Consider the following 54,826-nt stretch of genomic DNA (forward strand, 5'->3'; position numbering starts at 1 on the left):
CATCCAGTCCACCGTCCAGGCTCGTGCCGACCTCCTCGCCACGGCGCTTATCCGGGACCCGCACCTGACGCCGGAGGGCCTCCGCGCTCGCCAGCGCCGGGACGTGGACGCGATCCGGGCCCGTCTCACCGCGGCCATGCCCGCGGAGCCCACCACGCCCGACCGTCAGCCGGTCCTCGACGCTCTCGCGCCGAAGGGTGCCGACGACATAGCGCTCCAGGCTCACCAGTGGTCGAAGGTGCGGGCGCTCCTCGACGCCGGGCGCGACCTCCCCAGCATCATCGCGGACGCCGACCGCGCGCGGCTTGCGGCGATCCTCGACGCTCTGGAGACGATGCCGGAGGTCCTGGAGGACTCCCAGCCCGAGTCCGTGGTGGAGTTCGTGCGGGGCGCGGTGTGGGATCGGCTCGTGCAGGTGGACCCAGCCGCCGAGCGCATCGCCGCCATCGAGCGCACGAACCAGCCCGCCATCGCGTGGCGCACGATCCTGGAGGGCCTCGCCGCGACGGGTGAGATTCCCTTCGACGGCCTAGTGCTCCTCCGTGAGGCTGACGCCGCCGCGTTCGACCTCCTCATGGACGGCGACGCGGTGGCCGCCCCCGCACCGGAGTCGGGCACCATCCCCCGCCTCGTGGAGGCGCTGGAGAGCGTCCCCGCGTGACTGATGCCCACCACAACCGCCGAGGGGCGGGATTGCCTGACCTCCATCCCGCCCCTCGAACTCTGCGTAAGGCGCTCTTCGCCCGTCTGAGCGCCTCAAATCCTCTCCAGGCCCTCTCACCCCACCCCGGGCCCTTCCATCGCTCTGTGCGAGGCTCATGGTGCCCTGGAGGGTCTGAGAGTGCTACTTATCTCCGAACGGTGCGCGCGGCGATCCGAGAGCCGCGAACAGCCCCACGAGGTCCGGTTCTCCACAGGCCAACGGAAGCCCCATCTTGCAAGAGCAGGGAGGGCGAATCTGGCCTCGTCGCACCCTTTCGCCGTGCCAGATTCGTGCCACTAGGGGCTGTTACGTGCCATAACTCGCTAGTACGGGCTGGCATGGAGGAGGGCCCGGCTCCCCAGTATCTCGCGGGATTCCGGACCCTCGCTTATGGCCTGCTCTCTGCTTCCCAAGCAGACAGCGCGGGTTCGATTCCCGTCAGCCCCTCCACCAGAACCCTGCGTCACCGGCCTCAGTCGCCTGCGAGCAGTCCGGCGGCCGCGAGCGCGGCATCCACGTGCAGCGCCGTCGTCGGGAACACCGGCACGGGCGAGTCCTCCTCGGAGACGAGAAGCTCGATCTCGGTGCAGCCGAGCACGACCCCCTCCGCTCCCCGCGCGACGAGCCGCTCGATGACCTCACGGTAGAACGCGCGCGACTCGGGCCGGATGATGCCGTGCACGAGCTCGTCGTAGATCACCGCGTGCACTCCCGCACGGTCCTCGGCGGCGGGGACGAGCACGTCGATTCCGTGGGCCTCGAGCCGCTCGCGGTAGAAGGGCCGCTCCATCGTGAATGCCGTGCCCAGCAGCGCGACCCTCCTCGCGTCGGTGCGAAGCACGGCCTCCGCTGTGGTGTCGGCGATGTGGAGGAAGGGCACGCCGATCGCCGCTTGGATGCGGGCGGCGACGAGGTGCATCGTGTTCGTGCACAGCACGATGAGGTCGGCGCCCGCCAGCTCCAGTCGGCGGGCATGGTCTGCGAGGAGAACCCCCGCGGCATCCCAGTCGTCCCGCGCCTGCAGCGATTCGATCTCGGCGAAATCCAGAGAATCGAGCAGGATCCGCGCGGAATGATGCCCGCCCAGCCGCTCGCGCACGCGCTCGTTCGCCATCCGATACCACTCGAGCGACGAGTCCCAGCTCATGCCCCCGAGAACTCCGATGGTCTTCATCGGTATCACTCTAGAGCTCCGCCGGCGCAGCTCACCCACCTGCCGCATCCGCATCCGGCCGCGGGCACGCACGGTAGACGTACCCGTCCTCTTCGGGCGTCAGCAGATCGTGATCGCGCAGGATCGTGGTCGGCCGCGACGACTCCGCACACGCCTCGGCGAACTCCCCCGAGCCGAGCTCGTCGTCGTACTCGATGTCGAGAACCACCTCGTAGACGTCGGAGTAGGCGTCACACTCGTCGAACCGATGGCACGACTCGGTGATCGCGAAGTCGTAGCCCATCTCGGCCAGGCGACGCGACTGCTCCGCCGTGTTCTTCTGCGCGATCGCCAGGCCCTCCTCGTGCGCAAGCCGGGCGTACTCGGCGGCCAGCGCCATGTTGTCGTCGAGCGTCAGCCTGCCCTCCGAACGGGTGTAGGAGTCGAGATTGTCGATCTCGACGGCCGCGTACCCGGCGTCGCCGCATCCCGCGATCCACGGTCCGACGATTCCGATCAGCGCGTCCCGTTTCGCCGCCGAGGACGTGTCGAAGAGAAGCTCGTCGGGCCAACCCGGGTCGGCGAGCGGTTCTCCGTCCACATGCACGATGAGCTCCGGATGCTCCTCCGCCATCTGCGCCGAGGCGTCTGGCTGCGTCTGAAACCCGTTCACGTAGCAGATGTCGTATCCAGCACCGGCGGGCTCCACCAGACGATCCCGCACGACCACGGTGGCGCCCTCCGGCGGGTCGTACGCGCCCCCGAGCTGATAGTCGAATCCCGCCGCCGCGTCGGGCACGGTCACCGCGGCCGCATCCGGCGGGCGCGAGCAGGCGGGCGCTGGGCCTGCGCACCCGGCGACCGCGCAGGCCACGGCGACGGATGCCGCGATCAGCAGCATCCGCACGGGCGCGTTCGGGGCGGCTACAGCCAGCCCTTACGCTTGAACGCCAGGTACAGGCCGATGCCGAGCACCGCCATGAGCCCGATCGCCATCGGATATCCGAGCGCCCAGTGCAGCTCAGGCATGTGGTCGAAGTTCATGCCGTAGACGCCCCCGATGAGCGTCGGTGCGAAGAGGATCGCGGCCCAGCTGGAGATCCGCTTCATCTGGTCGCCCTGGCGGATGCTCTCCTCGGTCATGCGCCGCATCTCCTCGTTCTGCCGACGGGCCACGATGGTCGACTCGACGGTGAGCGCGTTGTCGAGGATCGTGCGGAACGTCGCCGCCCGGTCGGCGACGCGGATCGCGTGGTCGTGCACGTCGCGCAGGTGGCGTTGCAGCTCCTCGTCCACCGCGTACTTCTCGCCGCCGCGCTGCAGCGCCTCGATCATGCCGGTCAGCGGCTGCGCCGCGCGTTGGAAGTCGATCACCTCGCGGCCCAGCTCGTAGATGCGCTGCGTGGCGTCGACGTCCTCGACGAACAGCTGGCTCTCGATCTCGTCGATGTCGTTCTCGAGCCCGGCCAGCACTGGCGCGTACTCGTCGACCACCTCATCGAGGATCGCGTACAGCACTGCCTCCGGTCCCCGGGCGAGCAGCTCCGGCTGCGACTCCAGGCGCCGCCGCACCCGCCCGAGGTCGGGCGACTCCGCGTGGCGCACGGTGACGACGAAGTCCGCACCGACGAAGACGTGCACCTCGCCGAACTCGACCTCCTCTTCGGCATCCAGGTACCTCGCCGGCCGCAGCACGACGAACAGATGATCGCCGTAGCGTTCGATCTTCGGTCTCTGATGCCCCGAGCGCGCATCCTCGACGGCCAGCTCGTGCAATCCAAACTCCTCGGCGACGGCGTTGAGCTCGTCGTTCTCCGGTCGGTACAGCCCGATCCAGCCCATACCGCCGCGATGGCGCATCAACTCGAACGTCTCGTCGAGACTCGACGGGTTCTCCGTGCGGACGCCGTCGACGTAGATGCCGTTGTCGATGATCGCCATCGCGCTCCCTCCGCCGGTGCAGACTCTACCCCGGCGTGCAGCATCATCCCGCACGCTGATGGGCGCAGAGCCGATGTCGGGCGGAGGAATCCGCGAGGATCCCTCCGCCCGAACGAGAGCGCTCTGCGGGTCAGCGAGGCGTGGCGCGCTCACTCGCGAGCGCGGTGCTCAGGCCCGGCGCCTGCGCGCGAGGACCACGGCGGTCACGATCGCCGCGACCACGATCAGCCCGCCGATGCCCCAGAGCACCGGGGCGAGCGCCGACCCGTCGTCGGATGCGGATGCCGGCGACTGCTCCGCCGTGGGCTGCTCGCTCGGCTCATCCGACGCCTCCTCCGTCGGCTCGGCGGTCGCCTCGGCGTCCTCCGCCGCGAGCGAGAACGCGTACTGGCCGTCGGTCGGGTGCCCGTCGCTCGACACGACCTTCCAGGTGACGGTGTAGTCGCCGTTCGGCATGCCCTCTTCGAGCGGCACGGTCACCGTGTCGGCCTGAACCACGGGCTCACCCGCGACCCAGTCCTCGCCGCTCGAGTCGACGACGGTCATCGCGGTGCCGCTGTTGTCCTCCAGCGACAGCAGGTCGTTCGAGAACGTAAGCACCACCTGCTCGGGCGCGACGGTGAGCTGCTCATCGGCAGCGGGCGAGCTCTGCACGAGCTCATCGTGAGCGGACGCCGGTGCGGCGAAGGCGAGCACGGCGGCGGCGGCCACGGCGGCCCCCGCAAGGACGGTACGGATGCGGAACATGAAGAAACCTCTCATCGGATGCCGCGAAGCGGCGGATCTGAAGAAGCGGCGCGCCCGGATGGCACGACCGCGTGCCGCGCATGGCGCGGTGGGGATCAGATGAGACGGAGAGGTGGTCCGCGTCTGCGCAGACCCGACAGCACCGGGTCCTGGCGCACGGGTGCGAGGACGACGATCCAGCGTGAGGACTCCCTGCCCACGGCGAGCACGGGCGTGGGAAGGCGCGCGACGCGGCCCAGCCAGGCACGCAGCTCCGACGCCGCGGTCAGCAGCGCCTGGATGAGAAGCTCGCCCCGGTGCAGGGCGGCGATCGTCACGACCGCGGCGAACGCGTGCGCGCCCCACATCCCTGCGTCGCCGGGCAGCGGAACCGGCGCGCCGTCGAACGAGAGCACCATGGCGGCGTGGTCGTGTGGCGCGAAGCCGCCCTTCGGGCTGATACTGCCGAGCACGAACAGCGCGTGGAAGAGCAGCTGCGATACGACCACGGAAGCGCTCAGGCGCACGATGGAGAGACGCCGTCCCGCGAGCAGCGTGCAGATCATTAGCGACAGCATCCACGGCACGAGCAGGCCGAGCGGCCCCGGCATGACCCCTGACACCCACACATGCGACGCGAGCGCGACGAACGTCGCGATCGAGGCGGCGGCGAATCCGCGAAGAAGCGGGATTCTGCGTGAGGGGCGCACGCCCTCCATCATTTCACGCCGCGCGCATCCGTCGCTCTCGGCGCTTCCGCCCCTGTCAGGGAACGGGCTCCTGCGTTTCGCGCTGCGCCGACGGCCGATCGCGACCCGCCCACACCGCACCGGCGCTCGCGAGGACCACGAGTGCGATGCCACCGACCTCGAGAAGTGAGAGATGCTGGCCGAGCACGATGAAGCCGGCGATGCTCGCCGTGGCGGGGCCGAGGCTCATCAGGATGCCGAAGATCGCGGGCGACAGCCGGCGAAGCGCCATCAGCTCGAGCGCATAGGGCACGGTGGAGCTGAGTACGGCGACGGCGGCTCCCAGCGCGACCAGCTCGACGCGCAGCAGCGCCTCCCCCGCATCGGCGATACCGAGCGGTAGGGACAGGATCGCGCCGATGACCATCGCCAGCGCCAGGCCGTCGAGCTTCTGGAAGTCCCGTCCGACCCGGGCCGACGCGAGGATGTAGCCGGCCCAGCTCACCGCGGCGCCCAGCGCGAAGAGAACCCCCGCCACCGTCAGCCGATCCCAGCCTCCGCCGGCGAGAGCCAGGATGCCGAGCAGCGCCAGTGCCGCCCACAGCCAGGCGATGCGTGATCGGGCGGTGATGACGGCCAGGGCGAGCGGACCGAGCACCTCGATCGTCACAGCGACACCGAGCGGCAGCTCGCTGAGCGCCAGGTAGAACAGGCAGTTCATGGTCACGAGCACCCCGCCGAGCATGGCGGCGGAGCGCCACGCCCGCGGGGTGAGGCCTCGCAGCGAAGGGCGGGCGATGAGCAGCAGGATCACCGACGAGAACACCAGCCGCATCATGACCATGCCCAACGGTCCCACCGCCGGGAACAGCAGCACCGCGAGAGACGCGCCGAGCTCCTGGCAGACGAGGCCCGCCGCGACGAGGGCGAGCGCCGGTGCACCTGAGCCGGACGCGACCCGCGCTCGGAAAGCCGGCGCGCGGTTCACTCTGCGGGCGGGGCGGTGCAGATCGCGCCCTTGGCGATCTGCTGGCCGTACTGCTCGGCCGTGAACGGCAGGCCGAACTCCGGCGCGGTCTGTCCCTCGGCAGCCGGCGCCTTGGAGGCGATCGCCGCGAGCTGCCAGGCCAGGTACGCCGCGGTGCCGCTGCCGGTCGAGGAGTTGTTCATGGTCACCGCGACGGTGAACCCGGTGGTCGGGTCGGAGTACGCGGCCGTGATGTACCCCGGCGTCCAGCCGTGCTGCCCGATCATCGAGCCGACCAGGTAGGCGCCGCCGGTGGCCTGGTACCACGACGCGGCCTTCGGTGCGGCCGGCAGCGGCGCAGAGAACCGGTCGGGCTCCGCATCCTCGTCACGCAGCGCCTGGCGCGCCTCGGCCTGCACGTAGCGCCCGAGGTCTTCAATGGTCGACACGGCGCCCGAGTCGGTGAAGCCCGTGCTCGACGACATCTCGGTGATGTCGACCGGAGCGGCGCAGTCGTAGCCGCCCTCCACGGCCGGCAGGTAACGGCCCTTGAGCGACGGCTCGGGCGTGGGGGGCGCCGCCTTCGGGCGCGGAAGCGACGTCGACGAGAGCTCGAGCGGCTCGGTGACGTACTTCTCGATCAGCTCGGAGGCGCTCATGCCTGATGCGCGCTCCAGCGCGAGGCCGAGCATCAGGTAGCCGGCGTCGGAATCGCGGTAGGCGGTGTGCGCCGGGCCGCGCTGCTGGCCGAGCCCGAAGCTGGCCAGCTGCAGAGGAGACCAGTCGCGGGCGGGAGTGTTGAGCCAATAGCCCTTGACCGAGGCCTCCGACGAGCCGACGCCGCTGGTGCCGTTGCACAGATCGAGCAACGTGATGTCGGGCAGGTCGGCGACGCCGGACACGTACTTGGGCACGGGCGCGTCGAGCTTCACCTTGCCGTCGTCGGCGAGGCCGTAGAGGACGTCGCAGGTCATCAAGCGCGTCACATCGGCGATGCGGAACGACATGTCAGTGGTCACCTTGGTCTCGTCGCCCGCACCCTGCGTGCCGAGGCCAGTGACCCACTTGCCGCTCCACGGCACCCAGACGCCCACGATGGCCCCCGATGCCCCGGTCGCGGTCATCGCGTTCTCGACCGCCGTCTGCAGCTGCGCGGTGACGTCGTCGGGCAGGGCGGCGTCGACCTGCTCCGGCGGCGTGTAGCTGAACTCGTCGGCCTGTCCGGAGCATCCAGTGAGGGCGAGGGCGAGCGCTGCGACGGCGCCCACGGCTGCGCGCACGCGGCGCGACGAACGAAGCTGCATTGATCGACTCTCCCGGGGATGGATGCTCCGAGTCTAGAACGCGGATGCTGGGAGCCGGCCACCCGCCCCGCTCAGCCGGTGACCGTCTCTGCCTGCCGCGCCTCCCACGCCTCGCGCATGAAACGTCGCACGTCCTCGTCGACTCGGATGTCGGAGGGCCGCAGCGGACGGGAGAGGTAGAGCCCGTCGAGGGAGGTGAGCCGGCTGAGCGCCACGTACGTCTGACCGGGGGCGAACGCGCCTGAGCCGAGATCGATGATCGCCCTGTCGTAGGTCTTGCCCTGCGACTTGTGGATCGTGACCGCCCACGCCAGCCGCAGCGGGAACTGCGTGAACTCGGCGACCACCTCGCGCGAGAGCGTCTTCGTGCCCGGGTTGTAGGCGTAGCGGAATCGCTCCCAGACGGCGGGCTCGACGTCGAACTCCTCCCCGTCGACGTCGACGCGCACCGTGCCGCCGAGGATGCGCGTCACGGTGCCGATCGAGCCGTTCACCCACCGCGGCGGCTCGCCGCCCATGGACACGTCGTTGCGCAGGAACATCACCTGGGCGCCGACCTTGAGCTTCAGCTCCTGGTCAGCGGGGTAGTTCGCCTCTCCACGCCCGAAATCTCCCGACACCTCGGCGTGCGCGGTCTGCTCTCGCCCTGCGAGCGCGGCGAGATGGCGGCGGTTGATGCTGTTGACGATGTCGTTGCGCGTGGCGAGGGTGATGATCGGCACCTCGCCTGGCTCCGGGTCGGGCGGCGTTCGCGCCCCCTGGGCGTTGAGCACACCCGCGATGTCGGACGTCACCCGGCCATAGCGCACCGCGTTCAGCATGGACTTGAACCCGTCATCCGACTGCCTGTGGATCTGCACCAGTTCACGCACGTGCAGCTTGGCGCCATGCGCGCCGAGGTCGAGCATCCCGCCCTCGGATGCCGTTCCGCCCGTCCACACCTTCGCGTCGAAGAACCAGAAGGAGCGGTAGTGGTCCTGGATGTAACGCAGCTCGTCTCCCCGCGGCGGTACGGGGGCGAGCTGATAGGGGTCGCCGAACATGACGACCTGAACGCCGCCGAACGGCTCGGCCCGTCGTCCGCGCGCCTGGCGCAGCGAGCGGTCGATCGCGTCCATCAGGTCGGCGTTGACCATCGAGATCTCGTCGATGACGAGCGTCTCGATGGCGTTCAGGATGCGCCGGGTGGCATCGGACTGGTCGATCTCGCTCTCGGCGATGAGCCCGATCGGCAGCCGGAACAGCGAGTGGATCGTCTGCCCCTCCACGTTCAGCGCGGCGACACCGGTGGGAGCGCAGATCGCGATCTGCTTCTTGGTGTTCCACGCGAAATGCTGCAGCAGGGTGGACTTGCCCGTGCCGGCACGGCCCGTGATGAAGACGTGCTCGTCGGTGTCCTCGATCAGACGGAACAGCTCCCGCTGTTCATCGGAGAGGGGCTGCGCGGACACGCACCCATGTTAAGGCCGTTCGGCTCCGTCCCAGCGCGGATCCCTAGACTTGCGCCATGATGCACGGTGGGCGGGGGTCTCGGCGGCGCGCCCGCCTGAGCACCGACCTCACGATCCTCGGCATCGTCGGGGTGCTGCTGATCGCCGCCGTCGGCGCCGGAGGCGTGTCGCTGTATCAGCAGTTCTACAGCCCCTCCGCATTCGTGCAGCGCTATCTCGACCTGCTCTCGTCCGGGCGCGCGGCCGACGCGCTTCAGGTGCCGGGAGTGTCGGTCGATCTCGCACTGCTCGAAGACTCCGGCATCGACAGGACCGCCTCCGAGGCGCTGCTTCGCCCCGCGGCACTCGCCCCCCTGACCGATGCGCACGTCACCTCCGAGAAGAGCGCCGACGGCGCCTACCGCGTGACCGCGCAGTACCGCGCCGCGAACGTGCGCGGTGCGACCACGTTCGACGTCGTGCAGGACGGCTGGGTCGGCGTCACGCCCAACTGGCGCTTCGCCCGCAGCCCGCTCGCCGAGATCGAGCTGACCGTGCGCGGTGCGGACCAGTTCGCCGTGAACGGCTTCGCGATCGACCGTCGCCAGGTGTCGGCGGCGGGAATGGACGCCGCGCCGCTGGACCCGCTGCACCTGATGGTGCTCACCCCCGGGGTGTACTCGGTGACGGTCGACACACCGATCGCGGCATCCGAGGGAGTGAGCGTGCTCGCCGACACACCCCTCGCCCGCACACCCGTGGAGGTGCAGGCGCAGCCGACCGAGCGCTTCATCGACGTGGTGCAGGAACGGGTGGAGCAGTTCCTGACCACGTGCGCCACGCAGGAGGTGCTGCAGCCGACGTCCTGCCCGTTCGGTCTCGAGGTGCAGAACCGCCTCGCCGACGGCTCGGCCCCGAAGTGGTCCATCGCAAAGCAGCCGGAGGTGACCGTTGTGCCCGACGGCTCCGGCTGGGCGATTCCCCCGACGGATGCCGTGGCTCACATCGAAGTCGACATCATGTCTCTGTTCGACGGGTCGGTGCAGACGGTCTCGGAGGACGTTCCGTTCCAGGTGAACGGCACGATCGCCATCCTGCCCGACGGATCGGCATCCATCCGAGTGGGATCACCCTCCTCGTAAGACGACCGAGGAATCCAGCAGGCGCCGGCTCAGCGCACTCCGGCCCTTGCCAGCCCGCTGACGATGCGCGCGGCCAGCCACGACCCGGCGGCGGAGGCGACGATCCGGGCCGCCCATGTGGCGAGCAGCAGACCGGGCATCAGATGCTCGGCCGACATCACCGGCAGCGAGATCCCGAAGAGCGCCGTGCCGACAACGGCGCCTGTCAGCACATGCTGCACGGCCGACGGCGATGTGCTGCGGCTCAGCAGCCGCAACATCAGGTCGAAGCTCGCGCCGGCCACCACAAGCGGTACCGCGATCAGCCAGCCCACGGCGTTGAACGGGCCGACGAGCACCGCCGTGATCACGGCGGTCAGGCTCGCCGCCCACCGTAGCCCTACCATCCGCCTCGCCGCGAACACGAACAGCGTCTGCAGCCCGGCGACAGCGGCGTAGACGGGCGGCGACCAGGCGGCGATGTGAGGCGTCACCGGTGACAGCGCGATGATCGGCAGCGCCTGCACCGCCGCGAAGGCCGCGATCTGAAGATGCCGTCGAGTCAGCCCGACAGTGGCAGGGGCCGCCGCGGCCGCGCGTTCCTGCTGCGTCATGCGCGGGGGGACCGGGTCTCGCGCTCGGCGACGCGCCTGTCGCGCTCGGCGATCTCGGCGAGGCGAGCGTTGTACTCCTCCAGCTCGGCATCGCCCGTGCGGTCGGCGTGCCTGTCGCGACGGCGCTGCAGACGGGCATCCGAGCGCGACCATTGGATCGCCACCGTGATCGCCAGCACCAGCGTCGGGATCTCGCCCACCGACCACGCGATTCCGCCGCCGATGTACTGATCCTCGATCGGTGTCGGACCCCACGTCCGGCCCATCGACCCGTACCACTCGGCGACGATCAGGCCCTCCTGCATCATGATCGCCATACCGAAGAACGCGTGCATGGCCATCACTGCGATGAGCGTGATCAGCCGGCCCGCGTGCGGGAGTCGATACGGCACCGGATCGACTCCGATCAGGCTCATCACGAAGAGATAGCCCGAGATGAGGAAATGGATGACCATCCACTCGTGGCCGAGATGGTCGTACATCGCCCACCGCACCAGGTCGGTGAAGTAGAACGCCCACAGCGACACCACGAAGATCGCGGCCGCCACGAACGGATGCGTGACCACGCGGGAGAAGGGCGAGTGCACCGCCCACATGATCCATTCGCGTCCGCCGCGCGTGCCGTCCTCGCGTTTGTGGACGGCACGCAGCGCCAGCGTGATCGGCGCTCCGCTCACGAGCAGAAGCGGGATCGCCATGCTGAGCATCATGTGCCCGAGCATGTGCACGCTGAACAGGTACTCCTGGTACCTGTTGATCGGGCCGCAGGTGACCCACAGCAGCAGCGCCATGCCGAGCATCCAGAACACGGTGCGCTGGATCGGCCAGCGGTCGCCGCGTCGATGCAGCCGCACCACGCCGACGGCGTAGAACACCACGCCGAAGCCCACGGCGACCAGCCAGAGCACGTCGATGTCGATCGAGGTGAACCAGCGATCCAGCGTGAGCTCGGGTGGCAGCACCTCCCGGGTGAGCCGCTGCGCCGGGGTCTGCACGGCAGGGGCCTCCTCGCCGACCGGCGGCGGGGTGCGGGCGAGCGCGGCGGCCGCACCGGAAGCCAGGCCCATCAGCAGCAGCTCTCCGAGGATGAGGCTCCAGAACGACCGTCTCTGCTTCTCACCGCTGAGCTGCGGGATGAGCCGCCGGCGGTACCATGCGCCGAACAGTCCGAGGCCGGCGAGCAGCACGGCCTTAGCGATCACGATGACGCCATAGGGGCTGAGCAGCTCCGCCCAGCCGCCGAGCGCGACGACCGTGCGCGCGACACCGGAGACGGCCACGACGACGAACGCGGCGAGCGCGAGAGACGAGTACCTGCCGACGAGCAGCGGCACGTCCAACCGCCGGGCGGCATCCTTCGTCTGGCGGTCACGGCCCGCACTCGACGTGCGCAGCAGCACGAGCAGCATCACGCCGCCCAGCCACACGGCTGCGCCGATCGTGTGCAGCAGGATCGCGTTGACGGCGACGGTGTGACCGGCCAGATCGCCGGAGTGCCCCTGCGTCGCCATGGGCACGAAGGCGGCGGCCGCGAGAACCGCCGTGAGCATGGTTCCGGTCCAGCTGCGCCACCCGAACACGAGCAGCGTGACCGCAGCGCCCATGAGGGTGGTGATGAGCCACGCCTGCCCCAGCGGCAACTCGAGCAGGAACCTGCCGAACTGCTCGCCGAACGACCGGTCGGCCGACAGCTTCGGGTTGAAGGCGGCCATGAAGGTGAAGAACGCCGTGGCACCCGAGGCGACGGTGAACACCGCGGCGCCCACGGATGCGGTGTCGAGCGCGATGTCGAACGACTTCTCACCGCTGCGCAGGCCGAAGAGTGCCAGCACGAGAGAGCCGAGCATGGCTGCGGCTGCGAGGTTCGCGACGAGCTTGACGGCCGGAAGCCCCCACATCACGATCGGGCCGGGGTCGAGCAACCTCGGCGGCACGGCGCCGCCGCCGACGATCAGCGACGCGATCAACGCCGCGGACGCGCCGGCGAGCAGGATCGCGAGGCCTGCGAGGCGGTAGGGGTTCACCTCTCCAGCCTAGGCCGGAAGCCTGTGCGACGATCGCGCCCCGGAACGACGAAGGCCGCCCCCGGAGGGACGGCCTTCGTGCGGCTGGGCGGTCTTACTTGACAGCGGCCTTCAGCTTGGAGCCGGCGGTCACCTTGACGCGCTTGCCGGCCGGGATCTTGATCTCGGCGCCGGTCTGCGGGTTGCGGCCGGTGCGGGCGGCGGTGTCGACCTGCTCGAACGAGATCCAGCCCGGGATCGAGACCTTGCTGCCCTTGGCGACGGCGTCGGAGACGGTGCCGAAGAGCGAGTCGAGAACGCGCGAGACCGTGGCCTGGCTCTCGCCGGTGGCGGAAGCGATGCTCGCGACGAGCTCGGTCTTGGTGATGGACTTGTCAGCCATGTCATCCTCCAGCGACGATGGTCCGTCGCATCATGTTGGTTTCGGAGGCGAACCTCCGTCGGTCGATCGACCGCCTCGACAGTATCAACCGAGACCATGAAATCCGCGTCATTTCGCGGGTTTCGGGCACATTTCTCGGCGTGTCACGCCACATGTGTCACATCAGTCACAGAAATCGGGCCGCAAACCCTCACGGTTCGCAGGAGATCGCACGGAATCAAGGAGCGGATGCGTGTGCTCGGGCCTGCAGATCGTGCGATCTCCTGCAGGTCGTGCGGTCAGCGAGCGGCGCGATGCAGCCCCTGCGCCACCGCCTCCATGATGATGGCCTGCACCTGTTCCCATCGGTCCATGATCTGCTCGTAGCTGAAGCGCAGCACGTGGTATCCGCGCAACGTCAGCTCGGCGTCATGCCGGATGTCGCTGGTGCGCTGCGCCCCCGTGTGCGTGGCGCCGTCGATCTGCACCACGAGACGCTCACCGATCAGCAGGTCGACGCGATGACCGAGCACCCACGCCTGCGGCAGCATCGGCACCCCCATCCATCGGAGCCGGAAGATGATGATCGTCTCGAGACCCGAGTCTGCGAAGGGGCGCGCCTGCTCAAGCACGGCGACCGCCGCCGGCGGAAGAGGCAGCCGCGCGAGCGCCTGACGGTCGACGAGCCCTTTGTTGAGCGCCGACTCCCAGATCACCAGCGCCTGCTCGGCAGGCTGGCACTGCGCGATGATCGACAGCGCGTTGACCAGGTGGTCTTCGATGTCATCGCTACTGCGGTCGATCACCGGCTTGGACCAGTGGACCACGACGTGCGCGGGAACCTCGATCCGCGACCCGTTGGGCGCAGCGGCCACATGGAACGCCGTACGCTCGGGAACCCACAGCCCTCGGCGTTCAGCCACGGTGACGCAGCTCAGCACCACCCCACGACGCACGGCGCCGAGCAGAAGCTGATCGGCATCCGGCACCGCCACCCAGCCACTGCGCACGGTGACGATCTGACCGGATTCCTTCGCGCGTCGCACAGCGTACGTGCTCACACCCGCGCGCACGAGAGTGCGGGTGCGGGCGATCCCGCCACGCTTTCGGAGTTCGGTCACGGCATCCATCAGGCCACTCTGCGCCGGCCGCGCGGCGGCGCGGGATCCGTCACCCGGTCCTTGGGGACAACTCAGCGCCACAGGCCGATGTGCAGAGCAGCGCGTCGCGCGATCCGCAGGAGATCGCACGGAGTGAAGGAGCGGATGCCGGGTATCCGGCCTGCAGATCATGCGAACTCCGGCAGAGTATGCGACCCGAAGACGCAGAAGGGGCGGGGATCCGAAGATCCCCGCCCCTTGAAAGCGACTGCTTACCAGCTTGACTTGGTCACGCCGGGCAGCTCGCCGCGGTGCGCCATGTCACGGAAGCGGACACGCGAGATGCCGAACTTCGTGAGCACACCACGGGGGCGGCCGTCGATGACGTCGCGCGAGCGCACGCGCACGGGCGATGCGTTGCGCGGCAGCTTCTGCAGGCCGATGCGAGCGGCTTCGCGCTGCTCGTCGGTCGACTCAGGGCTCACAAGAGCCTTCTTCAGCTCGGCGCGACGCTCGGCGTAGCGCTCGACGATGACCTTGCGCTGCTCATTGCGAGCGATCTTGCTCTTCTTAGCCATGGATCAACGCTCCTCGCGGAATTCGACGTGCTTGCGGACGACCGGGTCGTACTTCTTCAGCACGAGACGGTCGGGGGTGTTGCGGCGGTTCTTCTTGGTCACATAGGTGTAACCGGTGCCCGCCGTCGAACGCAGCTTGATGATAGGACGGACGTCCTGAGCCTTCTTGGCCATTAGAGCTTCACACCCTTCGCAAGGAGGTCCTTGACCACGTTCTCGATGCCGCGCACGTCGATCACCTTGATGCCCTTGGCGGACACGTTCAGGGTGACCTTACGACCGAGCGACGGCACGTAGTAGGTCTTCTTCTGCACGTTCGGGTCGAAGCGGCGCTTCGTCCGGCGGTGCGAGTGCGAGATGTTGTGACCGAAGCCGGGAACAGCGCCGGTCACCTGGCACACTGCTGCCATGTTGTGACTCCTTCAATACCGTGAGGCCGGACGGCCCCACCCAAGATCCCTTGTCGGCCCCTTCCGCTCACATCGACGGACCCAGCAGGCCCGAGGAGAATGAGAGGGAGGGACGAACTGCGCACAGGAGAGCGCGCAGACAAAGAGTCAGTCTAGCACGCGCAGGATCACTTCTCCGACCCGGCGACCATGCCCTTGATGAAGTAGCGCTGCAGCACCAGGTAGACGACGAGCACGGGCAGCACCGAGATGAGCGATGCCGCCGCGGCCGCGCCGAGGTCGCTGGACGATGTGGCGAAGAACGTGCTGATCGACGGCGCGATCGTGCGCATCTCGGGACTGCGCATGAGGTACACGCTCAGCGCGTACTCGTTCCACACGTTCACGCTGGTGAGGATCACGACCGTGGCGGTCACCGGCCTCAGCATCGGCACGACCACCCGGAACAGCACCTGCACGGCGTTGGCCCCGTCGACCGATGCGGCCTCCTCGATCGAGACGGGCAGACCGCGCATGAACGCGGTGTACAGGAAGATCGCGAGCGGCAGCTGGGTGGCCGTCATCACCAGGATGGTGCCCCAGTAGGTGTTGACGCCGTGCAGCTGGACCATCTGGGCGTACAGCGGAACGAGGATCGACAGCGGCGGGATCATGATGAGCCCGACGATCACCGCGAACACGAGCCTGTTCAGCCGAGTCGGGCGCCGCGCGAGCGGGTACGCCGCGAGCGCGCCCAGCACGCACACCAGCACGGTCGAGCACAGCGTCACCAGAGCGCTGTTGCCGATCGCCTGCAGGATGCGCCCCTGCTCGATCGCCGTGGCGAAGTTCTGCCAGTAGATCTCGCCGAACGGAGGCAGCCACTGCGACGACAGGTCGCTGCGCGCCTTCAGTGACGAGGTGAGGGTGATGTAGAACGGCAGCAGCTGCAGCAGCACGGCCAGCAGCACCCCGGCCCCGATCGCCAGTCGCGCCGGCCACGGTGAACGAGCGGATGCCGGGGGCATCCGATCCTGCGTCCCGCCGGCCGCCCGCGCCGCGTCCCGCACGACGCTCACGACTGCTCCAGCCTTCGCCGGTTGAGCGCCGTGTTCAGCACCAGGGTGAACACAGCGATGATCAGGAAGAGCACCACGCCCATCGCCGAGGCGTACCCCGCGCGCTGACTGTCGAAGTACATCTTGGCGATCAGCGTCGACACCGAGTTGGTCGAGTAGCCGGGGCCGCCTCCGGTCAGCACCTGGATCACATCGAAGAGCTTCAACCCGCCGATCAGGTTCAGCACGATGCTGGTGGCGAAGGCCGGCTGCAGCATCGGGACCGTGATGTGCAGGAAGGACTGCCGCGCGTTCGCCCCGTCGAGGCGCGCCGCCTCGAAGTACGTCGTCGGAATCGACTGCAGGCCGGCGAGGTAGATGACCATCGATATCCCGACGAACTGCAGCGAGTTAACCGCGACGATGATCGCGACGGCCGCACCGGAGTCGCTCAGCCACGCCGTGCGCTCCCCGCCCAGTGCGATCACGAGGTCGTTGAGCCCGCCGGAGTTGTAGGAGAAGAAGAGGTAGTACATCGTGCCCATCACGATGGGCGAGACGAGCACGGGCAGGTAGATGATGGCGCGGGCGATCCCCCTCCCCCGCACCGCTCTGTCGAGGGCGAGCGCGAGCGCGAGTCCGATCACCTGCTGCACGAGGGTCGAGCCGAACCCGTAGACGAACGTGTTCCCCAGCGCGGTGCGGAAGTTGGGGTCTTCGAAGAGGCGCAGATAGTTCTCGGCGCCGACGAACGCCCGCTCGGCGCTGTACCCGTTCCAGTCGGTCAGGGAGAACAGGATGCCGTTGGCCAGCGGCCACAGCGTGAACACCCCGAGGACGATGAGAGCGGGCACGTACAGCAGATCGAGCCGGCGACCCGCGAAGCGGGGGACAAGCCCCCCTGTCCCCCGCTTCGGCTCAGTGACCGCGGTGTCGTTCTCGACGACAGTGGCGGTGGTCATCCTCGCAGCGAGTCGTAGCTCGACTTCATCTGGGATACGGCATCCGCCGGCGTCATCTGGCCGGTGATCACGCCGTCGGTGGTGGCGACCATGGTGTCCCAGATGCCGTTCGGCAGGTACACGCGGTCGAAGTAGGGCTGCAGGGGCAGATCGCCGGGTGCCACGAACTCGTCGTAACTCGCCTGCAGGACGCCGAGGTCACTCTCCGCGCTCGTCAGGCCCGGGATGCCGCCGACGGCGCTCGCCAGCTTGGACAGGTTCTCGGGCTGGGCGAGGAAGTCGAGGTAGTCGAGCGCCTGCTCCTTGTCGGGCGAGTCCTTGGCGACGCCGTAGGCGCGCCCCTCACCGCCCACCAGGAACGGCTCGCCGTCCTCCGAGGGAACGGGCATGTAGCCGAGGTCGGCGTCGGGGTCGAATCCGAGAGCGGTGGCGACCAGGTAGTTCTGCACGAACACGAAGGCGGTCGTGCCCTCCGCCAGCGCACGACCCAGATCGTCGGCGGTGGCCGACGAGTAGTCGGGGTTGAAATAGCCCGCCTTCTGCCAGTCGGAGACGTGATCGAGGAGGCGGGTGTAGCCGGCCTCGTCGAACGTGCCGTCGAGGAAGCCCTCGAAAGACTCTTCGCTGAAGTCGCCGGAGCCGATGAAGTCGGTGATGTTGCCCGCGAACCAGCTGTCCTTGCCCGAGGAGGAGAGGGGGATGACCCCGGCGTCCTTCAGTGTCTTGAGCGCCTCTTCGAACGCGACCCAGTCGGTGAGGGAGGCCGCGTCGATGCCGGCCTCGTCGAGCACCGTGCGGTTGTAGACGATGCCGGCGACGTCCGTGTCGATCGGCAGAGCGAAGAACTGTCCGTCGTCGTTCTGCATCGCCGGTGCGAGCGCCTCGTTGAAGTCCTTCGCCCACGGCCGTTCGTCCAGCGGCTCGAGGAACTCGCTGTAGCGCAGCAGGGACCAGCCGTGCGTGGCCCAGATGTCGGGGAGATCGCCCGAGGACAGGCGCACCTTGATGTCGGCCTCATAGGTGTCGGTCGAGGGAACGAGGTCGATCTTCACGCCCGGGTTCTCGTCCTGATAGGCGTCGGTGATCTCCTGCAGCACCTCCAGTGACGGGTCGGATGCACCGAAGTTGGTCTGCATCTCGAGCTCGACATCTCCTCCGCCCCCGCTCGCGTCTCCCGAGCAGCCGGTGAGCGCCAGCGCGCTCACGGCGATCGCCGCGGCCCCGATCATCGTGCGCTTCATGTTCCGTACCTCGCTGTTCTTCGACGCCATCGTCCGGAAAAGTTGATGCGAAAACCTGCCGTTCGTGGTAGGTTACCCGCGTAGATCACTGGGGATCAAGGGGGTCTCGGAACCCGACTGAGGGGCAGGGTTCCGGGGCCCTCCTCCATGTTGACACCCGTAGAGAGGCAATGGAAGACTGCCGAGATGGCGTTCAGCTTGGGAATGGTCGGGGCCGGGCAGTTCGCAGGCCAGTTCGCCACGCTCTTCCACCATCACCCTGCCGTATCGGCTGTTCACGTCACCGATGTCATCGGCTCGCGCGCCGACCAACTGGTGCACTCCGCCGGTCTCGCCGGGACGTTCCGCAGCTTCGATGAGATGCTCGCATCCGAGGCCGTCGACGCAGTCGCGATCTTCACCCAGCGGTGGACACACGGACCGCTCGTCGTGCAGGCGCTGCGCGCCGGCAAGCACGTCTACTCGGCAGTGCCCATGGCGATCAGCGTCGAGGAGATCGGCGCCATCATCGAAGCCGTGCGCGAGACGGGCCTCACTTACATGATGGGTGAGACGAGCTACTACAACCCCGCGACGGTGTTCGCCAGGCAGAAGCTCGCCGAGGGTGCCTTCGGCCGGCTGTTCTACGGCGAGGGCGACTACGTGCACGACATGGACCTGGGCTTCTACGAGGCGTACCAGTACTCCGGCGGCGAGGGCTGGAAGTCGACGGCGAGCTACCCGCCCCTGCTCTACCCGACGCATTCGATCGGCGGGGTGCTCGGCGCATGGCCGACCCACGCGACCGCGGTGTCGGCCATCGGGATCACCGACGGTCGCGGCGACGGCGTCTTCGATCGCTCGGTCAGTCAGTTCGACAATGACTTCTCCAACGCCACCGCGTTGTTCGAGCTCGCCGCCGGAGGCTCGATGCGCATCAACGAGTTCCGTCGGGTCGGCTATCCCTCACATCTGCGCGAGTCGCGTTTCCGGTGGTTCGGCACCGACGGGTCGTTCGAGCAGCTCGCCCGCACGACGGTGTGGCAGAACCGCGAGGGCGTCGAGGACATCTCGCACCTGATCGACACCCACGCCTCAGTGTCGCCCGACGACCCTTCGCTCGAACGCGTCGCGCCGGCGCTGCGCGACGCGTTCGTCTCGGGGTATGCCGCGATCCACGAGAAGGAGCGCGCCCGCATCCCGGCCGAGCTCGCGCCCTTGCACAACGGCCACGAAGGCAGTCACCATTTCCTCGTGGACGATTTCGCTCGCGCTGTCGAGGACGGCACACTGCCACCGGTGAACGCCTGGAAGGCGGCCCGTTTCACGCTGCCGGGCGTGATCGCGCACGATTCCGCCCGTCGAGGCGGCGAACGCCTCCCGATCCCCGACATGGGGGATCCGGATGCCGGATGAGCGCCGTCCGCGCTCGGTGACCCGTGCCGACGTCGCGCGATACGCAGGGGTCAGCACCGCCGTCGTCAGCTATGTGCTCAACGACGGGCCGAAAGCCGTCGCGCCGCTGACCCGCGAGCGGGTGCTGGATGCGGTGCGCGTGCTCGGCTACCGGCCGAACGCCGCCGCTCGTGCGCTCTCGAAGGGCGCAGCCGACATGCTGGGCCTGCTGGTGAACGACAATCGCAACCCGTTCTTCGCCGAGCTGTGTCATGCCCTCGACCAGGCCAGTGCCGAAACCGGCCGATCGCTGCTCATCGTCAACTCCGACCGCACCCAGGTGACCACATCGGAGCAGATCCGCGACCTCGTCTCCAGGCAGATCGGCGGTCTGATCATCGCCGATGTGCTCACCGCGCGTGAGCAGGCACTGGTCGAGTCGCTCGGCATCCCCGCCGTCCTGATCGGTCCGTTCGGCGAGACCGATGGCCTGCAGAGCATCGGCGTCGACTTCTGCGCAGGAACCCGTGAGAGCACGACACACCTGATCGAGCACGGATACCGCGACGTCGCCTTCGTGGGAAGCGCCGCCCGCTACGACGACCGCGAACGGGGCTGGCGCGAGGCGCTGGTCGACGCGCGCCTGGCTCCCGGCATGCTCCTGCACGTCCCCTTCAGCTATCAGGGCGGGTACGACGCCGGCACCCGCCTCGCCGACGCCGAGCGGCGGCCACGGGCTGTCGTCGCAGCCTCCGATCAGATCGCGATCGGGATGCTCGCCGCTTTCGGCGAGCGCGGCATCCGTGTGCCTGATGACATCGCCATCGTCTCGTTCGACGGCACCGTGACGGCCGACTTCGTCTGGCCGCGTCTCACCACGGCGGTGCAGCCTCTCGAGCAGATGGCGGCAGCGGCGGTGCGGGCGCTTCTCGAGCCGAGCCCGCCGGGTGAGCATCACGCGTTCCCTGCGCGTCTGCGGATCCGCGAGTCGTGCGGGTGCCGGCCCGGTGGCGGCGAGTGAGCAGCTCGCCGGTCAGTCGCCGGTGAGGTCGAGCGCGGCTGCGGCCGCGCCCCTCCCCCAGCGGAACGGCGAGACCGTCGGGTCACCCGGGATCCAGAACCGCCACGGGAAGGCGTGCGTGCCCGCGACACCTGCGACGCCCACCCGCGGGCCGGTGGCGACCTCCTCCAGGGGATCCGCAAGGCGCAGTGTCGCCACCGCGCCGTTCAGCGGCTGCCCGGTGATCGCGTCGATGCCGTCGTGAAGCGGATGCCGCAGCCCCGCCACCTGGCCGAGCCGGCCGGGTCCGCGCGCGAGATCGCGACCGGAGCGGCCGGAGCGGGCGATCGCGGCATCCGCTCCGTCGATCACCTCGCCGGCGCGCAGCAGCACACCGCCTGCGGTGCCGGAGGGACCGCACACGACGTTCACGCATGAGTGGATGCCGTGGCTGAGGTAGACGTAGAGGTGACCGGGCTCTCCCCACATGGTGGCGTTGCGCGCCGTCGGCCCCATCCGCGCGTGCGATCCGGGATCGGGCAGGTCTCCGGTGCCGCGGCCGTGGTAGGCCTCCACCTCGGTGATCCGCAGCGCCACTGAATCGCCGTCGACCGTTGTGCGCAGTTCGGCGCCGAGCAGGCGAGGGGCCACCTCGAGTGGCAGGGCGGCGAGTTCCGAGCGGTCGGCTGGGCGGGTGGCGCGCATCGCCCCATCATGCCTCAGGATCAGGGCCGGGGCGCCTGTCGACACCAGGAGATGTCGAAGCCGCTCAGCGTGGGCAGCTCGCCGTCGCCTGCGAGGTCGATCAGTCGGGTGTGCAGGGTGGTGGGCAACGGCAGCAGCAGATCGTCGTAGTCGTTGTTCGGCAGATCGGGCGCGACCGTCACCGCTGCGTACTGCCCGCTCGGCGACGCGCAGACCTGCATGATGGCGTCGGTTCCGCTCACTTCGCTGATCACCTGCGCCTCGCCGTCGTCTGCGACCTTGACGACGGCCTGGCCGGTCGGCATCCCCGACTCGTCGCGCTGCACGATGTGGCGCAGAGTCCCGCCGGGTACGGGCTCGATGCTCGTGGCGTCGCCGTAATCGGGTTCGGATGCCGGCAAGGTGCCCTCCTCACCCGTGGTGAGATCGATCGTCACGATCCGCGCGTCGGTGCGCTCGACGATCGCGGTGTACGTGCCGCGGCTCACTCCGAGGATGCTGGCGGCGTTGCCCATCGGCTGCACTCCGGCATCCGTGAGCGGATCCTCCACGCTGAGCGCGCCGTCGAAGTCGATGAACAGCAGCGAAGACGAATCCGGCACGAACCGCCAGTCCGCGACGCTCGCCTCGGCATCCTCGACCTGCACGATGCGCGCCTCTCCGGCTCCGCTGAGCGGCTGGGTGACCAGCACGCTGGCTCGCCCGGAGTCCTCGCTGAGTTCACGGTCGGAGTAGCTGTAGCCGACAAGGCCGCCTCGGTCGGAGACCTGCACCGACGAGACGTAGCCTTCGCCCGGCAATGTCAGGTCGCGCTGCTGCGAGCCGTCGCGGCGCATGACGAGCAGGCGCGAGCCCTCCTCCTCCTCGACGGTGACGACCAGCAGCTCGCCCGCGATCCGGTAGTCCGAGATGCGCGGATGCTCGAAGACCGGGCTCGCCTTCTCTCCGGTCAGATCGGTGGTGAAGATCTTGTCGTCGCCGTCGGCGCTGCGCTGCAGCAGCATGATGCTCGAGGAGGGGGTGGTGAACGAGGTCTTGAGGTCGGCCGCAGGCCCGCCGCCCGACGACGTGACGCCGGCGACCGACACGGTGTACTCGGTGGCGTCGTGCAAGGGCACCGTGAAGCGGATGCCGACGTTGCGGCCAGCTGCATCCACCGTGAACGGCACGGCGGGTTCGACCGTGATCTGAGCCGGATCGACGGCGCTGAGCCGCTGGTTCGCGGTGAGTATGACCCGGCTGCCGGAGGTCTCGATCGCCTGGGCGGCATCGACCTGGACCTGGCTCAGCCGCGGCCCCTGGGTCAGGCTGACCGCCCCGAGCACGCCGACGACGAGCACCAGCACGCCGAGCACGGCGAACAGAGCCCGGGAGGAGCGGTTCCGGGTGCGTGCGGTCGGTTCCTCGGCCTTCACGGCAGGTGGAGTGCGCGCGGAGGCCGGTTCTGCTTCGGCCGGCGTCTCGGGAATGAACGCCGGAGCCGCGCCGACGACCACGGGCGTCGTCGGGGGCGGGATCGCGGGTGTGGTCGGCGTCGCCGCGTCGTCGTCGGCGCGAGCGACCTCGGCGACCTCCTCGGCGGGCGCGGCCTCGGCGGTCTCCTTCGCGGGAGCGACCTCGGCGACCTCCTCGGCGGCTCGCAGGGCACGCAGCTGGGCGCGCGTGAGGGGCGCCCCGCTCTCGCCGGGGCGGGGTCCGTCAGTACTCATACGGATCCCTCGGCTCGGCGATCTCCTTGACTTCGGAGGGCTCGATGCGCAGGGTGCCGTCGGCGTCCGCGCGAACGGTGCCGGTGACCTCGATCCACTGACCGGTGGCGTATCCGCCCTGCGAATCCGCTGACGCGAGCGGGAGCGATGCCGGCTGCGCATCGATCACGCAGTGCGTGATGACCATCCGGGTGAGGTTCAGCCCGCCGGCATCCGACGGGGTCACGAATCCGGTGAGCGTCACAGCCGCGCCGTCGTAGGTCTCGGGCCGGGTGGCGGTGGCGAACGCGCTGGCCCACTCTCCGACGCCGAAGGTGGTGGTGTCGGCGACGCCGAGCGTCACGTCGTCGGCGCCGGCGAACAGAGCGGTGGTCTCGCCGGCGCGCGACATCGCCAGCTCGGCCGACAGCGACGCCGGCGGCAGCACGAGGGCGGCGAGCACCACGCCGGAGGCGATCACCCCGCCGCTGACTGTGGCTGCGGCTCCCAGGCTGCGGCGACGCGATGCGGCGGCATCCGTTTCCGCGGTGCCGTGGTCCGTGGTGCCGTGATCGTGATCGTGCTCCTGCTCGGCACCAAGCGGAAGCGTGCACGACCAGATCGCGGCGATGATCGTCAGAGCCGCAGCGGCACACGCGAACCACACTGTCTCGGGACTGACGTACAGGGTGAGCCGGCCGGTCAGGCCGAGGCCGAGCGTGACGACCGCCACGATCGTCGCCAGGCCCACACCCAGCCATCGGGAGCTCAGAGCTCGGAGGCGAGCGGAGGACGGGTCGCGGGGGTCAGCCAAGGACGTTCACCCCCAGCCCGATCGCGCAAGAGGTGAGCACCACGACGCCGACCACGCCGGCGAGAATCCGAGCCGTGAACGTCGTGCGCAGCAGAGCGAGCATCTTCACGTCGACGAGCGGCCCGACGAGCAGGAAGGCGATGAGAGCGCCCGACGAGAACGTCGAGGCGAACGACAGCGCGAAGAAGGCGTCGACGTTCGAGCAGATCGCCACCGTCATGGCCAGTGCCACCATCGCAACGATCGAGAGCACGGGATTCGAGCCCACCGCCAGAAGCACGTCTCGCGGCACCAGCACCTGCACCGCCCCGGCAAGCGCCGAACCGATCACCAGTGCCGGCATGACTGCGCGCAGCTCGATGAGGAACTGGGTGAGGCTGCGCCGCACCGGCGTGCCGGGCTCATGCGCGACGTGCGCGCAGGTCGCGACGAAGCGCTCGGTGAGCATGCCCTCCTGATCGGCGCGGCGGCTGTATATCCAGCCGATGAGGTTGGCGATCAGGTAGCCGCCGACGAGACGGGCGACGAGGATGCCGCCGTCCCAGCCGAACGCGGCGTGGGTGGTCAGGATGACGATCGGATTCACGATCGGCGCGGCGATGAGGAACGTCATCGCCTCAGCCGGTGCGAGTCCGCGCATCATCAGGCCGCGGGCGAACGGCACGTTTCCGCACTCGCACACGGGGATGAACATGCCCAGCAGCGAGAGCACGGCGCGGCGAGCCCAGGCGTTGCGCGGCAGCCAGCGCTGCACGGCATCGGCGGGCAGCCACACCTGCACGACGATCGACAGCACGACGCCGAGGATCACCCAGGGCAGCGCCTCGATGAGCACGCTCAGCGCGAGGGTGAGCCCGTCCTGCGCGCGGGTGGGCAGCGAGGCGGCGAACAGCGTCGGTGCGAGCTGATCGATGAGCACGAGCACCGCCACGACGGCGGCGCCGATGCCGAGCGCCGCTGACACCGGCAGGCGACGGCTCGCCTGCCGACGCGAAGCCGTGGCCGCGCGGGGCGCCTCCTGCTGCGGGGCAGTCGTCACTCCGCTTCTCCCGCGGGGGCGGCATCTGCGAGACCCGATCCTGTGCCGTCGGCGCCGGCCGCACCGGCATCCTGACGGTTGGCGCAGGTGGCGCACAGGCCGAAGATGTCGACAACATGCTCCGCGTCGCGGAAGCCGTGCAGAGCGGCAGTGCGCTTGGCCCACTGCTCGACGTCCTTCGCCTCGATCTCGACGGTCAGTCCGCAGGAGCGGCAGATGAGGTGGTGGTGGTGCTCCTGCGTGATGCAGGCGCGGTACAGCGCCTCGCCCTCGGGGCTCTGCAGCGAGTCGGCCTCGCCGGACGCCGCGAGTCCGGCCAGAGCGCGATAGACGGTCGCCAGGCCGATGCCGGTGTTCGCCAGCCGCAGTTCGGCGTGCAGGGTCTGGGCGCTCACGAAGCCACGGGCGTCCGCGAGCGCATCGCGCACGCGCTCCCGCTGCCAGGTGTTCCGCTGAGCCATGCTCCGAGTCTAGGCCGAGCGGGATCAGGGAGCGCTGGGAGAGGGACTCAGCCGAATACGACGAACGGGTGGCGGAAGATCGACTCCAGCCACCCGTTCGCGTATGCGGGATGCCGCGGGGCTCAGGCCTGGGACTCGTCCTCGACGAGCTCGACGTCCTCGTCGAGCAGCTCCTCGAGCTCGTCATCGACGTCGGATGCCGCGGCACTCGACGCACCGGCGGCCGGTCCGGTCAGTACGCCCTCCGGACGGATCAGCTCGCGCACCTCGGCCATGAAGCTGTTCAGCTGCTGCTGCTGCCAGCGCAGCTGACGGGTGCGGTCCTCGGCATCGCGCAGAGCACCGGTCGCGTGGGCGGTGACGGTCTCGACGATCTTCTGCGCCTTGGCGCGGGCGCGGTCGAGGGTCTCGCCGGCCTTGACCTTCGCGTCGGCCTCGATCGCCTGCGCCTGCGAACGCATCAGCCGCTCGTAGTCCTCTGCCTTGGCCGAGATGCGCTGCGCGTGCTCGAGCGATGCCGCGACCTGCTCGTTGGCGTCGCTGGTGATGCGCTCGGCGTGGGCGACGGCCTGGTTGTGCAGCACGAGGAACTCCTGCTGCGCGTCATCCTGCCTGCGGGTGAGCGTCTCCTCGAACTCCAGCACGCGGGCGTTCATCTCGCGCACGTCGCGCTCGGCGGCGGCACGCTGATCGGTGGTCTCGCGGGTGACCATCGCCCGCAGGGCCGCAGCCCCCTTCTCGGCTTCGGTGCGCAGCGTGGCGGCCTCACGCTCGGCCTGCACGACTTTCTCGGCGGCGTGCGCGGCCTCGCGCTCGATGCGGGCCTCGTGCGCGGTGTACTCGGTGTCGATCTTGAGGCGCACCTGCGCGGCGTCGTGCTCAGCCTGCTCGCGGATGCGTGCGACATCCGCCTCCAGCTCGGCGCGCTTGGCCTCGGCCTCCTCGCGGGCGGCCTCCAGCAGCCGCTCTGCCTGGGTCGCGGCGTTGTGGATCAGCACGCTGGCCTGCTCCTCGGCCACGCGCAGCACGGCCTCGAACTGCTGCCTGCTCTGCGGCTCGTCGGCGTCAGAAGGAGCCTCGCTCAGCTCGGCGGCAAGCGTCGCCACCTGAGCGGCGGCATCCTCTGCCTGGGCGCGCACCGCGGCCAGCTCGTCCTCGAGGCGAGCGACGCGCTCCTCGCTCTCGGCGCGAAGCTCCTGCAGCTCGGCCTCGCTCTGCTCACGCGCCTCCTCGACCTCCGCGCGGCGACGCGCATCGGCCTGTTCGAGGTCGGCGGAGATCCGCTTCAGCTGGTCGCGCAGCGTGGCGACCGCTGCGTCGACCTCGCCCTTGTCGTACCCGCGGAACGCCTGCGTGAACGAGGCCTGCTCCTTACCCGGCGCCGTGGTCAGCAGCTGGTCGAAGAAGTCGCCGTTCTGCGCGTTGTCGGAATCGTGCGTCTCGCTCACCGGACGTCACCTTTCTCAAGAATTCGTGCCCCCGGGATACATGATGTCATCTCCCGTCAGGTGCGTTGAACGCGCTGCCGGAAACGCTGCACCATCCAGCATCCGCCGTAGATGAGGAACGAGATGGTGGTGATGTACGGGCTCACAGGCAGAGTGCCGGCCAGCGCCAGCAGGATGCCGCCCACCGCCGAGACGAAGCCGAACAGCGCCGCGAGCAGCGGCACAGCCACGGGACCGGCGCTGACGCGCATCGCCGCGGCCGCCGGCGTGACCAGCAGCGCCATGACCAGCAGGGCGCCGATGATGTGCACGCTCACCGCGACGATCAACCCGAGCAGCACCATGAACACCAGGCTCACAGTGCGGGTGGGTACGCCTCGAGCGGCGGCGGATTCGGGGTCGAGTGAGTCGAAGCGCAGCGGATTCCACATCAGCAGCAGACCGGCCAGCACCACGACGCTGATCCCGATCAGCCACCCGAGGTCGGGGCTGGAGACGGACACGATCTGACCCGTGAGCAGGCCGAAGCGGTTGGCGCTGCGCCCTTCGTAGAGAGAGAGGAAGAGGATGCCGAGGCCCAGGCCGAACGGCATCAGCACGCCGACGATCGAGTTGCGGTCGCGTGCCTTGGCGCCGAGCACGCCGATCAGGATCGCGGCGACCAGCGCGCCGCCGATGGAGCCGGCCACCACGCTGCCGCCGAACAGAAGCGCCGCCGCGGCGCCGGCGAACGAGAGCTCGCTGACGCCGTGCACGGCGAAGGCCAAGTCGCGCTGCATCACGAACACGCCGACGAGACCGCCGACGAGGCCGAGGACGGCCCCGGCGATGAGCGAGTTCGACAGCAGGACGAGCAGGGCGCCGTAGTCCTGGAACGAGAAGACGTCGCCCCAGTCGACGAAGTGGTTCATGCGTGCGCTCCGGATGCGGCGTCATCGTCGTGCTCGTGGTGCGTCTCGGCATCCGGCACGCCCACGACGACCAGGCGGTCGCCGGCGCGGAGCACGAACACCGGGGTTCCGTACAGGTCGGTCAGCACGCGGCTCTGCAGCACCTCATCGGGGGTGCCGAGCACGAACCGGCCACCGGCGATGTACAGGATGCGGTCGACGCGGTCGAGGATCGGGTTGATGTCATGCGTGACGAAGAGCACAGCGGCGCCGCGTTCGCGCCGCTCGCGGTCGATGATGTCGGTCACACCGCGTTGATTGGCGAGGTCGAGGTTCGACAGCGGCTCGTCGCACAGCAGCAGCGAGGGCTCGTCGGCGAGGGCCTGGCCCACGCGCAGCCGCTGCTGTTCCCCGCCCGAGAGCATCCCGACGCGACGGTCCGCGTAGTGCGCGGCGCCGACTCCGGCGAGCAGTTCATCGACCCTGGCCCTGTCTCCGCGACGCGGCACGGGCAGGCCGAAGCGGGTGCCCTGCACGCCGAGGGCGACGAGGTCGCGGGCGCGCATGCTGGTGTCGGGCGGCAGCGGCCGCTGCTGCGGGATGTATCCGATGCGCGGGTTGCCGCGGCGGGCGGGTGAGCCTCCCACGCGGATGCTGCCGCTGGACAGCGGCTGCAGCCCCAGGACGGCGCGCAGCAGTGTGGTCTTGCCCGACCCGGACGGTCCGAGCACGGCGATGAACTCGCCAGGCTGCACCTCGAGATCGAGCCCGGCCCACAGCTCGCGGTCACCGCGGCGCAGCGCAGCGCCCTGAATGCGGAGGATCGGCTCAGCGCTGATCGACTCGGCGCCCTGGCTCACTTCTCGAGCGCGTCGGCGAGGCTCTGGATCGCGTCGTGCATCCACTCAGCGTACGACTGATCCGCCTCGAGCAGCTCGGAGAAGGTCACGACGGGGATCCCTGCCGCCTCGGCGGCATCCTCGACCTTGTCTGTCTCCGCTCCCCCGGTCTGCGCGTTGGTGAGCACGGCTTCGACGCCGCCGTCCTCGATGAGCTGCAGCGCCGCGAGGAGCGTGGCGGGGGCAACGTCGTTGCCCTCCTCCACGGCGGAGCTGAACCCTTCGGGCGTCGCGTCGTCGAGTCCGGCCGCTGCAGCCAGGTAGCCGGGAAGCGGCTCGGTCATGAAGACCGGCGTTCCCTCGAGAGCGGTGTGCAGCTCGTCGAGCTCGCTCTCGATGCCCTCGAGCTCGGAGATCAGCTTCTCGGCGTTGGCCGTGTAACCGTCCTTGCCCTCCGGGTCGGCCTCGCCGAGGTCCGCGGCGACCTGCTCGACCACGTGGATGATCGTGTGCGGATCGAACCAGACGTGCTCGTTGAAGCCCTCGATGTGGTCGTGGCCCGCGTGATCGCCCTCTTCCTCGGCGTGGGCGTGCTCGTCGTCGGCGTGAGCGTGCTCGTCGTCGGCGTGAGCGTGCTCCTCGGCGTGGTCGTGTCCGTCCTCGCTGCCAGGGAAGTCGTGCGAGAACTCGGCAGCCGTGATGACGACCGCATCCGAACCATCGCGCAGCTCCTCGATGAAGCCGTCGTAGCCTCCGCCGTTCTCGATCACCAGGTCGGCCTGCTGGACTGCGAGGCGATCGCGTGCGGTCGCCTCGTACGAATGCGGATCCTTCTCGGCGGAGTCGATCAGGCTCGTGACGTCGACCCGGTCTCCGCCCACCTCCGCCGCCAGCGCCCCGTAAACGTTCGTCGAGGCGACGACGCGCAACTTGCCGTCGTCAGCGGCGCCGGGTGCGGAGGAGCATCCGGCGAGCACGATGACGGATGCGGCGGCAAGCGCGAGAGCGGCGTGGGACTTCTGCATGCATCCAACCTAATGCATATGAGAATCATTCTCAACAAAGGCGCCACCCTGGCCACCCCGCCCATCCTCACGTGAGAATTGCCTTGCCGCTTGAGAATGGCGCTGGCAGTGCGATTCTCAGGCGGCAAAGCAATTCTCGGGGGCGGGGAACACGAAGTGCGACCGTCAGTCGTCCGGGGCGAGCCAGACGGTGCACTCACCGGGAAGGGCGGCTCCGGAGACGGGCGTGCTTGCGAGCACGACGTGCTCGGCATCCGCCCCGAGATCGAAGGATTCGGCGCCGAAGTTGGCCACGACCTGCCAGCCGTTCGGACGAGCGAAGCGCAGCACGTCGACGCGGTCGGTCTTCAGCCACTCGAGACTCTCGCCGGTCTGCAGCCGGTGCCGCAGGCGCAGCGCATCCCGATACAGCGACAGCGTCGATGAGGGATCACCCGCGAGCACATCCACCGCGTGCTGCGCGAACCAAGCCGGCTGCGGCAGGTGCGCGCCGCCGGAACCGAAGCCGAATGATGATCCGTCCGCTGTCCACGGCAGCGGGACGCGGCATCCATCGCGTCCCAGGCCGTCGAACTCTGCACCGCGGAAGAAGGCGGGATCCTGACGCTGTGCCGGGGTGATGTCGGCCACCTCGTGCAACCCCAGCTCCTCCCCCTGATAGACGTACGTGCTGCCGGGCAGGCCCAGCAGCAACAACGTCGTCGCGCGCGCTCGGCGCAACCCGCCCTCGCGGTCGAGCTGTTCCTCCGGCCCGCCGGCAGCGACCCACTCGGTGCCCTGCTTGACGTGCCGGCCGTTCAGCGGCTGCAGCCCGTATCGGGTGGCGTGCCGGGTCACGTCGTGGTTCGAGAGCACCCACGTGGTCGAAGAGCCGCTGAGCGTCGCCTGCGCGAGGTTGTCGGCGATGATCCGGCGGAACTCCACCGCATCGAAGTCGGCCACCAGCAGGTCGAAGTTGAACGCCTGCCCGAGCCCCTCCGCCGACGCGTACTTCGCTCGGCGCTCTGGAGTACTCACCCACGCCTCAGCGACGGCGGTCCGCGGCGGATCGTACGAATCGAACACCTGGCGCCATTCGGCGTAGATCTCGTGCACGTCGTCTCGGTCGATCAGCGGGTGCGAGCCGTCCTGCGGCAGCAACGCCAGCTCGGCGCGGCTGGGCAGCGGGTCGCTCAGGTCCTTCGTGAGCATGTGCGCGACGTCGATACGGAACCCGTCGACTCCGCGATCCGACCAGAAGCGCAGTGTCTTCAGGAAGTCAGCACGCACCTCCTCGTTGTCCCAGTTGAGGTCGGGCTGCTCGACCGCGAAGTTGTGGAAGTACCACTGCCCGTCGTCGACGCGCTCCCACGCGGGGCCGCCGAACACCGACACCCAGTCGGTCGGCGGTTGCGAGCCGTCGGGACCTGTCCCCTCGCGGAAGATGTACCGATCTCGCGCCTCGGAGCCGCGGCCTGCGGCGAGCGCCTCCTGGAACCACTCGTGCCGATTCGAGGTGTGGTTGGGCACGATGTCGACGATGACGCGGATGCTCCGCGCGTGCAGCGCCTCGACCATCGCGTCGAAGTCGTCGAGGGTCCCCAGTCGCGGATCGACATCCCGGTAGTCATCGACGTCGTATCCACCGTCGGCGAGCGCGGACGGGTAGAACGGGCTCAGCCACACCGCGTCGATGCCCAGTTCGGCGAGGTAGTCGACTCTGGACAGGATCCCGGGAAGGTCGCCGATCCCATCGCCGTTCGCGTCGGCGAAGCTGCGCGGATAGATCTGGTAGACCACCGCCTGACGCCACCACGCCGCGACTTCGTCGGTGTGCTTCTGGTCGGGAACCGTGTCGGTCATGCGGGATGCGCTCCTTCGCTCGGCTTCGCCCCGTACGCTACGTGCGCGGCGGCGGCCGCGCCAGCCCCCTTGACGCCACCGGCCGGGCACGCGACGGGTCGGCGTGATCAGACAGGCGCAGCTCAGTCGACCAGCAGCGCAGGCTCCTCGAGCACGGATGCCACGTCGGCGATGAAGCGGCTCATGCCGTCGCCGTCGATCACGCGGTGATCGAACGAGCCGGCGACCGTGGTCACCCAGCGCGGGCGCACCTCGCCGTCGACCACCCACGGCTTCTGACTGATCGTGCCCATCGCCACGATGCCGGCCTCGCCGGGGTTGATGATCGGGGTTCCGGCATCCATTCCGAACACGCCGATGTTCGTGATGGTGATCGTGCCGCCCTGCTGGTCGGCAGGGCTGGTCTTGCCCTCGCGCGCAGTCGTCGTCAGGCGGTTCAGAGCGCGGGCCAGATCGCGCATGCCGAGGTCCTGCGCGTCCTTGATGTTGGGCACGAGCAGGCCGCGCGGCGTCGCTGCCGCGATGCCCAGGTTCACGTAGTGCCGCACAGAGATCTCGGCGCCGTCTTCGGTGTCGATCCACGCGGCGTTCACCATCGGCGTGCGGCGCACGGCCCAGATCACGGCCCTCGCCATGATGAGCAGCGGCGACACCTTGATGTCGGCGAAGTCGGGCGACGCCTTGAGGCGCTTGACGAGCTCCATCGTGCGGGTGGCATCGACCTCCTTCCACACGGTCACGTGGGGTGCGGTGTACGCGCTCTGCACCATGGCGTTCGCACTCGCCTTGCGCACGCCCTTGACCGGGATGGCCTCCGAACGCGCCGGGTCACCGCCCGGCTGCAGCCCGCGGGCGAGGCCGACAGTCAGCGGCTGCGGTGCGGGCACCGTCTCCTCGCGCACATCGCCCCATTCGGGTGTGGAGATGTTGCGGAAGACGCTCGCCTGCGAGGCGAGCTGCACGACGTCGTCGCGGGTCACCTCGCCGTCGGCGCCGGTGGGCGTGACGGCCGTCAGGTCGACGCCGAGGTCGCGTGCGAGCTTGCGGATCGGGGGCTTGGCGATCACACCGACCGACGAGCGCACGGGACGCGCCGCCGGGCGCTTGCGGCGGGAGGTCGCTCCCCCGCCGCTGCCGTATCCGACCAGCACCGATCCGCCGCCCTCGTCGGCCGCAGGCGCCGCCGGCTCGGGCTTCGCGACGGGTGCGGGCGCATCCGTGACGAAGGTGATGATCGGCGAGCCGACCTCGACTGTGGCGCCCTCATCGACCAGAAGCTCGCCGACTGTGCCCGCATGCGGCGACGGCAGCTCGACGAGAGACTTGGCCGTCTCGATCTCGCAGATCACGTCGTTGATCGCGACGGCATCGCCCGGAGCGACCTTCCAGCTGACGACCTCGGCCTCCGTGAGTCCCTCGCCGACGTCCGGCAGGGTGAAAGTGCGGGTGCCCTTTTCAGCATCTGAGCTCATGACGGAATCCGATCAGTAGGCGAGGGAGCGGTCGACGGCCTCCAGGATGCGATCGGCATCCGGAAGATATGTGCCCTCGAGCTTGGCGGGCGGGAACGGGGTGTCGAAACCCGAGACGCGCAGCACGGGAGCCTCGAGCGCATAGAACGCACGCTCCATGACGGTCGCCGCGATCTCGCCACCCAGGCTGTTGAACCCCGGGGCCTCCTGCGCGTAGACCATCCGGCCCGTCGAGCGCACCGAGTCGAGGATGGGCCCGTAGTCCACGGGCGACAGGGAGCGCACATCGACGACCTCGCAGCTGGTGCCCTCGGCCTCGGCGAGCGCGGCCGCCTGCAGCAGGGTCGTCACCATCGCGCCATGGCCGACGAGGGTGATGTCGGTGCCGCGGCGCACGACGCGAGAGGCGTGCAGCGGAACAGCGGATGCCGACAGGTCTACCTCGCCCTTCGGCCAGTACCGGCTCTTCGGCTCCATGAAGATCACCGGGTCGTTCGACGCGATGGCCTCCTGGATCATCCAGTAGGCGTCGTTCGGGGTCGACGGCGACACCACGCGCAGGCCCGGGGTGTGGGTGAAGTACGCCTCCGGGCTCTCCTGGTGGTGCTCGACGGCGCCGATATGGCCGCCGTAGGGGATGCGGATCACGATCGGCATCGACAGTGCGCCCTCGTGCCGGTTGGTGATCTTTGCGAGCTGGGACGTGATCTGGTCGAACGCGGGGAAGACGAACCCGTCGAACTGGATCTCGCACACCGGACGGAACCCGGCCATGGCCAAGCCGATCGCCGTGCCGACGATGCCGGACTCGGCGAGCGGTGTGTCGAGAACGCGGCGCTCTCCGAAGTCGCGCTTGAGGTGCTCGGTCACACGGAACACTCCCCCGAGCGCTCCGATGTCCTCGCCCATGAGCAGCACGCGGGGGTCGTCCTCGAGGGCCTTCCGCAGCCCTGCGTTCAGCGCCTTCGAGAAGGGCATCGTCTCGATGGTCATCGGTCCGCCTCCTGCTCGAACGACGCCTCGTAGGCGTCGAGCCACTGCCGTTGCTCGTCGATGAGCGGATGCGGTTCGCTGTAGACGTTCCGGAAGATCGTGTCCCGGTCGGGTGCGGTCAGCGCGACCGTGCGAGCGCGCAGATCCTCGGCCGCATCCGCCGCCTCGGCGTCGACACCGTCGAAGAACGACTCCGCCGCGCCCTTGCCGAGAAGGAAGGCACGCATGCGCGCGATCGGGTCGCGGCGGGCCCACATCTGCTCCTCGTCGGAGCCGCGGTACTTGGTCGGGTCGTCGCTCGTCGTGTGCGCACCCATGCGGTAGGTGACCGCCTCGATCGCGCGCGGGCCGAGCCCGGCGCGCGTCTCGTCGAGCAGCATCCGCGAGACCGCGAAGCTCGCGAGCACGTCGTTGCCGTCGACCCGCTCGCTCGGGATGCCGTAGCCGGCTCCCCGGCCGACCAGGGGCACCTTCGACTGCGTTTCGACGGGCACCGAGATCGCCCAGTGGTTGTTCTGCAGGAAGAACAGCACCGGCGCGTCGTAGCTGGCGGCGAACACCATCGCCTCGTGCACGTCGCCCTGGCTGGAAGCGCCGTCGCCGTAGTAGACGACGACGGCCTCGTCTCGCTCGGGGTCACCCGTTCCGGTCTTCCCGTCGAACGCGAGCCCCATCCCGTAGCCGGCGGCGTGCAGGGTCTGCGAGCCGAGCACCAGGGTGTAGATGCGGGTATTGCCGTTCTTCGGGTCGGTAGGGTCCCAGCCCCCGTGCGAGGTGCCGCGCATGACACGGATGATGTCGAGCGGGTCCACGCCGCGGATGCGGGTCACGACGTGCTCCCGGTAAGACGGGAAGATCGTGTCCTGCCGGCGTGCGGCGTGCGCCGAGCCCACCTGCGCGGCCTCCTGACCACGGCTCGGCGGCCACAGGGCGAGCTGGCCCTGGCGCTGCAGGTTGGTGGCCTGGGTGTCGATGGCGCGGATGATCACCATGTCGCGGTAGAACTGCTCGAGCTCGGCGTCGGAGAGAGCGTCGATCAGCGGCAGATACCGCTGCGCGGCATCCGACGGGGCGAAGCTTCCATCCGCTTCCAGGACGCGAACGAGGGGGATGTCGGTCGAGGTCACGGCTCCACGCTACCCACGCCCGCATGCCAGGTCACGCATAGTTAGGGGCCCCTTGTAAGTGCCCGGAACGCGTAAGAAGTCCCGGTCAGCGGCCGTGCGAGCGAGCCAGGCGCTCCAGCGCGGCCTCGATCGCGTGCCGCGGGGCGGCGAGGTTCATGCGCTCGAAGCCGGCACCCTCCGGCCCGAACATCGCGCCTTCGTCGAAGAACACCAGAGCCTCCTGCTCGTGGATGCGCTGCAGTTCCTCGGGCGACAGCCCGAGCGCGCGGAAGTCCATCCACTGCAGGTAGGTGCCTTCGAGATCGTGCACGACGACCTCCGGCATCCGTTCGCCGAGGAAATTCCGCACCATCTGGTGATTGCCGTGTACCAGGTCGATGAGACCCGCGAGCCAGCCGTCCGCCTTGGTGTACGCGAGCCGGCAGGCTTCGAACCCGAGCGCATTGAGGGTGAAGAACCCGGTGCGCGCCTGCTCTGCGCTGTAACGCTCGCGCAGCGCGTCGTCGGCGATGACGATGTTGCTCGTCGACATGCCGGCAAGGTTGAAGGTCTTGCTCGGCGCGGTGCAGACGATCGTGCGGGCTGCAGCATCCGCACCGAGAGTCGAGAAAACGGTGTGCGCGTGCCCGGGCATGACGAGGTCGAAGTGGATCTCGTCGCTGATCACGGTCAGGTCGTTCTCGCGGGCGATGCGCCACACCTGCTCGAGCTCCTCGCGCTCCCACACCCGTCCGGTCGGGTTGTGCGGGCTGCAGAACAGCAGCGCGGTGGTGCGCGGATCGGCCGCCTTCTCGGCGAGGTCGTCGAGGTCGAGCCGCCAGCGACCGTCACGCTGAACCAGCGGGTTGCGTACGACGACGCGGTCGTTGTTCTCGATGGCACCGAAGAACGGGTAGTACGCGGGCGTCTGCACGATCACGCCGTCGCCGGGGGCGGTCACGGCTCTGATCGCCGTGTAGAAGGCGGGTACGACACCGGGTGCGAGGCGGATGTGGTCGCGCTCGACCCCCCAGCCATGGCGGTCGCGGAACCAGCCCGTCACGGCGTCCCAGTAGGCGTCGGTGGCCATCGTGTAGCCGAGCACCGCGCTCTGCAGGTGCTCTCGCAGCCCCTCGGTGATCTCGGGCGCGAGCTTGAGGTCGAGGTCGGCGACCGAGAACGGCGGGATGCCGGCCGGCACGTCTGGGTTCGACTGGCGCATGGAGTCCCATTTGGCCGCGCCCGTTCCGGTGCGATCGATCACGGTCTCGAAGTCGTAGTACATGCCGTCCGGCCCGCCCGTCTCAGCGCAGTGCCGCAGCGACCTGCAGCACCCTGTCGATCGATTCCTCTTCGCCCACCGAGATCCGGATGCCGTCGCCCGCGAAGGGCCGCACCATCAGGTCGGCGGCGTCGAAGGCGGCCGCGGCTTCGTCGGTGTGCTCGCCCGTGGGCAGCCAGACGAAGTTCGCCTGCGTGTCGGGTACATCCCAGCCCTGCGCGCGCAGACCCTCGGCGAGACGCGTACGTCGCTCGACGATGACCGCGACCCGCTCGCGCAGTTCATCCTCGGCGTCGAGGCTGGCGATGGCGGCGCGCTCGGCGGCGCTGGTCACCGAGAGGGGGATGCCGGTGGTGCGAGCCGCGTCGAGGACGCGAGGGTGCCCGATCGCGTAGCCGATGCGGAGGCCCGCCAGCCCGAAGGCCTTCGAGAACGTGCGCAGCACCACGACGTTCGGGTGCTTCTCGAAAAGCCGCTCCTTCAGCCCATCGACCGCTTCGGAGTCGGTCACGAACTCGGCGTACGCCTCGTCGAGGATGACCAGCACGTCCTTCGGGATGCGGGCGACGAACGAGGCGAACTCCGCGCTGGTGACGATCGGGCCGGTGGGGTTGTTCGGCGTGCAGACGATCACGACGCGCGTGCGCTCGGTGACGGCATCCGCCATCGCGTCGAGATCGTGCCGGGCGCCCGCGTCGAGCGGCACCTGCACGCCCGTCGCGCCGGCGACCAGGGGAAGCCCGGGGTACGCCTCGAAGGAACGCCACGCGTAGACGACCTCGTCTCCGACGGATGCGGTGCCGAGCACGAGCTGATAGAGGATCGACACGCTGCCCGCGGCGACGTGCACCGCGTCGGCGGCGATGCCGTGCTTCTCGCCGAGCCGTGCCCGCAGCGCACCCGCGGTGGCATCCGGGTAGCGGTTGATCGGCGCGGTGTGCGCGAGCGCTTCGAGAACCGACGGCAGCGGCTCGAACGGGTTCTCGTTGCTCGAGAGCTTGAACGCATTCGCGCCGGCCTGCTTGCCCTGACGGTACGGCGGAAGGGCGGCGATCTCAGGGCGGATTCGGGGCAGCAGCGGCTCGGTCACGCTGCCGAGTCTAAAGGCGAGTCGAACCCATCGGCGAGCGAGCGACCTGTCGCTTCCCGTGCTGCACATGCGAGACTGACGACATCATGCGATTCCTCATCCGTGTCGTCGTCAACGCCTTCGCCCTGTGGGTGGTGTCGCTGATCTCCGTGCTGCAGATCACGATCACCCCGTTCGAGCCGGGAGAGACCCTGCAGCTGGTGCTCACCCTGCTCGCCGTCGGTGCGATCTTCGCGCTGGTGAACACGATCATCGGCACGGTCGTGAAGATCGTGGCGTTCCCGCTGTACATCCTCACGTTCGGGCTGATCGGCTTCGTGATCAACGGGTTCCTGCTGTGGCTGACCGCGTGGATCACCAGCGGGTTCGGCTGGGGCCTCACTGTCGGGCACTTCTGGTGGGGTGTGCTGGCTGCGCTGATCATCTCGGTGATCAACGGCATCTTCGGGTTCATCCTTCGGCCGCAGAAGAAGAAGCGCTCCTGAGCGCCGGCGCCGGGCGCGCCTTCCGACCGGCTTGTTCCGGCACCGGATGGCGGCCGCGTCACGGGCGCTTCGCCTCGAACTCCATCCGCTCGACCGACACCGCCTCGCCGAGCTCGGCGTAGAACCCGTCGCGCAGCGCAGCGACCCTCGGGTCGCCGGACGTGTCGACGAGGCCAGCGGTCTCGGTGTACTGGCCGAAGTCGTGCTCGTCCCAGAACAGCAGCTTGTCCACGTCGCGGGTGGCCGTGAAGCTCTCGGCCGATCCTGAACCACCCGGCGAAGGGTCGCCTGCGAGGTTGGCGACGAAGTCGGCGTCATGCTCGAGCCGAACGTGCGTCTGCTCCTCGGTGAGCCACGGATCGACGGGATTGCCGGCGGTGATCACCGTGCTGACCGTGTAAGGGCTGTCCATCGCGGCGAACGACGCGATCGTGGCGCCCTGCGAGTAGCCGACGAAGTCGACGTGGTCGCCGGGGCGCGCCCCCGCCTGTTCGAGTGCGACGAGCGCAGCCTGCTGGGATGCCGCCGTCTCACGGTTCATGTACATGTCCCAGTTCGAGCTCATGTCCCAGGGGTCGTCTGTTCCGGGCATCACCGCGCGGGTCCCGTCTAGGTACGCGACGAAGCGCTTCGTGCCGTCGTTCATCGTGTACTTCTCAACGACCACCTGACCCGCTCGCCCGTAGGGGATCCGCTCCATCGACTGCTTGAGGCTCGTCGGCGCCGCCGTCGCGCCTGTTGCGACCAGACGCACCTCGACCGGCGGGGGTGCACCGGTCAGGCGCGTGCCGGGCGGAAGTGCTCCTCGACCGAGCTGGTTCGCGGCGTCGATACCGGTGCGGAGGATCTTCTCGGCCGGTCTCGGACCGAGGAAGCCGCCGGCCAACGCGCCGGCGAGCATGCCCAGGCCGGGCGGAACCGCCAATGAGAGCGTTGCCGTGGTGAGCCCTGTGACCAGCGGCCCGAACAGATCGAGCGGCTGGTCACCCGTGCCGGCGTAGCGCTGCTTCTCCCCGTCGGCCGCGAGCCATTTCACCCGATTCTCGATCTCGGGGTCCGACTGCACCAGCACGTCGATCCGCGCCTGCAGCGCTTCGGCCGCGGCGGGATCGGCGACACTCACCGCCTCTTGCTGCGCGCGCAACTCGACCAGCTCGAACGTGTCCGCCATGACCTCGCAGCCCTGGGCGATCTGGTCGACCACGGGCGCCAGATCCGACAGCCTGCCTGCGGAGGCCGTGATGCCCGTGATCCCGACGCTCTGCTCGACGTGCGGCGCCTGCGACAGCGCGTGCCCGGCGCGTCGCATCAGATCGCAGGCATCGGCGAGGCGGGCGCCGACGTCGCGGAGTCTGCGGCCGATGTCGCGCACCGCCCCCGAGTCGACAGCGATCTGGCCGCCGGAGGTGATCGTCACCTCCTCGCTCATATCGGGGCCCCCGCCCGCACCTGCGCGCTCGCATTCTGCACAGAGGCGAGCTCACCCATCACCGAATCGTGCAGCTCTCGGATCGCCTGCCGCATGGTGCGCGCGCCCGAGCCGTCGTTGTGCCAGTCCGCATCCGCGGCGACTCCCGCGCACACGACCTGCGCATCGGCGAGCACGTCGGTCGCATCGTCGAGCAGCCGCAGGGCCGTGAACGCCCACCAGATCTCATCGCTCATCGGTGCTTCAGCGATCGCTATGGAGTACATGCGCCCAGCCTGCTCGCCGAGGGCATCCGTGCGAGGATCATCGCCCGGTGCCTGTGGAGGGATCGCGGACTCCACCTGCGTGGGGAGAGAAGTGCAGAATGGAGCCATGACCGACTCGGATCCCTTCCGCGTCATCTTCGTCTGCACGGGCAACATCTGCCGGTCGCCGATGGCCGAGGTGGTGCTGCGTGCCCTCGCCGATGAGCGGAGGCTCGGTGCGCGTGTGGTCTCGCGCAGCGCCGGGACCGGCGACTGGCATCTCGGCGAGCGCGCCGACGAGCGCACGCTCGAGGCTCTCACTCGCCGCGGCTACGACGGCTCCTCGCATCGCGCCAGGCAGTTCAGTGCGGCATCCTTCGCCGAGAACGACCTGATCGTCGCGCTCGACCGCACACACGAGCGCATCCTCCGCGCCTGGGCGCGCACCGAGGACGACGAAGGGAAAGTCACGCTGCTGCGCGCCTTCGATCCGGCGGCGTCCAGCATGGACGTACCCGACCCCTACTACGCGGGCGCGGCGATGTTCGATTCGGTGCTCGGTATGATTGAGACCGCGACCCGTGGTCTGTTCCGCCAGCTGGAGCCTGCCGTGCGCGCGCCCCGTACGACGCCCCGCGCGATGCGAGGGCCCGATCAGGAGGACCTCCCCTGACTTCTCTGCCCTCGCTCCCGCCCCAGCCGCTCAGCCCTCTCGACGGGCGCTACCGTGCCGCGGTGACCGGCCTGGCCGACTTCCTCTCCGAGGCGGGACTCAACCGCGCCCGCGTGGAGGTCGAGGTCGAGTGGCTGATTGCGCTCACAGACCGCTCGCTGTTCGGCACCTCGCCGCTGTCGGATGCCGACAAGGAGCGTCTGCGCTCGCTGTACCGCGAGTTCGGGCAGCCCGAGATCGACTGGCTCGCCGAGAAGGAGGCGGTCACCCGCCACGACGTCAAGGCCATCGAGTACCTCGTGCGCGACCGGCTGTCGTCGCTGGGCCTGGACTCCATCGCCGAGCTCACGCACTTCGCGTGCACGAGCGAGGACATCAACTCGGCCTCCTACGCGCTCACCGTCAAGCGGGCGGTCGAGGGCGTGTGGCTACCGGCGCTGGATGCCGTGATCGCCAAGCTGCGAGAGCTCGCCGTCGAGCACGCGGATGCTCCGATGCTCTCCCGCACCCACGGCCAGCCTGCCACCCCGTCGACCATGGGCAAGGAGCTCGCCGTCTTCGCGTGGCGCCTGGAGCGCGTGCGCGGCCGCATCGCAGCATCCGAGTACCTGGCCAAGTTCTCGGGCGCGACCGGCACCTGGTCGGCGCATCTCTCTGCCGACCCCGACGCCGACTGGCCGACGATCGCCCGGGAGTACATCGAGGGTCTCGGCATCGACTTCAACGTGCTCACCACCCAGATCGAGTCGCACGACTGGCAGGTGGAGTTGTACGACCACGTGCGTCACGCCGGCGGCATCCTGCACAACCTCGCGACCGACATCTGGACGTACATCTCGCTCGGCTACTTCGCGCAGATCCCCGTCGCCGGTGCGACCGGGTCGTCGACCATGCCGCACAAGATCAACCCGATCCGGTTCGAGAACGCCGAGGCCAACCTCGAGCTCTCCGGTGCCCTGCTCGGCTCGCTCTCGCAGACCCTGGTCACCAGCCGTCTTCAGCGCGATCTGACCGACTCGACGACGCAGCGCAACATCGGCGTCGCGTTCGGGCACTCGCTGCTCGCGCTCGACAACCTGCGCCGCGGCCTGAACGAGATCTCCCTCTCGCGTGACGTGCTGCTGGCCGACCTCGATTCCAACTGGGAGGTGCTGGCCGAGGCGATCCAGACGGTGATCCGCGCGGAGGTCGTCGCCGGTCGCTCGAGCATCACCGACCCGTACGCGCTGCTCAAGGAGCTCACGCGCGGGCACCGGGTGGGCGGAGCGGAGCTGGCCGAGTTCGTACGGGGCCTCGAGATCGGCGATGCCGCCAAGCAGCGCCTGCTCGCACTGACTCCTGCGACCTACACCGGAATCGCCGAGCGCCTGGCGAAGTAGGCGGAGCCTCCCGGGCGATCGATCGGGCCGCGGGTCGCCGGATTCGGCGGCGGCCGGTCCGCGCGGCCTGGAGCATTCGCCTCCGCGGATGCGTTTCGCAGGTCTCGGGCGCGGTCGAGCGGCGTTTTCCATCCGTGCGCGTTCGAGAGCGCGCGGATGACCCAGGGCATCGGGCGGGACTGTCCGGCATCCGGCGAGACCTTGTGCGGCCGCGGCCGTCGAGCGGATGCTGCGAAGATGCGAATACTGCGCATCGCCGGTGTCCTCGCCCTGGCAGGGGTGCTCGCAGGCTGTGCGGCCTCCGGGCCTGAAACCGCCCAGTCCAGCGTGGCGACACCGGGCGAGACGACGGCGAACGCCGAACCGATCACGATCGCCTCCGGGCTCGACGCGCCCTGGTCGGTCATCCGGCTGGAGGACGGCGGCGCCCTCATATCGCAGCGCGACGACGGTCGTGTGATCGAGCTCACCGCGGGGGGCGAGCAGCGCGAAGCGGGCACGGTGCCGGGGGTGGTGTCCGGCGGGGAATCCGGGTTGCACGGCCTGGCCGTGCTCGAGGAGGACGGCGAACGCTGGCTATACGCCTACCACGGCGCCGAGGACGACAACCGGGTGATGCGGATGCCTCTCACCGGCGAGGACTGGTCCCTGGGCCTGGACGTCGATCGGCTCGAGGTCGTGGTCGACGGCATCCCGCGGGCGTCGAACCACAACGGCGGACGGATCGCCTTCGGCGATGACGGGATGCTGTACGTGTCGACGGGAGACGCCGGGGACGGCGAGCGGTCCCAGGATCGCAGCGACCTCGGCGGCAAGATCCTGCGCATGACGCCCGAGGGTGACCCGGCACCGGGCAACCCGTTCGGAACGCTGGTCTACAGCCTTGGCCACCGTAACGTGCAGGGTCTCGCGTGGGACAGCGAAGGAACACTGTGGGCGAGCGAGTTCGGGCAGAACACCTGGGACGAGCTGAACCGCATCGAGCCCGGCGGGAACTACGGCTGGCCCGACCACGAGGGCATGGCGGATGCCGAGGACGCGATCGATCCCGTCGCGGCCTGGGCGCCTGCCGACGCGAGCCCCAGCGGCATTGCGATCGTCGACGACATCGCGTACGTCGCGGGCCTGCGCGGCGAGCGGCTCTGGCTGCTCGACGTCAGCGATCCGGATGCTGAGCCGCATGCCGTCTTCGCCGGCCAGTTCGGCCGCTTGCGCGATGTGGTCGCCGGGCCGGACGGAACCCTGTGGGTGCTCACCAACAACACCGACGGCCGCGGTTCCCCCGGCGAGGGCGACGACCGCCTGCTGCAGCTCACCCTGCCTGAGGGCTGATCCGCCAGGTCGTCAGGTACCGGACGGCTGCTCGGGGGCGTCCTTGTCGCCGGCACGCGACTGCTGGCGCTCATCGTCTGCCCGCTTCTCGGTGCTCGACGGGTCGGAGTCCTCCGGGTCGAGCAGCACGGGGCGATCCACGCGCTTCGTCACATCGGCGGGGTCGACGGCGAGCATCAGCATCGCAAGACCCAGCAGAGTGACGATGAACGATGCGCCGCCGATGACCAGGCCGAGCCCGATCGGCGTGAGGCCCTCGTAGGTGCCCTTTGAGATGGCGAGGTTGACGCGAGAGGTGAAGGCACCGGTCGACACGAGCGTGACCACGGTGGCGAAGACTCCGGCGGTCAGTGCGATGCCCACCAGGTGCAGCGGGCGCAGGATCTCCCGGCGGGTCGGCTTCCGGTCGGTCATGCGTGTCCTCCATGGTCGGCCAGGCGGTCGGCCTCGGCATCCGTGCCGGCGTCGTGCGCCGTCGTCTTGGCGCCGGGCGTGAGCCCGGCGATACCGAGGAAGACGGCCACGATCGCCGCATAGGCGCCGAACAGCCCCACCCCGAGGATGATCCCTGTGAGCGAGAAGGTGCCCGCTCCCTCGATCGTGTACTCCTGCACGAAACCCGCCGGAACGATCAGCAGGGCGGCGGCGAGCACCAGTCCCAGAATGCCGACGGTGAGCGCGTCCCGCGCGCCGTCGCTGCCGCGCATGCGGATGCCGGCGAGCAGCTCGACGAGACCGGTGAGTGCAGCCCAGGTGATGAGCACGACGAAGAAGAGCACGTCGGAGCGCCAGGCCGGGACACTGCTCGCCATGCCCGCGATGAAGGTGATCGCAGCCAGCAGGACGGCAGGCCACCGGCGGCCACTGGGATACACGAGGGCGGCCGCGACCGCGAGCAGGAGCGAGGTGACGATCGCGAACCCGCCGAACACCGCAAGCCCGAGCGCGGCGGAGTGGTCGGGCGAGAACGTGATCATGACGGCGGCCACGGCAGCGAGCGCGGCACGGCTCAGCTGCACGTGGCGCGCCGTGAACGGGCGGGATGGGGCGGGCATGACGGTCCTCGGATCGGTGGCCCTCCCAGTCTACGCCGGGGTTGCCATGCGGCATCCCGGCGGCGCTGGGCTTGGCTGGCCAGGGCGCGTTTCTGCTCTGAGCGGAACAGGTGGAGCGGGACGACCGCGGATGCCTACCGTGAACCCATGGCCGAGATCGTCCCGTTCCCCTCCACCCGCGCTCCGCGCGAACCCGAACCGCTGTGGCGCGAGCTGCTGGGCACCGAGCTTCGCCGCCGCAGACACGAGCGCGGCGACACGCTGACCGAGACGGCAGAGGCCGCAGGCGTCTCGCCGCAGTACCTGTCCGAGATGGAGCGCGGGCTCAAGGAACCGTCCAGCGAGATGATCGCCGCGGTCGCCGGCGCGCTCGAGACCAGCCTGCTCGAACTCGCCAGTGCCGTCGCCGACGGCTTGCGTCCTGCTGCGCCGCTGCGTTCGGCCGGCCAGGGCACGGTCGCCCTCGCCGCCTGATCGCGTCCTAGCGCGGTCCGAGCACCTGGTCGATCAGGCCGTACTCGACGGCGGCAGGCGCGGTGAACACCCTGTCGCGATCGGTGTCTGCGCGCAGCGCCTCGACCGCGCGGCCGGTGTGATGCGCCAGCACCTGCTCCATCTCGGAACGCACCCGCACGACTTCGTCTGCGGCGAGGATCAGATCGGGAACGGCACCGCGGGTCTGCGCCGCCGGCTGGTGCAGCACGATGCGCGCGTGCGGCAGAGCGGAGCGGGAGCCCGGGGCACCTGCGGCAACGAGGAGGGCGCCGACGCCGATCGCCTGGCCGACGCACGTCGTGGTGACGCGCGGGCGGATGTGCTGCATCGTGTCGTAGATCGCCAGTGCCGCGCTGGGGTCACCGCCGGCGCAGTTGATCGAGAACTGCACGTCGCTGTCAGGACTGTCGGCGTCGAGATGCAGCAGCTGCGCGATGATCGCGTTCGCGACACCGGCGTCTACCTCGGTTCCGAGGTAGACGATGCGCTCTGCCAGCAGGTGCGAATAGACATCCATGATGCGGTCGCCGCGCGGATGCTGCGCCACGACATTCGGGATGGTGTAGCCGCTCATCGTGACTCCTCCTGCTGCTGGTTCTCGAACGGAGCGTCGGCCCCGAGGCCGATCCGCGACCGGCGCCGCGGGAAGACGTCGGCGAGCGACGTGACGACACCGTCGATGAAGCCGTAATCGAGAGCCTCCTCGGCGGTGTACCAGTGGTCGTGCAGGGAGTCCTCGAACACCCGCTCGCGCGGCTGCCCGGTGTCTTCGGAGATGAGACCGATCACGGTGTCGCGCATATGCCGCAGGTCATCGGCCTGCACCTCGATCTCGACGGCCGACCCGCCGATGCCCGCCGAGCCCTGATGCAGCAGGATGCGGGAGTGCGCCAGTGCGCGGCGCTTGCCCTTCGTTCCGGCCGAGAGCAGGAACTGCCCGGCACTGCACGCCAGGCCGAGGGCGACGGTTGCGACGTCGTTGGGGATGGTGCGCATGATGTCGCGAATGCCGAGCATTGCCGGCACCGAGCCGCCCGGCGAATGGATCCACAGCGCGATGTCGGCCGCAGGATCCTCCGCGGCCAGACTGAGCAGCTGTGTCATGAGCAGGGTGCCGTTGTCGTCGTCGAGCGCTCCGTCGAGCACGAGCACGCGCTCGTGGAACAACGCCCGGCGCGACTCGGGCCCGAACTGCGGAATGGGCTTGTCTTCGGTCATGTGCCCAGCCTGCGCGTCGGGTGCCGCGTCCGTCGCGGGAATCCGCCTGCGGCGGATCCGCCCTGGGCGGAGCATCCGGTGGAGCAAACCTTGCATTGCAATACTTGCACTGCAAGGTTACCCTGGTCGCATGACCGAAAGCGCCGAGCGCATCGCCACCAATCTCCGCAAGGGGGTGCTGGAGTACTGCGTGCTGGGGCTGCTCGCCGAGAGCGAGCGGTACGGTCTCGAGCTCGCCAACGACCTGCAGACCCGCGGCCTGATCGCGAGTGAGGGAAGTCTGTATCCGCTACTCGCCCGCATGCGCGAGACCGGGCTGGTCGACACACGCACCGAGGCCGTCGGGGGCGGACGCCCGCGCCGGTACTACACGATCACCGCGCTCGGGCGCGATCAGCTGAGCACCTTCGTCGAGGTCTGGCGCACCCTCGGCGCCGAGGTCGACACAATCGTCAGGGGGCACCATGAACGCTGAAGACACCTACCTGCGCTCGGTGGAGCGGATGCTGCGCGGCATCGCCCCCGAGCACCGCACCGCCGTGCTCGACGACCTGCGCGCGCACTTCGCGGATGCCGAAGACGCCGGACGGGCAGTCGACGACACCATCACCAGCCTGGGCACTCCGAAGCAGATCGCCGAGCGTGCGCACGAGGAGTTCGGAACGGACGACTCGCGCGCCGAACGTGCCTGGCGGGTGCTGCAGGGCACGGCCGTCGCGATCGCCGTGGTGATCGGAGTCGTGGTGGCCTTCATCCTGCCGACCCACACCATCGCGACATCTCAGGGCGGTGAATCGCAGCTCCACCACTTGACCGTCTACGAGAACGACGGGCTGTGGATCGCACTGCCCGCTCTGGTTCCGGCGCTCATCGCTGCGGTGCCTCTCGTCGTCCCGCGAGCCGCGCGCACGGTGGTGGCCTCTGTCTGCGGCGTGCTGCTGGCCGCGATGGCGCTCATCGGCGGATTCACGCTCGGCGGGTTCTTCCTTCCCACCGTCCTGCTCACCTGGACCGGACTGATCGTATGGATCAGGTTGCGAGGCCACGGCTTCGGGCTGGGCTGGCGGGTTCTCGGCGCTGCGCTGACCGCGCTGCCCGTGGCCGCCGTCCTGACGGGGGCGATCGGATCCGGCACCGTCGGCATCAGTGCCTGGGGATGGCCCATCCTCGCGGCGATCGTCACACTCGCGGTGCTCATCGCCATCGGCTACCGCTCGGCGGGGTGGCTGCTCGCCTGCATCGGTCTCGTGGCTCTCGTGTCCGGCCTGCTCTCCGGTCAGCTGCTGACGCTTCTGGTGATCTGGCTCGGTGGCTGGTGGCTCAGCATCGGTCTCGCGCACGGGTTCACGGCGACGAAGCGCCCCTGACCCGGCGAGGCGCGGGATTCATCACCGCACCTCGCCGGGAGACTGAGGCCCGACAGCGTCATGGGGCCTCAGCCCTTCGGGTACTGGCATGTTAATCACCGGCGCGGTGCCCATCAAGCATCCGTCCAGTGCGTGCGCCCGGTTCGGCCCGGCGGCAGGGGCGAGAGAGGATGGGAAAGTCCTCTCGAGCGAAGGAGCCCCAGATGAGCCGGCCGGCCACCACCGCCACCACCGCGATCCGCGAGATGCGCGACTTCCTGTTCGCCCACGCCACCGACTACGACGGAGCCCGGGCGGGGTTCGCGTGGCCGCGTGTCGATGAGTTCAACTTCGCCCTGGAGTGGTTCGACGTCATCGCCGGAGAGAAGCCCGACCGACCGGCGGTGCAGATCGTCTCCGCCGACCTGTCCGTGCGCAGCTGGTCGTACGGTGAGCTGTCGGCGCGTTCCGACCAAGTCGCGAACTGGCTGCGCTCGCTCGGCATCGCCCGCGGCGACCACGCGATCGTCATGCTCGACAACACCATCGAGCTGTGGGAGATCATGCTCGCCATCACGAAGATCGGCGCGATCGCGATCCCCACCTCCACTCTGCTGTCGGCATCCGACCTCGCCTACCGGATCGATCACGGCAGGGCTCGAGCCGTCGTGACCCTCGGCTCCCTCACCGGCCGGGTCGCCGACGTCGCCGGCGACCTGATCCGCATCGCCGTGGGCGGCGCACCGGAAGGCTGGAACGACCTCGCAGCATCCGCCGGTGCCCCCGGCACCTTCGACCCCGACGGGCCGACGCCGGCGAACGACACCGCCCTGCTGTACTTCACCTCTGGCACCACCAGCAGGCCCAAGCTCGTGCAGCACACCCACGTGTCGTATCCGGTCGGACACCTGTCGACCATGTGGTGGCTGGGCGTTCGTCCCGACGACGTGCACTTGAACATCTCCTCCCCCGGTTGGGCGAAGCACGCCTGGTCGAGCTTCTACTCACCCTTCCTGGCCGAGGCGACCGTGTTCGTCTACAACTACGAGCGCTTCGACGCGAACACGCTCATGCAGGTGATGGACACCCACCACGTCTCGACCTTCTGCGCTCCCCCGACGGTGTGGCGGATGCTGATCCAGGCTGACCTCTCCCGGCTCACCCATCCTCCGCGCGAACTGGTCGGAGCCGGCGAGCCGCTCAACCCCGAGGTGATCACCCGGGTGCGCGAGGCTTGGGGCGGCACGATCCGCGATGGCTTCGGCCAGACCGAGATGACGGCCTGCGTGGGTAACTCCCCTGGTCAGGTCGTGAAGGACGGTTCGATGGGGCGAGCGCTGCCCGGGTACCCCGTCGTGCTGCTCGACCCGGTCACCGGCGAGCCCGTCGACGGCGAGGGAGAGATCGCGCTCGATCTGTCGCAGGCACCGATCGGCCTGATGGCCGGCTACTTCGAGGATCCCGAGAAGACGGCGGAGTCGCGCGCCGGCGGCTACCATCACACCGGCGACATCGCCGCGCGGGACGCCGAGGGCTATCTGACCTACGTGGGGCGCGCCGACGACGTCTTCAAGGCCTCCGATTACAAGATCTCGCCGTTCGAGCTGGAGTCGGTGCTCCTCGAGCACGACCTTGTCGTCGAGGCCGCGGTCGTACCCAGCCCCGACGCGACGCGACTGTCCGTCCCGAAGGCGTACGTGTGCCTGCGCGACGGTGCGGTCGACACGGACAGGGGCGAGACGCATGCCGCTCGGGAGGTCTTCGCCTTCGCCCGCGAACGGCTGTCACCGCACCTGTGGGTGCGCATCATCGAGTTCGTCCCCGAGCTGCCGAAGACCATCTCGGGCAAGATCCGGCGAGTCGAGCTGCGGGCGCGGGAAGCCGAGCGCGTCGCCACCGGCGACGACACTGCGCAGCACTTCGATCGCGACCACCGGTAGACCACCGGTCAGGACGCGACCGGCAGCGTCTCCGTACGCGGAGGTGAGGCGAGACGAGCGGATGCCGGGCCGGACGCGGTCCACGCGGCCGAGGCCGGCACGGCCGGCACGACGGGCACGACGGGCGCGACGGGCGCGACGGGCGCGACGGGCGCGAGCCTCTCCGCCGGCGCCTCGACGACCTGACGACGAGCCCCGGCGCGGACCAGCAGCCGCGCGACGGAGCCGATCACGAGGGCGGCGGCGAGCGCGCTCAGCGCCACGATCACCGGAGTCCACAGGTTCGCGAACGACGCCGACAGGCTCAGCATCGCACCGACGATCCAGACGCCGACCGCGCCCCCCGCGAGCCCGGCCGCAGCGCGCATGAGCGCGAAGGCGGCGACGAGCGCGCAGGCGAGCGCGATGACCGCTCCGGCGATTCCGATCGGCACGAAGACCGACATCAATGTGTTCGTCACTGCAAGAGATGACATGGCACGACCCCCCGTGTCACAGGCACGCCCCCCGGCGTGCCGTGATACCAGGTTACGCGGGTCTGCCGGGTTTTTTGTCCACCGGGAGAACGATTCGGCATCATCCCGTCGGATGATGCGTTGACAGCGGGTTACGTGCAGATGTCAGCGCCCGGCGCGGCGCGATCCGCGAGCCCGGCGGAGGCTCGACAGCCGTGCAGCGACGATGGGAACGGGGGCGGTGAAGACCGCGTCGACGACCATCGATCCGTCGGTCGGCCCGATCACCGGGATGGGCGTGGTCAGCGTGGCTTCGACCGGAGCGACCGGGATCCGTGCCAGCTCGCGGTGCGCGCGCACGTAGGCGGGGATCAGCAGTGCGACGGCGCCGAGCCAGGCCAGCGGGTTGCTGAGCGCCACGCCGCCGAAACCCATGAACGCACCGAGCACGACGGCCGCGCCCACGCGCATGACCAGCTCGATCACACCGGTGACGGTCGGAACGAGCACCCGTCCGAGCCCCTGCAGCACTCCACGCAGCACGAACAGCACTCCGAGGAGCACGTAGGTGACGCCGTTGATGATCAGCATGAGGTGGGCGAGCTCGACCACCTCGTCCGCGCCATCGCCGACGAACAGGCGCACGGCCGGCACGCCGCACGTGACCATGATGACGCCGAGCGCCAGCGAGCCGATCACGGCCATCCAGATCGCCTGCTTCGTACCGCGCCGGATGCGATCCGGGCGGCGCGCCCCGAGGTTCTGTGCCGCATACATGGATGCGGCCAGCCCCAGTGAGGCGAGGAACGCGCTCGCAAGACTGTCGACCCGCGACGCCGCCGTGTATGCGGCAACGGCCTGCGCACCGAGGGTGTTCAGCGCGACCTGCACGATCAGCGCGCCGATCGCGATGATCGACGCCTGGAAGCCCATCGGCAACCCGAGACGCAGGTGCTCGGCGACGTCGGCACGGCTCACCCGCCAGTCCTCTCGGCGCACGTGCAGCACAGGCAGCCGTCGCCAGACGTACAGCAGGCAGAGCAGCACCGAGACCGCCTGCGCTACAACCGTCGCCCAGGCGGCGCCGGCGACGCCCCAGCCCAGCGGGCCCACCATGACGATGACGAGTCCGACGTTGAGTCCGCACGAGATGGTGAGGAACACCAGCGGGGTGGTCGAGTCGCCGATCGCGCGGATGATCGCCGCCAGGTAGTTGAAGAACATGATGGTGCTGCCGCCGATGAACGTCACCTGTGTGAACGCCGTCGCCTCGGCCATGAGCTCCGGCGGTGTCTGCAGGAGGGTGAGGAACGGCGCGGCGATCAACGGGCCGATGACGGTCAGCACCAGGCTGGTGGCGGCGGTGAGCAGCGTGCCCGTCGCGACGGAGCGGCCGACGGCGCGGGCATCGCCGGCGCCGAAGGCCTGCGCGGTGGGGATCGCGAATCCGCTGGCCAGACCCCAGGCGAACCCGATCACCAGGAAGATGAGGCTGCCCGTCGCGCCCACGGCGGCGAGCGAGTTCACGCCAAGCTGGCGGCCGACGACGACCGCGTCGACGAACTGGTACAGCTGCTGGACGACGTTGCCGATCAGCAGCGGAACGGAGAAGGCCAGTATGACGCGCCAAGGGCGTCCGGTGATGAGGGTCGTTGCCATGAGGGTGCGGAGAGAAGGGGAGGATGCGGAGACCGCGCCGTGCGGCGAGAAGCCGAATGACTCCGTGAAGGGTCACGGCGCCATCCGCCGATATTCTATCGAATCGATTCGGGCGTGCTGTGCCGGCTCACGCGGTCACGGCAGGTCCGCCACGGCGATCCCGTCATCACCGTCGCGGTCGTCGCCGCGGGAACCCGCCCGTGCCGGCCGCTCGCCCTCGACCTGCTCATCGGTGACCACGCCGGTCGGCTCGGCATCGACGACCCGGTGCCGAGTGCCGGACTCTTCGGCCATGCGGCGACCGGCATCGATCGCCTCCTCCTTCGTGGCGTAGCCCTGCGAGAGCTCCTCTTCGCCCTCGACGCGATTGACCCATTGGCCGCGCTTGGACATCGTGACGACATCGCCGTGCTGCTCCTGCGTCATGGTCTTCCTCCTTCGATTCTCTGCTGCGGAACGTGCCAGGGTAGGCGCAGCCGCGGACCGCCTGTCAGGGGCTTGCATCCGAGGCCGAGGGGAAGGTACTCCGGAGCAATGACCCGATTGAGGCGCAGCGATCCGAACGGTCCCGGCCTGAGCAGGCTGCGACGCGGACGCGGCTTCGAGTACCGCGCGCCGGACGGGGCGCGGATCGAAGACCCGGCGCTGCTCGAGCGCCTGCGCGCCCTGGCAGTGCCACCCGCGTGGACAGATGTCTGGCTGAGCCCTCATGAGAACGGCCACGTGCTCGCGACGGGCATCGACGCCGCCGGCAGACGGCAGTACATCTACCACCCCGCGTGGCACGAACGCATGGCACGGGAGAAGTTCGACCGGATGCTGCAACTCGCCGACGTCATGCCCGCCGTGCGCGGCGGTGTCACCCGCGACCTGCGCCTGGACGGCTTCGGGCGGCAGCGTGTTCTGGCCGGCGCCTTCCGGATGCTCGACTCGGCGCTGCTGCGGGTGGGGTCGGAGCAGTACGCCAAGGCGCACGGCAGCATCGGGCTCGTCACTCTGCGCGGCGCGCACGCACGCGTGCGTGCCGAGCGCGTGGTGGAGCTGCGCTTCCCCGGCAAGAGCGGCCAGCCGTGGGAGTCGGACATCGATGACGCCGAGCTCGCGTTGCTCATCGCGGGGCTCAAACGGCGCGGAGCACGCACGCTGCTTTTGAGCTGGCAGGACGCCTCCTCGTGGCGCCCGCTGCACGCGAGCGACATCAACGACGACGTCCGCACCCGCACCGGCGGGGACTTCACCGCGAAGGACTTCCGCACCCTGCACGGCACGATCACGGCGGCCGTGGCGCTGGCCGAGATCGGCCCGCGGGACACGGCGAGCGGGCGCTCCCGTGCGGCCGCGCAGGCGGTGCGGGTGACGGCATCAGCCCTCGGCAACACGCCCGCGGTCGCGCGGGCCAGCTACATCGACCCTCGCGTCTTCGATCTGTATGACAAAGGGGTGACGGTCGATCCGCTGCGCAGGGTCGAGGGGCAGCTGCTCGAGCTGCTCGGGTGAGGTCCTAACATCCGGCATCCGGATGTCAACCCGCTGTCGCACCCGGCAAGGCGCGCCCTAGCGTCGCCCAGGTACCCGCAGAAGGAGGAGACATGAGCGACGCACAGCGTGGCAACACCACGCACGGACCGAATCTCGACGACCAGCTCAAGCACGAGTCCCAGGGAATGGTGCAGGGGCACGGCGCTCCGCACGCCGAGCCGTTCCGCGAGACGGAGCCGCTGCCGGACGACACCGACGCGCCGGAGGTGCAGGAGGCGTTCGCACGCGAAGACCCCGACCGCGACGACGCGGCGGAGGTGGACGATGACCGCGCTTGAGCTGCGAGGAGTGAACCTCCACGAGGTGCTTGCCGAGCCGGGCTCCTGGACCACCGTCTACACCGACGGCCCGCAGGGCGAGCCGCCCGGGGCGGTCGAGAGCAGGATGCGGTCGCTGAAGGACCGGCTCGGCGAAGCCGGGGTGCCCGACGACGATGCGGAGGCCGTGCTCGCCGCCCTTCCGAAGGACATCGGCCTGCCGGCGCCATCGACGCGCTGGCTGCTCGTGCGCGAAGGGGAGGTGGTCGCGGACGAGGGGTTCGCCGCCGCCCGCCGCGGACCGGAGCGTGTGACCCACGGAGCATTTCCCGAGATCGCGCCGCTGCTGCGCCATCGCGGAACCGAGCGGCGCATCCTCGTGGTCGAGACCGGCCGCGACGGCGCCGAACTCACCTTCGAGCGCCTGGGGCGCGCCGCCCCGGAGCAGGTGGAGCAGATCGAGGGCGAGGGCCACCCCATCACGAAGGTCAGCCCGGGCGGGTGGTCGCAGGCCCGCTTCCAGCGCAGCGTCGAGGAGGTGTGGCAGCACACCCAATCGGATGTGGCGGATGCCGTGGACCGCATCGTGCGCGAGCGTCGCCCCGAGCACGTCTTCGTGACCGGCGACGCGCAGGCACGCGGCCTGCTGCTCGAGAACATCGAAGACGGGACTCTCGACCTCGTCGTCGAGGTCGACGCCGACACCCGTGCCGACGGCGCCGACGACTCCGCCCTGCTGCAGGCGATCGACGAGACCGTCTCGGCCGCGCATGACGACGTCATCACCGCTACACGCGATCGCGCGGCCGAGCAGGACGCCCGCAACGGCGCATCCGGACTCACCGCAGTGGTCGGCGCGCTGCAGCAGGCCCAGGTCGACACGCTGCTGCTCGACGAGCGGATGCTGGACGACGAGGAGACGCTGCTCGCCCTGCCGGCCGCGCCGTGGGTGGCCCTGGCAGCCGAGGACACCTTCGAGGCGGGGCCCGGCACGCCGTTGCCCGCCGCCGAAGCGCTCGTCCGTGCCGCGATGCTGACCGACGCCGCCGTGCTGTTCATCGAAGACGAGCCCGCCGAGGGCGAGCCGCGATCCTCGAGCGACACCGCGCCGCCGCTTGCGGTGCTGCGCTGGCCGGAGGCATCCATCACCGGCGACGCACAGCCGCAGGCAGACGCATCCGATGAGACGACGCGGTGAAGGAGGTCACCATGAGCAGCACGCCACAAGTCGAGCCGCCGGAAGAACCGGCCGACCAGTCCGAGCACCCGAGCCAGGCGGAGGGCGAGGACACCGACCGCGAAGACCGGCACCCCGACCCGCAGCGTCGTCGCCCCTCGCAGAGCGAAGGGGAGGACGACGGGCGCTCGGCGGGGTAGCCGGGTGCACCATCACCGCAGCAGCTCGCGACGCGGTCGGCATCGGCAACCGCTGACCGGACGTCTCGCCGCAGCGGCGCTCGCGAGCTACACCGCCAACACCGCCTATGGCGGCGCGGTGGCAGTCGGTGTCTTCGGCGCCCGCCGCATCCGCTGGCTGCACCATGCGCTGTTCATCGTGACGTCCGCGCTGACGACCCTCGCGTTGCTGGCCACCCTCGTCGAACGCCGCCGCGCCGGCCTCACTCTGCTGCCGGCCGCTGCGACCCTGTGCGCCCTGCCGGCGACGCGCGGCGGCACGGCCAGGCATGCCACGATGGCCCTGTCAGCTGCGCCCTGGTTCCTGGCCGCGGCCGTGACGACTCGGAGGTGAACGGATGGACTTCCTGGATGTGGTGCGACGTCGCAAGACGACCAACGGCGCCTTCCTTCCCGACCGCGTGAGCGAGGAGCACCAGCGACTACTCATGGAGGTCGCCGGTCGTGCGCCGTCGCAGCTGAACAGCCAGCCGT

Annotated in this window: 60 protein-coding genes (2 of these 60 only partly in view); 18 read left to right on the plus strand and 42 right to left on the minus strand. The window is 69.5% G+C overall.

Annotated features, from left to right (window positions below; all coding sequences use genetic code 11):
* Positions 1-661, plus strand: the 3' portion of a protein-coding gene (locus RIN43_RS01075; RefSeq protein WP_309127021.1) for a hypothetical protein. Its footprint begins 17 nt before the window's first position; only the last 661 of its 678 coding nucleotides appear in the window; its start codon lies beyond the left edge, outside the window; the stop codon is at positions 659-661.
* A 514-nt stretch (positions 662-1,175) separates the two neighbouring features.
* Here the strand turns inward: RIN43_RS01075 and RIN43_RS01080 are convergent.
* The 8 genes from RIN43_RS01080 to RIN43_RS01115 form a co-directional block, all read right to left on the minus strand.
* The gene (locus RIN43_RS01080) at positions 1,176-1,877 is read right to left on the minus strand and encodes an aspartate/glutamate racemase family protein (protein WP_309127022.1); all 702 of its coding nucleotides are present in this window, start codon (positions 1,875-1,877) and stop codon (positions 1,176-1,178) included.
* 31 nt (positions 1,878-1,908) lie between these two features.
* Entirely contained in the window at positions 1,909-2,757 is an 849-nt protein-coding gene (locus RIN43_RS01085; protein WP_309127369.1) for an endo alpha-1,4 polygalactosaminidase, read from the minus strand.
* Positions 2,758-2,780: 23 nt separating this feature from the next.
* Complete coding sequence (corA, locus tag RIN43_RS01090) at positions 2,781-3,797, minus strand: magnesium/cobalt transporter CorA (protein ID WP_309127023.1); 1,017 nt, start codon at positions 3,795-3,797, stop codon at positions 2,781-2,783.
* Positions 3,798-3,965: 168 nt separating this feature from the next.
* Entirely contained in the window at positions 3,966-4,544 is a 579-nt protein-coding gene (locus RIN43_RS01095) for a copper resistance protein CopC (RefSeq protein WP_309127024.1), read from the minus strand.
* 95 nt (positions 4,545-4,639) lie between these two features.
* Positions 4,640-5,233 carry a hypothetical protein gene (locus tag RIN43_RS01100; RefSeq protein ID WP_309127025.1) on the minus strand — a complete coding sequence of 198 codons (594 nt, stop codon included), beginning with the start codon at positions 5,231-5,233 and terminating at the stop codon, positions 4,640-4,642.
* Positions 5,234-5,288: 55 nt separating this feature from the next.
* Entirely contained in the window at positions 5,289-6,200 is a 912-nt protein-coding gene (locus RIN43_RS01105; RefSeq protein ID WP_309127026.1) for an EamA family transporter, read from the minus strand.
* Positions 6,197-7,483 carry a serine hydrolase domain-containing protein gene (locus RIN43_RS01110; RefSeq protein WP_309127027.1) on the minus strand — a complete coding sequence of 429 codons (1,287 nt, stop codon included), beginning with the start codon at positions 7,481-7,483 and terminating at the stop codon, positions 6,197-6,199. The genes RIN43_RS01105 and RIN43_RS01110 overlap by 4 nt, the downstream gene beginning before the upstream one ends.
* Before the next feature lie 71 nt (positions 7,484-7,554).
* Positions 7,555-8,934, minus strand: a complete 1,380-nt coding sequence (locus RIN43_RS01115; protein ID WP_309127028.1) for an AAA family ATPase — start codon at positions 8,932-8,934, stop codon at positions 7,555-7,557.
* A gap of 56 nt (positions 8,935-8,990) precedes the next feature.
* Between RIN43_RS01115 and RIN43_RS01120 the strand changes: the two genes are divergently transcribed.
* On the plus strand, positions 8,991-10,055 hold the full coding sequence (locus tag RIN43_RS01120) for a hypothetical protein (RefSeq protein ID WP_309127029.1): 1,065 nt from the start codon (positions 8,991-8,993) through the stop codon (positions 10,053-10,055).
* Positions 10,056-10,084: 29 nt separating this feature from the next.
* Here the strand turns inward: RIN43_RS01120 and RIN43_RS01125 are convergent, their stop codons facing one another.
* The 10 genes from RIN43_RS01125 to RIN43_RS01170 all read right to left on the minus strand — a co-directional run bounded on the left by RIN43_RS01125 (position 10,085) and on the right by RIN43_RS01170 (position 18,361).
* Complete coding sequence (locus tag RIN43_RS01125; RefSeq protein ID WP_309127030.1) at positions 10,085-10,648, minus strand: hypothetical protein; 564 nt, start codon at positions 10,646-10,648, stop codon at positions 10,085-10,087.
* Positions 10,645-12,672, minus strand: coding sequence for a cytochrome c oxidase assembly protein (locus RIN43_RS01130; RefSeq protein ID WP_309127031.1), 2,028 nt, complete (start codon positions 12,670-12,672; stop codon positions 10,645-10,647). The genes RIN43_RS01125 and RIN43_RS01130 overlap by 4 nt, the downstream gene beginning before the upstream one ends.
* A 94-nt stretch (positions 12,673-12,766) precedes the next feature.
* A complete protein-coding gene (locus RIN43_RS01135) occupies positions 12,767-13,054 on the minus strand; it encodes an HU family DNA-binding protein (RefSeq protein WP_087129650.1) in 288 nt (95 codons plus the stop codon).
* 278 nt (positions 13,055-13,332) lie between these two features.
* The gene (locus RIN43_RS01140) at positions 13,333-14,163 is read right to left on the minus strand and encodes a type IV toxin-antitoxin system AbiEi family antitoxin domain-containing protein (protein ID WP_309127032.1); all 831 of its coding nucleotides are present in this window, start codon (positions 14,161-14,163) and stop codon (positions 13,333-13,335) included.
* A 242-nt stretch (positions 14,164-14,405) separates the two neighbouring features.
* Entirely contained in the window at positions 14,406-14,711 is a 306-nt protein-coding gene (gene rpsN / locus RIN43_RS01145; RefSeq protein ID WP_309127033.1) for a 30S ribosomal protein S14, read from the minus strand.
* Between the two features lie 3 nt (positions 14,712-14,714).
* Positions 14,715-14,885, minus strand: coding sequence for a 50S ribosomal protein L33 (gene rpmG / locus RIN43_RS01150; protein ID WP_046014935.1), 171 nt, complete (start codon positions 14,883-14,885; stop codon positions 14,715-14,717).
* On the minus strand, positions 14,885-15,121 hold the full coding sequence (gene rpmB, locus RIN43_RS01155; RefSeq protein ID WP_309066081.1) for a 50S ribosomal protein L28: 237 nt from the start codon (positions 15,119-15,121) through the stop codon (positions 14,885-14,887). The genes rpmG and rpmB overlap by 1 nt, the downstream gene beginning before the upstream one ends.
* 167 nt (positions 15,122-15,288) lie before the next feature.
* Positions 15,289-16,179, minus strand: coding sequence for a carbohydrate ABC transporter permease (locus RIN43_RS01160; RefSeq protein ID WP_309127034.1), 891 nt, complete (start codon positions 16,177-16,179; stop codon positions 15,289-15,291).
* The gene (locus RIN43_RS01165; protein ID WP_309127035.1) at positions 16,176-17,120 is read right to left on the minus strand and encodes a sugar ABC transporter permease; all 945 of its coding nucleotides are present in this window, start codon (positions 17,118-17,120) and stop codon (positions 16,176-16,178) included. The genes RIN43_RS01160 and RIN43_RS01165 overlap by 4 nt, the downstream gene beginning before the upstream one ends.
* Positions 17,117-18,361, minus strand: a complete 1,245-nt coding sequence (locus RIN43_RS01170; protein WP_309127036.1) for an ABC transporter substrate-binding protein — start codon at positions 18,359-18,361, stop codon at positions 17,117-17,119. Before RIN43_RS01170 ends, RIN43_RS01165 begins: the two co-directional genes overlap by 4 nt.
* Before the next feature lie 186 nt (positions 18,362-18,547).
* Between RIN43_RS01170 and RIN43_RS01175 the strand changes: the two genes are divergently transcribed.
* A complete protein-coding gene (locus tag RIN43_RS01175; protein WP_309127037.1) occupies positions 18,548-19,756 on the plus strand; it encodes a Gfo/Idh/MocA family oxidoreductase in 1,209 nt (402 codons plus the stop codon).
* Positions 19,746-20,756: a LacI family DNA-binding transcriptional regulator gene (locus RIN43_RS01180; RefSeq protein WP_309127038.1), complete on the plus strand. Its 1,011-nt coding sequence runs from the start codon at positions 19,746-19,748 to the stop codon at positions 20,754-20,756. Before RIN43_RS01175 ends, RIN43_RS01180 begins: the two co-directional genes overlap by 11 nt.
* Before the next feature lie 12 nt (positions 20,757-20,768).
* Here the strand turns inward: RIN43_RS01180 and RIN43_RS01185 are convergent, their stop codons facing one another.
* From RIN43_RS01185 to RIN43_RS01255, 15 genes are all read right to left on the minus strand, one after another.
* Entirely contained in the window at positions 20,769-21,440 is a 672-nt protein-coding gene (locus RIN43_RS01185; RefSeq protein ID WP_309127039.1) for a DNA-3-methyladenine glycosylase, read from the minus strand.
* Positions 21,441-21,460: 20 nt separating this feature from the next.
* Positions 21,461-23,149 carry a hypothetical protein gene (locus tag RIN43_RS01190; RefSeq protein WP_309127040.1) on the minus strand — a complete coding sequence of 563 codons (1,689 nt, stop codon included), beginning with the start codon at positions 23,147-23,149 and terminating at the stop codon, positions 21,461-21,463.
* A complete protein-coding gene (locus tag RIN43_RS01195; protein WP_309127041.1) occupies positions 23,139-23,942 on the minus strand; it encodes a TIGR03943 family putative permease subunit in 804 nt (267 codons plus the stop codon). Before RIN43_RS01195 ends, RIN43_RS01190 begins: the two co-directional genes overlap by 11 nt.
* A complete protein-coding gene (locus RIN43_RS01200) occupies positions 23,935-24,981 on the minus strand; it encodes a permease (protein WP_375163690.1) in 1,047 nt (348 codons plus the stop codon). Before RIN43_RS01200 ends, RIN43_RS01195 begins: the two co-directional genes overlap by 8 nt.
* On the minus strand, positions 24,978-25,442 hold the full coding sequence (locus RIN43_RS01205) for a transcriptional repressor (RefSeq protein ID WP_309127042.1): 465 nt from the start codon (positions 25,440-25,442) through the stop codon (positions 24,978-24,980). Before RIN43_RS01205 ends, RIN43_RS01200 begins: the two co-directional genes overlap by 4 nt.
* A gap of 122 nt (positions 25,443-25,564) precedes the next feature.
* Positions 25,565-26,890, minus strand: coding sequence for a DivIVA domain-containing protein (locus RIN43_RS01210; RefSeq protein WP_309127043.1), 1,326 nt, complete (start codon positions 26,888-26,890; stop codon positions 25,565-25,567).
* Positions 26,891-26,946: 56 nt separating this feature from the next.
* Positions 26,947-27,801, minus strand: a complete 855-nt coding sequence (locus tag RIN43_RS01215; protein ID WP_309127044.1) for a metal ABC transporter permease — start codon at positions 27,799-27,801, stop codon at positions 26,947-26,949.
* Positions 27,798-28,640 carry an ATP-binding cassette domain-containing protein gene (locus RIN43_RS01220; protein ID WP_309127045.1) on the minus strand — a complete coding sequence of 281 codons (843 nt, stop codon included), beginning with the start codon at positions 28,638-28,640 and terminating at the stop codon, positions 27,798-27,800. Before RIN43_RS01220 ends, RIN43_RS01215 begins: the two co-directional genes overlap by 4 nt.
* Positions 28,637-29,644 (minus strand): metal ABC transporter solute-binding protein, Zn/Mn family, encoded by a 1,008-nt coding sequence (locus tag RIN43_RS01225; RefSeq protein WP_309127046.1) that lies wholly within the window; start codon positions 29,642-29,644, stop codon positions 28,637-28,639. The genes RIN43_RS01220 and RIN43_RS01225 overlap by 4 nt, the downstream gene beginning before the upstream one ends.
* Positions 29,645-29,809: 165 nt before the next feature.
* Positions 29,810-31,486 (minus strand): alpha-amylase family glycosyl hydrolase, encoded by a 1,677-nt coding sequence (locus RIN43_RS01230; RefSeq protein WP_309127047.1) that lies wholly within the window; start codon positions 31,484-31,486, stop codon positions 29,810-29,812.
* Positions 31,487-31,608: 122 nt separating this feature from the next.
* The gene (locus RIN43_RS01235) at positions 31,609-32,958 is read right to left on the minus strand and encodes a dihydrolipoamide acetyltransferase family protein (RefSeq protein WP_309127048.1); all 1,350 of its coding nucleotides are present in this window, start codon (positions 32,956-32,958) and stop codon (positions 31,609-31,611) included.
* 12 nt (positions 32,959-32,970) lie between these two features.
* Positions 32,971-33,951, minus strand: a complete 981-nt coding sequence (locus tag RIN43_RS01240) for a transketolase C-terminal domain-containing protein (RefSeq protein ID WP_309127049.1) — start codon at positions 33,949-33,951, stop codon at positions 32,971-32,973.
* Positions 33,948-35,078 carry a thiamine pyrophosphate-dependent enzyme gene (locus tag RIN43_RS01245; RefSeq protein WP_309127050.1) on the minus strand — a complete coding sequence of 377 codons (1,131 nt, stop codon included), beginning with the start codon at positions 35,076-35,078 and terminating at the stop codon, positions 33,948-33,950. The genes RIN43_RS01240 and RIN43_RS01245 overlap by 4 nt, the downstream gene beginning before the upstream one ends.
* A gap of 85 nt (positions 35,079-35,163) precedes the next feature.
* Positions 35,164-36,342, minus strand: a complete 1,179-nt coding sequence (locus RIN43_RS01250; protein WP_309127051.1) for a MalY/PatB family protein — start codon at positions 36,340-36,342, stop codon at positions 35,164-35,166.
* Positions 36,343-36,361: 19 nt separating this feature from the next.
* Complete coding sequence (locus tag RIN43_RS01255; RefSeq protein WP_309127052.1) at positions 36,362-37,429, minus strand: histidinol-phosphate transaminase; 1,068 nt, start codon at positions 37,427-37,429, stop codon at positions 36,362-36,364.
* Between the two features lie 86 nt (positions 37,430-37,515).
* Here RIN43_RS01255 and RIN43_RS01260 point away from each other — a divergent pair, with 86 nt between their 5' ends.
* On the plus strand, positions 37,516-37,914 hold the full coding sequence (locus tag RIN43_RS01260) for a phage holin family protein (RefSeq protein WP_309127053.1): 399 nt from the start codon (positions 37,516-37,518) through the stop codon (positions 37,912-37,914).
* Between the two features lie 58 nt (positions 37,915-37,972).
* Here the strand turns inward: RIN43_RS01260 and RIN43_RS01265 are convergent, their stop codons facing one another.
* Together RIN43_RS01265 and RIN43_RS01270 are read right to left on the minus strand one after the other, a co-directional pair.
* Entirely contained in the window at positions 37,973-39,331 is a 1,359-nt protein-coding gene (locus tag RIN43_RS01265; RefSeq protein ID WP_309127054.1) for a hypothetical protein, read from the minus strand.
* 8 nt (positions 39,332-39,339) lie between these two features.
* Entirely contained in the window at positions 39,340-39,609 is a 270-nt protein-coding gene (locus RIN43_RS01270) for a hypothetical protein (RefSeq protein WP_309127055.1), read from the minus strand.
* A gap of 106 nt (positions 39,610-39,715) precedes the next feature.
* Between RIN43_RS01270 and RIN43_RS01275 the strand changes: the two genes are divergently transcribed.
* The 3 genes from RIN43_RS01275 (at position 39,716) to RIN43_RS01285 (ending at position 42,972) form a co-directional block, all read left to right on the plus strand.
* A complete protein-coding gene (locus RIN43_RS01275) occupies positions 39,716-40,261 on the plus strand; it encodes a low molecular weight protein-tyrosine-phosphatase (RefSeq protein WP_309127056.1) in 546 nt (181 codons plus the stop codon).
* 5 nt (positions 40,262-40,266) lie between these two features.
* A complete protein-coding gene (gene purB, locus RIN43_RS01280) occupies positions 40,267-41,640 on the plus strand; it encodes an adenylosuccinate lyase (protein WP_309127371.1) in 1,374 nt (457 codons plus the stop codon).
* 237 nt (positions 41,641-41,877) lie between these two features.
* Entirely contained in the window at positions 41,878-42,972 is a 1,095-nt protein-coding gene (locus RIN43_RS01285) for a PQQ-dependent sugar dehydrogenase (protein ID WP_309127057.1), read from the plus strand.
* Positions 42,973-42,984: 12 nt separating this feature from the next.
* On the opposite strand, the gene RIN43_RS01290 is transcribed toward RIN43_RS01285, so the two are convergent.
* Both RIN43_RS01290 and RIN43_RS01295 read right to left on the minus strand, forming a co-directional pair.
* Positions 42,985-43,386 (minus strand): hypothetical protein, encoded by a 402-nt coding sequence (locus RIN43_RS01290; RefSeq protein ID WP_309127058.1) that lies wholly within the window; start codon positions 43,384-43,386, stop codon positions 42,985-42,987.
* A complete protein-coding gene (locus RIN43_RS01295; protein ID WP_309127059.1) occupies positions 43,383-44,027 on the minus strand; it encodes an acyl-CoA synthetase in 645 nt (214 codons plus the stop codon). Before RIN43_RS01295 ends, RIN43_RS01290 begins: the two co-directional genes overlap by 4 nt.
* Positions 44,028-44,174: 147 nt before the next feature.
* Between RIN43_RS01295 and RIN43_RS01300 the strand changes: the two genes are divergently transcribed.
* Complete coding sequence (locus RIN43_RS01300) at positions 44,175-44,501, plus strand: helix-turn-helix transcriptional regulator (protein WP_309127060.1); 327 nt, start codon at positions 44,175-44,177, stop codon at positions 44,499-44,501.
* 7 nt (positions 44,502-44,508) lie between these two features.
* Here the strand turns inward: RIN43_RS01300 and RIN43_RS01305 are convergent, their stop codons facing one another.
* Positions 44,509-45,096: an ATP-dependent Clp protease proteolytic subunit gene (locus tag RIN43_RS01305; protein WP_309127061.1), complete on the minus strand. Its 588-nt coding sequence runs from the start codon at positions 45,094-45,096 to the stop codon at positions 44,509-44,511.
* A complete protein-coding gene (locus RIN43_RS01310) occupies positions 45,093-45,740 on the minus strand; it encodes an ATP-dependent Clp protease proteolytic subunit (protein ID WP_309127062.1) in 648 nt (215 codons plus the stop codon). Before RIN43_RS01310 ends, RIN43_RS01305 begins: the two co-directional genes overlap by 4 nt.
* A gap of 130 nt (positions 45,741-45,870) precedes the next feature.
* Here RIN43_RS01310 and RIN43_RS01315 point away from each other — a divergent pair, with 130 nt between their 5' ends.
* The 3 genes from RIN43_RS01315 to RIN43_RS01325 all read left to right on the plus strand — a co-directional run bounded on the left by RIN43_RS01315 (position 45,871) and on the right by RIN43_RS01325 (position 49,026).
* Complete coding sequence (locus RIN43_RS01315) at positions 45,871-46,215, plus strand: PadR family transcriptional regulator (RefSeq protein WP_309127063.1); 345 nt, start codon at positions 45,871-45,873, stop codon at positions 46,213-46,215.
* Complete coding sequence (locus RIN43_RS01320; protein ID WP_309127064.1) at positions 46,205-47,107, plus strand: HAAS domain-containing protein; 903 nt, start codon at positions 46,205-46,207, stop codon at positions 47,105-47,107. Before RIN43_RS01315 ends, RIN43_RS01320 begins: the two co-directional genes overlap by 11 nt.
* A gap of 203 nt (positions 47,108-47,310) precedes the next feature.
* Positions 47,311-49,026 carry an AMP-binding protein gene (locus tag RIN43_RS01325; RefSeq protein WP_309127065.1) on the plus strand — a complete coding sequence of 572 codons (1,716 nt, stop codon included), beginning with the start codon at positions 47,311-47,313 and terminating at the stop codon, positions 49,024-49,026.
* Between the two features lie 8 nt (positions 49,027-49,034).
* On the opposite strand, the gene RIN43_RS01330 is transcribed toward RIN43_RS01325, so the two are convergent.
* The 3 genes from RIN43_RS01330 to RIN43_RS01340 all read right to left on the minus strand — a co-directional run bounded on the left by RIN43_RS01330 (position 49,035) and on the right by RIN43_RS01340 (position 51,566).
* On the minus strand, positions 49,035-49,502 hold the full coding sequence (locus RIN43_RS01330) for a hypothetical protein (RefSeq protein ID WP_309127066.1): 468 nt from the start codon (positions 49,500-49,502) through the stop codon (positions 49,035-49,037).
* 144 nt (positions 49,503-49,646) lie between these two features.
* Positions 49,647-51,140 carry an MATE family efflux transporter gene (locus RIN43_RS01335; protein ID WP_309127067.1) on the minus strand — a complete coding sequence of 498 codons (1,494 nt, stop codon included), beginning with the start codon at positions 51,138-51,140 and terminating at the stop codon, positions 49,647-49,649.
* Positions 51,141-51,275: 135 nt separating this feature from the next.
* Positions 51,276-51,566 (minus strand): DUF2188 domain-containing protein, encoded by a 291-nt coding sequence (locus RIN43_RS01340; RefSeq protein ID WP_309127068.1) that lies wholly within the window; start codon positions 51,564-51,566, stop codon positions 51,276-51,278.
* 108 nt (positions 51,567-51,674) lie between these two features.
* Between RIN43_RS01340 and RIN43_RS01345 the strand changes: the two genes are divergently transcribed.
* The 6 genes from RIN43_RS01345 to RIN43_RS01370 form a co-directional block, all read left to right on the plus strand.
* Positions 51,675-52,637: a DNA topoisomerase IB gene (locus tag RIN43_RS01345; protein WP_309127069.1), complete on the plus strand. Its 963-nt coding sequence runs from the start codon at positions 51,675-51,677 to the stop codon at positions 52,635-52,637.
* A gap of 92 nt (positions 52,638-52,729) precedes the next feature.
* The gene (locus RIN43_RS01350) at positions 52,730-52,957 is read left to right on the plus strand and encodes a hypothetical protein (protein WP_309127070.1); all 228 of its coding nucleotides are present in this window, start codon (positions 52,730-52,732) and stop codon (positions 52,955-52,957) included.
* Positions 52,944-54,134, plus strand: a complete 1,191-nt coding sequence (locus RIN43_RS01355; RefSeq protein WP_309127071.1) for a Vms1/Ankzf1 family peptidyl-tRNA hydrolase — start codon at positions 52,944-52,946, stop codon at positions 54,132-54,134. The genes RIN43_RS01350 and RIN43_RS01355 overlap by 14 nt, the downstream gene beginning before the upstream one ends.
* An 11-nt stretch (positions 54,135-54,145) precedes the next feature.
* Positions 54,146-54,313, plus strand: a complete 168-nt coding sequence (locus RIN43_RS01360; RefSeq protein WP_309127072.1) for a hypothetical protein — start codon at positions 54,146-54,148, stop codon at positions 54,311-54,313.
* 4 nt (positions 54,314-54,317) lie between these two features.
* Positions 54,318-54,686: a hypothetical protein gene (locus tag RIN43_RS01365; protein WP_309127073.1), complete on the plus strand. Its 369-nt coding sequence runs from the start codon at positions 54,318-54,320 to the stop codon at positions 54,684-54,686.
* A 4-nt stretch (positions 54,687-54,690) separates the two neighbouring features.
* Positions 54,691-54,826, plus strand: partial view of a nitroreductase family protein gene (locus RIN43_RS01370; protein WP_309127074.1) — the 5' portion only. 680 nt of this gene lie beyond the right edge of the window; 136 of the gene's 816 nt are visible here — the first part of the coding sequence; its start codon is at positions 54,691-54,693; its stop codon lies beyond the right edge, outside the window.

It is taken from the genome of Microbacterium sp. (genome assembly GCF_031178445.1).
Lineage (GTDB): Bacteria > Actinomycetota > Actinomycetes > Actinomycetales > Microbacteriaceae > Microbacterium.

Bases quoted from the DNA above. Each gene is read 5' to 3' on its own strand.
- RIN43_RS01080 (WP_309127022.1), bottom strand. From the start codon at position 1,877: ATGAAGACCATCGGAGTTCTCGGGGGCATGAGCTGGGACTCGTCGCTC.
- RIN43_RS01085 (WP_309127369.1), bottom strand. From the start codon at position 2,757: ATGCTGCTGATCGCGGCATCCGTCGCCGTGGCCTGCGCGGTCGCCGGG.
- corA (WP_309127023.1), bottom strand. From the start codon at position 3,797: ATGGCGATCATCGACAACGGCATCTACGTCGACGGCGTCCGCACGGAG.
- RIN43_RS01095 (WP_309127024.1), bottom strand. From the start codon at position 4,544: ATGTTCCGCATCCGTACCGTCCTTGCGGGGGCCGCCGTGGCCGCCGCC.
- RIN43_RS01110 (WP_309127027.1), bottom strand. From the start codon at position 7,483: ATGCAGCTTCGTTCGTCGCGCCGCGTGCGCGCAGCCGTGGGCGCCGTC.
- RIN43_RS01120 (WP_309127029.1), top strand. From the start codon at position 8,991: ATGATGCACGGTGGGCGGGGGTCTCGGCGGCGCGCCCGCCTGAGCACC.
- RIN43_RS01125 (WP_309127030.1), bottom strand. From the start codon at position 10,648: ATGACGCAGCAGGAACGCGCGGCCGCGGCGGCCCCTGCCACTGTCGGG.
- RIN43_RS01135 (WP_087129650.1), bottom strand. From the start codon at position 13,054: ATGGCTGACAAGTCCATCACCAAGACCGAGCTCGTCGCGAGCATCGCT.
- RIN43_RS01140 (WP_309127032.1), bottom strand. From the start codon at position 14,163: ATGGATGCCGTGACCGAACTCCGAAAGCGTGGCGGGATCGCCCGCACC.
- rpsN (WP_309127033.1), bottom strand. From the start codon at position 14,711: ATGGCTAAGAAGAGCAAGATCGCTCGCAATGAGCAGCGCAAGGTCATC.
- rpmG (WP_046014935.1), bottom strand. From the start codon at position 14,885: ATGGCCAAGAAGGCTCAGGACGTCCGTCCTATCATCAAGCTGCGTTCG.
- rpmB (WP_309066081.1), bottom strand. From the start codon at position 15,121: ATGGCAGCAGTGTGCCAGGTGACCGGCGCTGTTCCCGGCTTCGGTCAC.
- RIN43_RS01165 (WP_309127035.1), bottom strand. From the start codon at position 17,120: ATGACCACCGCCACTGTCGTCGAGAACGACACCGCGGTCACTGAGCCG.
- RIN43_RS01170 (WP_309127036.1), bottom strand. From the start codon at position 18,361: ATGAAGCGCACGATGATCGGGGCCGCGGCGATCGCCGTGAGCGCGCTG.
- RIN43_RS01175 (WP_309127037.1), top strand. From the start codon at position 18,548: ATGGCGTTCAGCTTGGGAATGGTCGGGGCCGGGCAGTTCGCAGGCCAG.
- RIN43_RS01180 (WP_309127038.1), top strand. From the start codon at position 19,746: ATGCCGGATGAGCGCCGTCCGCGCTCGGTGACCCGTGCCGACGTCGCG.
- RIN43_RS01185 (WP_309127039.1), bottom strand. From the start codon at position 21,440: ATGCGCGCCACCCGCCCAGCCGACCGCTCGGAACTCGCCGCCCTGCCA.
- RIN43_RS01190 (WP_309127040.1), bottom strand. From the start codon at position 23,149: ATGAGTACTGACGGACCCCGCCCCGGCGAGAGCGGGGCGCCCCTCACG.
- RIN43_RS01205 (WP_309127042.1), bottom strand. From the start codon at position 25,442: ATGGCTCAGCGGAACACCTGGCAGCGGGAGCGCGTGCGCGATGCGCTC.
- RIN43_RS01215 (WP_309127044.1), bottom strand. From the start codon at position 27,801: ATGAACCACTTCGTCGACTGGGGCGACGTCTTCTCGTTCCAGGACTAC.
- RIN43_RS01225 (WP_309127046.1), bottom strand. From the start codon at position 29,644: ATGCAGAAGTCCCACGCCGCTCTCGCGCTTGCCGCCGCATCCGTCATC.
- RIN43_RS01230 (WP_309127047.1), bottom strand. From the start codon at position 31,486: ATGACCGACACGGTTCCCGACCAGAAGCACACCGACGAAGTCGCGGCG.
- RIN43_RS01235 (WP_309127048.1), bottom strand. From the start codon at position 32,958: ATGAGCTCAGATGCTGAAAAGGGCACCCGCACTTTCACCCTGCCGGAC.
- RIN43_RS01240 (WP_309127049.1), bottom strand. From the start codon at position 33,951: ATGACCATCGAGACGATGCCCTTCTCGAAGGCGCTGAACGCAGGGCTG.
- RIN43_RS01250 (WP_309127051.1), bottom strand. From the start codon at position 36,342: ATGTACTACGACTTCGAGACCGTGATCGATCGCACCGGAACGGGCGCG.
- RIN43_RS01260 (WP_309127053.1), top strand. From the start codon at position 37,516: ATGCGATTCCTCATCCGTGTCGTCGTCAACGCCTTCGCCCTGTGGGTG.
- RIN43_RS01270 (WP_309127055.1), bottom strand. From the start codon at position 39,609: ATGTACTCCATAGCGATCGCTGAAGCACCGATGAGCGATGAGATCTGG.
- RIN43_RS01275 (WP_309127056.1), top strand. From the start codon at position 39,716: ATGACCGACTCGGATCCCTTCCGCGTCATCTTCGTCTGCACGGGCAAC.
- RIN43_RS01285 (WP_309127057.1), top strand. From the start codon at position 41,878: ATGCGAATACTGCGCATCGCCGGTGTCCTCGCCCTGGCAGGGGTGCTC.
- RIN43_RS01290 (WP_309127058.1), bottom strand. From the start codon at position 43,386: ATGACCGACCGGAAGCCGACCCGCCGGGAGATCCTGCGCCCGCTGCAC.
- RIN43_RS01295 (WP_309127059.1), bottom strand. From the start codon at position 44,027: ATGCCCGCCCCATCCCGCCCGTTCACGGCGCGCCACGTGCAGCTGAGC.
- RIN43_RS01300 (WP_309127060.1), top strand. From the start codon at position 44,175: ATGGCCGAGATCGTCCCGTTCCCCTCCACCCGCGCTCCGCGCGAACCC.
- RIN43_RS01305 (WP_309127061.1), bottom strand. From the start codon at position 45,096: ATGAGCGGCTACACCATCCCGAATGTCGTGGCGCAGCATCCGCGCGGC.
- RIN43_RS01310 (WP_309127062.1), bottom strand. From the start codon at position 45,740: ATGACCGAAGACAAGCCCATTCCGCAGTTCGGGCCCGAGTCGCGCCGG.
- RIN43_RS01315 (WP_309127063.1), top strand. From the start codon at position 45,871: ATGACCGAAAGCGCCGAGCGCATCGCCACCAATCTCCGCAAGGGGGTG.
- RIN43_RS01320 (WP_309127064.1), top strand. From the start codon at position 46,205: ATGAACGCTGAAGACACCTACCTGCGCTCGGTGGAGCGGATGCTGCGC.
- RIN43_RS01325 (WP_309127065.1), top strand. From the start codon at position 47,311: ATGAGCCGGCCGGCCACCACCGCCACCACCGCGATCCGCGAGATGCGC.
- RIN43_RS01330 (WP_309127066.1), bottom strand. From the start codon at position 49,502: ATGTCATCTCTTGCAGTGACGAACACATTGATGTCGGTCTTCGTGCCG.
- RIN43_RS01335 (WP_309127067.1), bottom strand. From the start codon at position 51,140: ATGGCAACGACCCTCATCACCGGACGCCCTTGGCGCGTCATACTGGCC.
- RIN43_RS01340 (WP_309127068.1), bottom strand. From the start codon at position 51,566: ATGACGCAGGAGCAGCACGGCGATGTCGTCACGATGTCCAAGCGCGGC.
- RIN43_RS01345 (WP_309127069.1), top strand. From the start codon at position 51,675: ATGACCCGATTGAGGCGCAGCGATCCGAACGGTCCCGGCCTGAGCAGG.
- RIN43_RS01350 (WP_309127070.1), top strand. From the start codon at position 52,730: ATGAGCGACGCACAGCGTGGCAACACCACGCACGGACCGAATCTCGAC.
- RIN43_RS01355 (WP_309127071.1), top strand. From the start codon at position 52,944: ATGACCGCGCTTGAGCTGCGAGGAGTGAACCTCCACGAGGTGCTTGCC.
- RIN43_RS01360 (WP_309127072.1), top strand. From the start codon at position 54,146: ATGAGCAGCACGCCACAAGTCGAGCCGCCGGAAGAACCGGCCGACCAG.